The following is a 57,671-nucleotide window of genomic DNA, read 5'->3' on the forward strand; positions in this document are numbered from 1 at the left end:
AGGGGATAAGAGATTGGGTCCAGGAATACCTTCTATCTGCGTTAAAAACTTAACATTTACTTATCCTGGGAGGGAAGAACCTACTCTTAGAGATGCGTGTTTTTCTATTGATGCGGGGGAAAAGGTTGCACTGGTGGGTCCTGATGGTTCGGGGGAAACAACCTTGCTTCGGTTGTTATGTGGCTTGTATAAGATTACTCTGGGGGATATATATTATGATGGTGTTTCTATAAAGTCGTTAGCTCGTGGTGAATTAAAAAACAAGATAAGTGCTCTTTTTGAAGACTTTGTCCGTTATAATATGAGTCTTAGAAAGAGCATTGTAATTTCAGATTCAAAGCGCGATTTTGATCGGAAACTTTATAACAAAGTTCTTCGCGTTGCTCTTTTGGATAGATGGATAGCTAGAGAGGGAATAACTGATTCCCAGATTTTGGGTAGAGTTCAAAAAGGCGGTATGGAAATTTCGGCAGCGCACTGGCAAAGAATAGCTTTAGCCCGTTGCTTGTATCGGAATCGTTCAGTATTTTTTATGGATGAGCCCCTTTCTTTGGTGGATAATGTGAAAAGGAAGCGTATACTTAGGAATATATTAGATTTTGTGGGGGAACGGACATTGGTTGTTACTTTGCACGGGTTAGAAGAGGTAAACATGTTTGACCGCCTGTTTAGAGTTAGTAGTGGTAGGATATCTGAAATATCGCTGTCCAAAGACTAATTATGTATAAACCAGAATTTGACATTACAAATAATATTTTAATTAATGTAAGTCGAATTGAAGCGGCAAAGGAATTTATTGACAACGCCCCAATGGTACCTTTATGGGAGCGGCGGTTTAAAAAAGAAGCTGTTGAACGTTCTGTTCATTATGCAACTTCTTTGGAGGGTAATCCTTTGAACTTTACGGAGGTAAAGGAGATTCTTGATAAGGGCGAAGGGCACAGTGTTGTTGCTAGGGAACGTGATATTCAAGAGGTTTTGAACTATCGAGATGCAATTTCTTTTATGGAGGAAATTGAACCTGAGGCAGTGATTGACGAAGATATAATAAAGGAACTTAACGCCGTTATAACTAAAAATATTATTGAGGATAAATACAGGGGTAAATACCGAAGGACAGGTGCTTTTAGTCGTAATACAAAAACAATGGAAAAAGTTCTAGAATGGCCTGACCCTGAAGAAGTCCCTGGTTACATGCAGGAACTTTCTCAGTGGGTTGCAACGGAATCCACAGAAGTCCACCCCATTCTTAAAGCGGGATTACTTCATACCTGGTTGGTACTTATTCATCCTTTCTATGAAGGGAATGGGCGTACCTCTCGAATTCTTTCCACTTTGAGTTTGTCCTTAGATGGTTATGATGTAAAAAGCCTTTTTAGCATGGAGGAGTATTATGATCGAGATGCACGTGGTTACTACCAAGCAATAAAGACTGTTTTGGATTCAAAGGGTGACTATACTAAGTGGTTGGAGTATTTTACATTGGGTTTGGCAATTGAATTTAACAGAGTGCAAGAGCGAGTTTTAAGTTTGAGTCGAGATGCAAATTTAAAAGAAGTAGCTGGTCAGGTGAGGTTGAACCCACGCCAAGAGAAAATAATCTTATTTGTAAATGATTATGGACAGATAAAGAATAAGGATTGGCAAGATTTATTTCCAGACTATTCAGATGATACTATTCTTCGGGATATTCGGGACCTTGTGAACAAAGGTGTTTTGGTTAAGAGAGGGAAAACAAAATCCGCACGGTATGAATTAGCAGCATAAAGACCTTCTTTTTAGTTTTTACTTGGACTTAAGTTAGATGAATTTTTCTAATCTATGTAAATATTTCCAGGACTTGGAAGAAACAAGTTCTGTGACTCAGATGGTTCAGCAATTGGCTGCGTTGTTTGCTGAGGCAGATTTAGCTGAAACCCCACTAATTGCATACCTTTCGCTGGGTCGTCTGAAGCCTATGTATGAATCTCTGGAATTTGGGTTAGCGGAAAAGATGCTTTATAAGGTACTAATAGCCACATACGGGGTAGGGGAAGGGAAGGTAGAAGCTCTTTTTGAGGAAAGGGGAGATTTAGGCTTGGTCGCAATGGAACTTGCTACCGACTTAGGCGTTGGGGATAAAGGGAAGAGTGTAACTCAGGTTTACGAGAAGTTAGTGGAAATAGCTTTGGAGGCGGGTAGAGGCTCACAGGAAAGAAAAATTGCTAAGCTAAAACAACTTTTGGAGAGTGTAAGACCTGAGTCAGCTAAATATATTGTCCGGATTGTTTTGGGTAATATGAGGTTAGGTTTTGCTGAAAAGACGCTAATAGAAGCCCTTTCTTGGCTTGGTGCGGGGGATAAATCTTTAAAGCAAGAAATTGAAGAAAAATATTTTATCTATCCTGATATAGGGAGGATTGCTCAAAAGTTTAAGGAAGATGGGATAGCAGGCATTAAGGATATTAGTATTCGGGCGGGTGTTCCTGTTCAGCCTGCTCTGTGCCAAAGGGGGAAGACAGCAGAAGAAATTATAGAGCGGATGGGTGGGAAAGCAGTTGCTGAATATAAGCTTGATGGGACCAGAGTTCAATTGCATCTGGACCGCAGTCAGGAGGTTGAGGAGAGAGGGCAGGTGATGTTTGAACTAGCAGATATTGAAAAGCCAAAATTCCTTGTAAAAACCTTTACGCGTAATTTAGAGGAAACTACTTATATGTTTCCCGAAATAATAAAAACGGTAGGGGATTTGGAGCTCGAGTCCGTTATTTTAGACGGTGAGGCAATTGCTTACGATCCGAATACGGGAGAGTTCTTGCCTTTTCAACAAACTATGAAGAGGAAACGCAAGTATAAGGTATCTGAGAAAGCAGCGGAGCTTCCACTTAGGTTTTTTGCTTTTGATATCTTGTTTTTAAACGGAAAAAATTACATGGAGCAGCCCCTGATTTCGCGAAGGAAGTTGTTGGAGAGTGTACTGGAAGAAAATGATACGTTGGTGATCACGCCCCAAGAAATTGTGACTAGCGCCCGCGATTTAGCTCAACTAAGAGAGCAAGCTGTAGAGCGGGGTCTAGAGGGGCTGGTAGTTAAACATCTTGACTCTAAGTATGAAGCAGGTAGCCGAGGATACACTTGGCTTAAGTATAAGCGGGAGCAACGAGGAAAGTTAGAAGATACTATAGATGTGGTTGTTTTGGGCTATTACAGAGGTAGGGGCAGAAGGTCGGAGTTAGGTATTGGTGCCTTTTTGGTGGGTGTGTATAACGCTGGGAAAGATAGGATCGAAAGTATTGCAAAAATTGGGACCGGACTTAGTGATAAGGAATGGCGGGAAATGAAAGATATTTGCGATGAAAATTCGCTTCGAGAAAAGCCAAGAAATGCTGTTTTGAGTAAGAAAGTTATTCCTGATATTTGGACTGCTCCAGAAGTTTTTGTTGAGGTGCAGGCTGACGAGATTACGCGGAGCCCAGTCCATACTGCAGGTTCTCAAGGAGAGGATGCTGGGTATGCATTGCGGTTCCCTCGCTTTGTTCGTTGGCGGGAGGATAAAAGTCTTAGTAACATAACTACAGTACAGGAAATAAGAGAATTGTATAAATTGCAGTACAGCTAACTGTTGCTATTTACAGTAAAGATCTCTTTATTTTATGGATAAGTACTACTGTGTAAAAGTTCAAGATGTTTTAGAAAGTTTGGACACTGGGAGGGAGGGGTTATCGAGAGCGGAGGCAGAAAGCCGGTTGGAGAAATACGGTCCTAATAAACTTCCCCGAAGTCGGCGCCTCTCCTTTGTTCGGCTATTTTTGGCTCAGTTTAAGAGTCCTTTTGCAATTATTCTTGGAGTTTCGGGTATTGTTTCTCTTGTTGTTGGGCACCAAAGTGATTTTATTATTATTTTTGCTGCTCTTGCTGTTACCGCGGTAGTAGGGTTCTTGCAGGAGTATAAGGCAAGTAAAGCTTTGGAAAATCTTCGGAAGCTTGTTCGACCCCAGGCAAGTGTTCGGCGTAGTGGAGTTGTTTCTGAAATTAATGCTACTAATATTGTTCCGGGAGATATAGTTTTGCTTAGGGTTGGTGACAAGATTCCTGCTGATGGGAGAATTATTACAGCCCAAAATTTAGAGGTTAATGAGGCTCCATTAACAGGTGAGTCAATACCTTCTTTTAAACAATTGGAAGTCTTGAAAAGAGATGTTGTACTTGCTGATCGTTCCAACATGGTATATGCGGGAACAACTGTCAGCAGGGGAGAAGGTGTTTTTGTGGTTACTCACACTGGAGAAAGTACTGAATTGGGCAAACTTGCCGAGATGATGCGTGGTATTGAAGAGGAAAAGACGCCTCTTCAGCAAAAATTGGCACGCTTAGGTAAGACAGTTGCCATTATTCTAACTGCTGCTTCCGGAGCTGTTTTCTTTTTGGGAATGGCGAGGGGAATTCCCATTCCTGATATATTGATGACCTCAGTTGCTCTAGCAGTTGCATCTGTGCCTGAGGGACTACCAGCTACTCTTACAGTAGTTTTAGCTTTAGGGATGCAGCGCCTTTCCCGGCGGGGCGGCTTAGTTAGAAGTTTACAGGCGGCTGAGACATTAGGTTCAGCAAGTGTTATTTGCGTTGATAAAACTGGTACCTTCACTGAGGGGCAGTTAGCGGTAGAACGCTGGGACTTTTCTCAGGAGGATCTAGGGAAATTAGCTTCTGTCCTTTGTAATAATAAGCAGAATTACATCGATCAAGCCTTGTTAGGAGAGTTTGGAAATGATGATGAATTTGATTCTTTCCAGAAGATTTTGGAAGTACCCTTCACTTCAAGTCGTAAATATATGGCAGTAGCTGTAGAGCAGAAGGGCAGGAGGAATGAGGGATTTAGAGAAAATTACATCTTTATAAAGGGTGCGCCGGAGATTATTCTTTCTAAATGTAACTTTTCTCCAAAGCAACGCGATCAATTTGAACAACAGGTTGAGCAGTGGGCAAATGCGGGGTTGCGGGTTTTAGGTCTTGCTTTTAAGCAGGGTGAACAAGATTTTGATTTTCAGGAGGAGCTAATGCAAAGCGCAGAGCAAGGTTTTACCTTTTTGGGATTGGTAGCATTTTCCGACCCTCTGCGTCCTGAAGTTCAGGGGGCAATGGAGAAGTGTATTACTGCTGGTATTCGGGTGGTTATTGTAACAGGGGACCACAAGCTAACCGCACTTAGTATTGCAAAACAGGCTGGTTTAGTAGTAGAAGAATCCCAGGTTGTAGAGGGGCAAGAATTAGGAAAGATGGCTGATAGGGAATTGCAAAGGGAGGCGGATAATGCGGTTATTTTTGCCCGAGTCGAGCCGCGCCATAAAGTTCGTATTTTAAATGCATTACGAGCCAACGGTGAGGTAGTGGCAATGACTGGGGATGGTGTAAATGATGCGCCTGCACTTAAGATCGCAGATATTGGTGTGGCTTTAGGTTCTGGGACAGATGTTGCCAAGGAAGCAGCAGATTTGGTTCTGACCGACGATAATTTTGGGACAATTGTTGCTGCTATAGAACAAGGACGGATAGTTTTTGAAAATATTCGAGAGGTTGCTCTTTATTTACTTTCAGACTCTTTTCAAGAAATCCTTTTGGTGGGAGGTAGCATTATATTTGGGTGGCCTTTGCCTATGCTTCCGGCTCAAATCCTCTGGGTGAATTTTGTGGAAGATGGATTTCCAGGTGTTGCGCTTGCTTTCGATTCTGGTGAAGGGGAGGTTATGCGGAAGTCCCCCCGCGAAAAGACGGAACCAATTCTTGATAGGGGAATGAAGATCTTAATTTTGCTTGTAGGGTTGATTGATGATATCGGATTTTTAGTCTTGTTTTGGTTGTTGCTTCAAGGAGGCTACCCTCTTCTTGTTGTCCGTAGTTTCATTTTTGCTGCTTTTAGCATGAACTCCCTCTTTTATGTTTTTTCTTGTGCATCTCTTTATCAATCAGTTTTTAACTATAATATTTTCTCTAATAAGCTACTTTTAGGATCTGTCTTGGGAGGGACTGCTTCCGTGATTGCCGCTATGTACTTACCGCCGCTTCAAAAATTGTTGCAGGTAGGTCCTTTACCTGGTTCGTTGTGGCTATTGGTAATTTTGGTAATTGTTCTAGATTTTATTCTTATTGAAACAGCGAAATTTTATTTTATTGTGAAGAATCAATGGGAGTGATACCATGAGTGTGAGAGCGATTAATGCTTTGGTAGCGAATATTTTGGATTCTAGTTGCTGATAAAGGGTTCTGTGATATTCGGGAGTTGAGTTTTTGATTTATAATTTATAACTTTATGCAAAGGGGGGTGATAACTTTGGAAGAAACAGTTCAACCCAGCAAACAAATGAGAACTTCACAAGGTACGGGGTTGGATCCTAATATTGCGGCAGCCCTGTCGTATTTGTTTGGTTTTGTTACTGGTATAATTTTTCTCCTTATTGAGAAGGAAGATAGGTTTGTTAGGTTCCACGCAATGCAATCAATTATTGTTTTTGGAGCATTGTTTATTGCAACTACTGTGATAAACATTATTCCTCTTTTAGGACAACTTATTAGTTTGCTGTTGTCGGTGCTTGGAATTGTTTTGTGGATTATGCTGATGTTTAAGGCTTATCAAGGTGAGGAGTGGGAAGTTCCTGTTTTGGGAAAGATTGCGCGTGAGCAGATGTCAAAGGTGTAGTAACCTTGTTTTATGAACAAGCGTGAGTTCATAGACCTTAGAGAAAAGATGGTCGAATCCCAGCTTGAGGCCAGAGGGATTTCTGATGTACGCGTTTTAGAGGCTTTTAGGAATGTGCCACGAGAGAAGTTTGTCCCCGAGCATTTGCAGGATCTTGTTTACCTTGATTCTCCGCTTTCAATTGGAGAAGGGCAAACTATTTCTCAACCCTACACAGTAGCTTTTATGACAGAGCTCTTGGAATTGGAGCCAGAGAGTAAATTGTTGGAGATTGGGACTGGATCTGGTTATCAGGCAGCTATTTTGGCTGAGATTGTTTCTGAAGTTTATACTATTGAACGCTTGGAAAGCTTGGCAAGGGAAGCAGAAGAAACTCTAAAAGAATTGGGTTACACTAACGTGTATGTAAAGGTTGGGGACGGTAGTGAGGGCTGGCTAGAAGAAGCACCTTTTGATAGGATACTGGTAACTGCAGCTGCTACAGAAATTCCAGAGGCACTGTTTGATCAATTAAGTGATGAGGGAATACTGGTAGCCCCGGTTGGGTCCAGCTTTTCACAGGACATGGTTCGTTTTACAAAAGTTGGTAATAGGCTAGAAAAAGAAAGTTTTGGGAAGTTTAGGTTTGTACCACTAATAGAAGAATGAATTTGAGTACTATTGTTGATAATAATATTGTGAGAATCTTTGTAAATCTGGTTAGTATACTAAGTGGAGGTCTTTTAGGCTTTTTTGCTTTTCAGCTGTCACAAGTTTGGCCAGAGTTAAGGACAATTTTGAAAAGTGTGGTTATTCAAGGCGCGGTTGCTCTTTTAGCTTTGTATACCACTTCCAGCGGCCAGAACTATTTTATTTCTGCATTTCTTCTCGCTGCCCTTTTTCGTTTCTTTTTTGAACAGTACCAGGATTATAAGAGCCATAACTTAGATATTTGGTTCAAAACTCTAGCTAAAAAACCGTCACAAAGTTTTTTAACTATCTATTTTGCTGTTATAGTTTTTTTGTTTATGTATTCTTTGCTTAATTTTATTGGATAAGGGAGCTTTTTTTATGGATTTGAATAGTGTTTTACAGAAAGCAAGACAGGGTAGTTTTGCTCTGGGCGCTTTTAATATTTCTACCTTGGAGCATTTTAAGGCGGTTGTTGGGGCATGTGAGAAGGGAAACCCTGTGATAGCGGAGATGAGTTCGGGTGAAGCAGAATTTTTTGGGATTGAAAATTTCGCTTCCTTAGCTTTGCATTACCGACGGGACTTGGACTACCCGCTTTTCCTCAATTTAGACCATGCTCAGGAGCTTTCCAAGATTGAAAAAGCTTTACAATGTGGATTTGATATGGTCCATTTCGATGGCTCTCATCTTCCGCTAGAGGAGAATATCTTGCAGACAAAAGAGGTTGTTGAGTTAGCACGGGATTATGGTGCTTTGGTTGAGGGTGAGTTGGATCAGGCAGGTGGACACTCTACTATAAAGGATAAGCAGGGGACACCCGTTTTTACAGCTGTTGATGACGCAACTAGGTTTGTTTCCGAAACTGGTGTGGATTTATTGGCATGCTTTTTTGGAAATTTGCATGGGGTTTATGGAGAGGAACTAAGCTTGGATTTGGATCATTTGCAAAACCTTTCTACCAAGTTGAATTGCTTTATTTCTATGCACGGTGGTTCTGGAGTTAGAACAGATGATGTCCAAAAGGCTGCACAGGGCGCAGTGGTAAAAGTAAATGTAAATACAGAGCTTAGGATGGCGTGGTCTACTGCACTTCGCGAGGCATTAGAAAATAGTCCTGAGGAGATTGTTCCGTATAAGGTTTTACCTCCAGTGGTTGAAAGCATTAAAGGTGTTGTTGAAAGAAAGCTTGCTTTATTGCACGGAAGTTAATTTCAACACTTATTTACTATTGTTTACTACACTTGACAATACTTAGCAGGTGTTTGTAAAAAATATAGTAAAGTATAGAATAATAAAGTATAGAAAAGAGTCGTAAAATATTGTTCTTAACTTCGTTATGTTTGATATTGTTACCATAGGTCATTCAACAGTTGATTATTTTTTAGGGCTTGGAAGTGCGGATATTGCTTTTGGTGAAGACGACGACTCTCTACTTTGTATTGATTTTGCAGATAAGATACCTGTAGAAAATTTTAAGAAGGGTGTGGGCGGTAACGCTGCTAATACAGGGGTGGGGTGTGCTCGGCTTGGTTTGAATACTGCCATTGTTTCCTGGATTGGCAAAGACTTGGAAGGTGAGTTAGTGTTAAAGACTCTTAAAGAGGAAAATATTGAGTTATTATGGGTACGTATTTCTGAGGAGGAAATTACAGATCAATCAGTTATTTTGAATTTTGAAGCTGAGCGTACTATCCTTTCTTATCACTGTCCCCGGACACTTCTAATTCCTGCTGATGCACCTGAGTCAAGACTTATTTATTTGACCTCAGCAGGTCGCGCTTTTGAAGAGGTTCATCCGCAAGTTTTACAGTATGCTGAGGGTGCTGGGGCAAAGCTAGCTTATAATCCAGGTTCCTACGAGTTGGCGGGGGGTTTGAGTGTCAACAAGGGGGTTTTAGAGCACTGTGCAATTCTTATTTTAAATAGCGAGGAAGCGGGTGAATTGGCGCGTGGGAAATTTGTTAGTTTTAGTAAAGATGAGAGAGCTGCAGAGATAGGCGAACTTATGCATGAACTAAGAGAAGCGGGGCCAGAAACGATAGTGGTTACTGATGGTTCGTTTGGTTCCTATGCTTTTGACGGTGAGAATATTGTTTTTTGTCCTTCGATAGAGACACAAGTGGTAGAGATGACGGGTGCTGGGGATGCATTTTCTGCAGGGTTTCTTTCTGCTTGGGTTGAAGACAAGAGTCTTAAAGAATCTCTTCAGTGGGGTAACACTAATGCTGCTTCTGTTATTTCGGAAGTTGGTTGTCAGGAAGGCCTTTTGTCACGGGAAAAGCTTCTTGAGCAGCTACCTTAGATTTTTTAGTATCCTATGGCTATAGACTTTGAAAAACTTTTGTGGCTTAAGTTGGATTTTGATTTTGCTGCTTTCCAGCAAGAGCTGAGGGAAATAGCACAAACTTTATGGCAGGGGTGGAGTGAAATCGGAAAACTGGACTGTGCCACAGTGTATACAGATCCTACATATTCTCCAGAAATACGGTTTTTGGTTTGTAATAGGGACCGCCTCCGGATTATTGGTTTGGTGTTTTTAGCCTTTTTTGCTTTACCTCTCCTTTTCAGGATTTTGGTGAGTGTGGTTAATTTTGTTGCTTTTCTTCTAAGTTTAATTTACGGGGCTCTTGCTAAAATTTTTCAATTTGAGGCGGGAGAAATAGATACGGTAGTAGTGAAGAGGGAAGAGAAAGAGCGTCGGGAGGAGCTTACAGCTGAGGAAGAAGAATTGACATCTTTTGGAAAAAGGGAATGGAAGTTTGTCACAAAAATTAGGGAGTGGGGCAATCGTTTGTTTGCTTTTCAAAAAAGGTTAAGAGGTCTTGGCTTGAACAGGATCAGGTGGAGGTTTCTCAGAGAAATGCTCTTTTTTGAACAGAGTAATGAAAACTTGGCCGGACCTGTCTGGAGTGCTTTCTTCCTTTTTACTACTGTTATTAGTCCTTTAGTAGGACTTTCCCTTCTTGTCCCTATTCAATTGTTTTTTTCTTCTCTTTTGGGTTTTTATGCCGTTTACAGAATAGTTCGCTATAAAGTGCTTTTGGATCCAAAAATGTCTTACTATTGGGAGGGGAAGCGAGGGCCTGGTCTTTACATTCTTGCGGGGTTGTTGCTTTTTCTTTATGTAATAATTCTTCTAACTGCATTCTTCCTCCTACAGTTGCTTTGGCTTTAGGTTACTGGTACTGGCAAATCTAGAGTTATATTCTTGTTCTGTGTTTTGATTTTATGTGAGCTTGCGTAGATAATGTTTTAAAAGTTTCGCAAGTGTTAAAATTAAGTTATGAAAGTACTTGGAATAGATGAGGCAGGGCGGGGGTGTGTGATTGGACCCATGGCTATTGGAGCGGTAGTTTTTGAAGAAAGTACTCTTGGTTGTTTAGAAAAATTAGGGGTTAAGGATTCTAAGGATCTTTCTCCCAAAAAGCGCGAGGAACTTTTTCCCCGGATCAAAGAAAAGGCTAACTCCTTTGAAGTTAAATTAATTTCTCCCGCTGATATTGATGAATTCAGTTTAAACCAAATAGATCTCCAGCAAATTATTTTTTTCATTACTAGTTTTAAACCAGACAAGGTTATTATTGATGTTCCTGCTAACCCTGACGGAGTAGCTAATTTTGTTAAGGCCGTCAGGTTGGGTTTAGGGGAATTTGTTAACAAAAAGCTGCCGCATTCCCAAGCCCCGGGGGCTTATGCAGACCTGCCTGCTGGCAAGGCAGGTCTAGCCCCCGGGGCTTTTTCTGTAGCGGGTTCATTGCCCGAATTGATTGGAGAGAACAAAGCAGATGAGAAATATCCTATTGTTTCTGCTGCTTCTATTTTAGCTAAAGTTGAACGGGACCGAGCCATTGGTGCTCTACATAAAGAGTATGGGGATTTCGGTTCTGGTTATATGAGTGACGAGCAGACTCAAAAATTTTTACGGGAGTGGTTTAAGAATAACCGTGATTTTCCCCCTATTGTCCGTAGTAAATGGTCTTCGGTAAAAAGTTTTTTTGAAAAACAGCAGGGGCTGATTTAATTTGTATATGTGATTTGAAAGGAGGTGTAAAAATGCCAGATAGAAAGCTGAAAATTGATAAGGAGCTCTGCATTGGCTGCGGATTGTGCACCGTTATTGCAGGGAAGACTTTTGAATTAGGTGAGGACGGAAAAGCAGTTATTGCTGATCCCCAAGGTAATTCTGAAGATGAAATTCAAGAGGCAATTAATTCGTGTCCTGTTAGTGCTATTAGTTGGTAGTTACTGTCTCTTTTTTAATTTGTTGAGCTCCTCTTTGGTATTTCTAATTAGAGCGCTGAGGACACCCACATCTTGGCAAACCCCTTCCCAGGAAGCGTTGTCATGCCAACCATCTCCCCCGTGTTCAAAAGCATATTGACTGCGACCCGCCTTTACTTCCAGTTGTTTTTTTAACTTTTCTAATCGTTTTTCTAAATATCTGATTTTTTCTTTCTTTGTTGGCGGGTTCATAGTACCTTTTATTATAACAAGATTCTTTTATTTGAAGGGACCTCATGTGGTACTGCCCCCGTAGGATTCTCAGGTTTCAGATTCTTGTTACCAGTCTCTAGTCTCTTCAATCTTTTCTTCCTCCACTGAGACCTCCAAGGACTAGACAAGCTAGACCTTGCAGGTCTCCTAGGTCCGAGTCTCTAGTTACGAGTTACCAGTCTCCAGTTTCTTCTTTCCCATTCGCATCAATTCGTATCAATCCGCACTATTAAATTAGCCATCCCAATTTGCTGTACTAACCTGGCTATTCTCTAGATGGTAAAATATCTTTGTTATGAGGAATATTCCTGAGGATTCAAAAATTGTAGTAGCAATGAGTGGGGGAGTAGACAGTGGAACAGCAGCGTATCTTTTGGTAGAAGCTGGTTACGAAGTGGTGGGTGTTTTTATGCAGCATTTGGATAATATGGATGAACAAAGAGAATCAGCCCAAGCCACAGCAAAAAAATTGGATATTCCTCTGGAGGTTGTAGATTACCGGGTTGAGTTCCGGAAGGTGGTTGTAAACTACTTTATTTCTGAGTATAAGCTAGGCAGGACTCCAAATCCTTGTGTGGTGTGTAATAAATGGATTAAGTTTGGAAAGCTTTTGGAGCATTCGAAGAAAAGAGGTTGCCAATATTTAGCTACTGGTCATTACGCAAGAATAAAAAGTTCCCTTGAAGGAAAGCAGGGTTCAAACAGGTTTAATTTGTTAATGGCTAGGGATAAGAGTAAAGACCAGTCTTACTTTTTGTGGCAATTAGACCAAAACCAATTTGAACAAGTTCTGTTTCCTATTGGTGATAGAAAGAAGGAAGGTATAGTGAAAATAGCTAGAGAGAAACACTTACCTGTTGCCAAAAGACCAGAGTCTTTTGAAGTCTGTTTTGTGGGGGGTAGCCTCAGGTCCTTTTTGGAGAGGTACATTCCTTCAAAAATTGAGCCTGGTCCAGTAAAGGATACGCACGGTGAAATTATTGGTAAGCATTATGGTCTCCCTTTTTACACATATGGTCAGCGAAGAGGATATGATCTTACTAAGTACCAAGGAATTCCTTTGTATGTAATAGAAAAAGATTACGAAAGCAACGCGTTAATTGTTGGGCGTGGTGCTGAAAGCGAGGTTAATGAATTTAAATTAGAAGATGTTAATTGGATTATACCTCCAGAAGGTAACAAACTTAATTGTATGATTAGGATTAGACATCAGGGTCAACTTATCCCAGGCACTATTGTTATTCAAAGCAGGTTCAAGCCCAAAGTTGTTTTGGATTACGGGGAAAGAGGGGTTGCTCCTGGGCAAAGTGCAGTTTTTTACAACGGCGAAGCAGTTCTTGGTGGTGGAGTTATCTCTCTTAGGAGTTAGGTTTAATCACTTTATGAGAAGTTTTAGGTATGTATGAGACTCTTTACCAACCTTTATTTTTATAGTTAGAACCCCGTTTTGAGTGTTGACAGTTTGGGTTAATCTTGATACCATCATTTGTAGAATGAACGGAGGTTCTAAAGCAATTGGAAATCTTTTCCAAGAACTGTGGTAGCTATATGCACAGGGTTTTATGTGGCTGCTGAGCCCCCGTTCGCGGGGGTTTTTTGATGGTTACTTACGAGTTCCCGAACGAGTTTAGGAACCAACAATTTCGAGGCTCTGGCCGAGAAATCAAAAGAGCGGAAATATTCTATTTTGGTTTCTCCCCGAACCTCGAAACGGGTCGGAACTTGGTTTGCTTAGTGCGAGTTTGAATAGTGCGTGTTTGTGCGAATAGGAGATAAGAAAAATATTTTTGATTTGCAGTATAAATTCGCAGAATTTAGATTCGCATGTAATTTGCATCTTAACCACGTAAAGTTCCGACAAGTCGGAACCACGTGGTCGGCGGTACTTGCTTATCCCGCATCAAATGGTGCTGGGGCTACCGCTCGCACCTTGACAATCAAAAAGTGGAAAGAGCGAAGTTCAATTTTTAGAGTTTGATCCTAGCTCAGGGCGAACGCTGGCGGCGTGCCTAAGGTATGCAAGTCGAACGCTCGACCTTCGGGTCGAGCGTGGCGGACGGGTGAGTAACACGTGGGAACGTGCCTCCGACACGGGAGTAACCCGGAGAAATCCGGGATAATACCCGATGGTGTCCCGATCCTCGGATCGAGACTAAAGGCTCCGGTGGTCGGAGATCGGCCCGCGTCCCATCAGCTAGTTGGTAGGGTAATAGCCTACCAAGGCAATAACGGGTAGGGGGTGTGGGAGCATGACCCCCCACAATGGCACTGAGAAAAGGGCCATACTCCTACGGGAGGCAGCAATCAGGAATCTTGCACAATGCCCGAAAGGGTGATGCAGCGACGCCGCGTGGAGGAAGAAGGCCTTCGGGTTGTAAACTCCTGTTAAGAAGCCACGGCAAACTACGTGCCAGCAGCAGCGGTCATACGTAGGTGGCAAGCGTTGCCCGGTATTATTGGGCGTAAAGAGTGCGTAGGCGCCTTGTTAAGTTCCTTGTGAAATCCCTCCGCTCAACGGAGGAAAGACTAGGAATACTGGCAGGGTAGAGGTAAGCAGAGGAAAGTGGAATCTCGGGAGGAGGGGTGAAATCCAATGATCTCCGAGAGAACACCGAAGGCGAAGGCAGCTTTCTGGGCTTATCCTGACGCTGAGGCACGAAAGCGTGGGTAGCGAAAGGGATTAGATACCCCTGCAGTCCACGCCCTAAACGATGCTCGCTAAATATTGGTCCCGAGTTTTTCGGTATCAGTATTGTAGCTAACGCGTTAAGCGAGCCGCCTGGGAATTACGGTCGCAAGACTGAAACTCAAAGGAATTGGCGGGGACCCGCACAAGCGGTGGAGCGTGTGGTTTAATTCGATGATAACCGAAGAACCTTACCAGGGCTTGACATTCCGACGACCGCTCTAGAAATAGAGCTTTCCTTCGGGACGGCGGAACAGGTGTTGCATGGCTGTCGTCAGCTCGAGTCGTGAACCTAAACTCGCGACCTCCTCGAGTAATCGAGGTGTAAAATCCGGCTCATATCGGTGAAATCTTATTGATTTCAATTGCTTTTAAAGTTAATTTGGAATTGATGGATAATACCGAGGGAAGTCGGGCACAAATTATTTTCGCTGTTCGTAAGAATCAAGAACTTAGGCTTACTTCCAGACAAGCACAGATATTAGCAGGTACTATTGTGGGAGACGCTTATATTTACCCAAAGGGGAAGATCCAAATTGAGCACTCTGTTAAAGAACGAGCTTATGTATCTTGGAAGTATGCTGAGTTGCGAAGTCTTGCTTACGGTAAACCATCCTTAGTTCACAGATACGACGAGAGAACGGGAAAAACTTATAAATCCTTAAGGTTTTGGCTACGACAATATTTCAAACCTTTGAGGAAGAAGTTTTACCCAAACGGGAAAAAGATTTTCCCAAAGAACTTTAGTCCTTTGGGCTTTAATTCTTTATCTTTAGCGGTCTTATTTATGGATGATGGGAGTTACTCTAGAGATATGTGTGTCATATCACTTGATGCATTATCTGCGGGGTGTAGAAATAGGTTTACTTGTCTTCTAAGCAATCGTTTTGGTCTTAGAGCAAGAATTTCTTCGAACGGTAAAATTTGCTTTTATTCCAAAAGTAGGGAAAGGCTAATAGATATTATTTCGCCTTATGTAATTCCTTCTTTGGAGTATAAGTTAGTGCCTTGACCCCGTAGAGACTGAAGCTTTATGCTGAAATGTTTTGTTACTGCGAGGTAACTTAGCATTATACGCCGGCCCCCAATTATTGGGGTGAAGGTATAGTCCAAATTCAAGTCTAAATTGAGTTGAAAAAGGAGATGTATGGTTAAGTCCCATATCGAGCGCAACCCCTATTCTGTGTTAGACTCCCGATTTATCGGGATGATGTCACAGGAAACTGCCTCGGAAACGGGGAGGAAGGTGGGGATGACGTCAAGTCAGTATTGCCCTTATGTCCTGGGCGACACACGCGCTACAATGGCCGGTACAATGGGCTGCGACAGGGTAACCTCGAGCTAATCCTCAAAACCGGTCTCAGTTCGGATTGGGGTCTGCAACTCGACCCCATGAAGTCGGAATCGCTAGTAATCGCCGGTCAGCCATACGGCGGTGAATACGTTCTCGGGTCTTGCACACACCGCCCGTCAATTGGGAAAAGTTGGGAATGCCCGAATCCCGAGTTTAGCTTGGGAGAAGGCAGGCTCAGCAATTAACAATAAGTCGTAACAAGGTAGCCGTAGGGGAATCTGCGGCTGGATCACCTCCTTTCTAGGGAGTTTGATAAAACTCTTACCGAATTTACGCGGATTTATAACGGATAACCGCCGATAAATCTGCGGTAGGAGTTAAAAACTTTGCTTCTCACGAGCAAAGTGGTTAAGTTTGCTAGATAAGCTTTGAAATCTAGCACTGACCTTCCATTAATCTGATCCCGCTGGTTGGTGGGACTGGATTGGAAGGATAATAAAGCTCTTTCCACTTTTTGGCTGTTAAGGCAGAGATAATCACGGATAAAAGAGTGGATTATCACGGAATTTTTCAGTGATTATCCTTCTTCTTTCAGTGATGATCTCTTTTAGGGGCTGTTAGCTCAGGCGGCTTAGAGCGCCTCTCTGATAAGGAGGAGGTCCCAGGTTCGAGTCCTGGACAGCCCACCACCCCGACATCCAAAACCGACTTCGTCGGTTTCCGTCGGGGCAGGCCTTGACGAGAACTATTTTTTTTTAGTTCAATATGTCAGGGTGCCCCGTAGGAAGCGTTCTTACGCTTTGTGTTAGGGAGCAATTTCCGGAGAAAAACTAACCTATGAAATCTAGATTACAACTAATTTTAAATCCTACCCGTTTGTTAGGTACTTCTAGGTTTGCTTTCTTTTAGGTAGTTTTTTCTGGAACTGAAAACTAAATATGGATGAGACCCTTCGAATCGGCACGCCGAGCGCGGAGTTTCATTGAGGTTTCTCGGAAACCTCGAAACTAATTCGCCAGCTCAAATTCTCGGAAGAGTTTGATGGCTTATTGTAGTTTCTCGGCAACCCTCGAAACTAACTCAGCTTACTAAATTCGGAGACGAATTTAGAGCTTTATTGAGGGGCTGTGGCGCAGTGGCTTAGCGCATCACATTTGCAATGTGAGGGTCGTGGGTTCGAATCCCACCAGCTCCACCACCCCGACATCCAAAACCGACTTCGTCGGTTTCCGTCGGGGCAGGCCTTGACGAGAACTATTTTTTTTTAGTTCAATATGTCAGGGTGCCCTGAACCCAGCGTGGTTCGGGGCAGCTTGAGAACGAGTGGGCTGTTCAACATCGCCTTCGGCGATGGCACCTTGCCCCAGAACTATACCGGCAGACCGGTAAGTTCGGGGCTGCAGAGCTCATTTCGTTCGCTCTTTGAAAACTAAATAGCAGGAAACAAATTGTAAAATCCGTATAGGATACTCAATCTAACTACGGGTGTGTGGCGAATGCCTAGGCACTTGGAGCCGAGGAAGGACGTGGTATGCTGCGATAAGCTTCGGGGAGCTGCAAACAAGCGTTATTACCCGGGGATTTCCGAATGGGGCAACCTGCTCGCGTGTAAGCGCGAGCGCCTCTGATCCGTCTTTTGGCGGAGATGGGGTGGCAACCCGGCGAAGGGAAGCATCTTAGTAGCCGGAGGAAAAGAAACCAACCTTGTCCCTTGGACAAGGAAATTCCAATAACCAAATTACAAATAACAAATAAATTACAAATGACAAATTCCAAATGACAAACGGTGGAAATCCGATTTTGGGATTTTAGATTTGTTTGGAACTTGTGATTTTGGATTTTGGATTTCCTCGCCCAGGGGGCGAGGCCATTCCCTAACTAGCGGCGAGCGAACGGGGAACAGCCCAAACCTTGTCCTTCGGACAAGGAAATCACAATAATCAAATTACAAATAACAAATAAATTACAAATGACAAATTTCAAATGACAGACGGTGAGAACCCGATTTTGGGATTTTAAATTTTGTATTTGTTTGGAACTTGTGATTTTGGATTTTGGATTTCCTCGCCCGGAGGGCGAGGTGTTGTAGGGCCAGCAGTAACGGAAGTAAGTATTTTGGTTTTTAGGAGAAAGCTACTGGAAAGGGCTACCAAAGAAAGTAATAGTCTTGTATTCAAAAAAAACCAAACTTCCAAGCTGGTTCCTGAGTACCACGAGTCACGTGAAACCTTGTGGGAATCTAGGAGGATCACCTCCTAAGGCTAAACACTCCGAGTGACCGATAGTGAACTAGTACCGTGAGGGAAAGGTGAAAAGCACCCCGGAAGGGGAGTGAAATAGAACCTGAAACCACACACTCACAAGCTTACAGAGCCTTGTCCGTAGGACAGGCTTACTGATTTTCGCTGATCGTGGCTGATTTTCGCTGATATAATGTCGGCGTGAATCCGTTTCCAATCGGCGTTAATCTGTACGCCCGTTCTGCGGGCGAGGTGATGTAGTGCCTATTGAAGAATGAACCGGCGAGTTCCTAACTGATGCAAGCTTAAGCACTTAAGGTGCGTAGGCGTAGGGAAACCAAGTTCCCCGTTTACGGGGGCAGGTCTTAAACGGGCCTTAGTATCAGTGAGGAGACCCGAAGCCAGGTGATCTAGCCATGAGCAGGGTGAGTTTCGATGAAAGTCGAAAGGAGGCCCGAACCAGTCAGTATTGCAAAACTGTTGGATGACTTGTGGCTAGCGGTAAAATGCCAATCGAACCTGGTTATAGCTGGCTCTCCCCGAAATATGTTTAAGCATAGCGCTTGCTTAGTGAGTGAGGGTAGAGCTACTGGATGGGGCTTGGGACCGAAAGGGACCAACCCCAACCAAACTCCGAATATCACTCACTTTGGCAGGTAGTCAGGCTATGGAAGATAAGTTCCATGGTCAAGAGGGAAACAGCCCAGACCGACGGTTAAGGTCCCTAAATTCGGGCTAAGTGGTAAAGGTAGTGAAGTTACTTAGACAGCTAGGAGGTTGGCCTAGAAGCAGCCATCCTTTAAAGAGTGCGTAAAAGCTCACTAGTCTATCCTTCTCGATTTATCGGGAGGGCTATGTAGCTTTGCGCCAAAAATTTATCGGGGCTCAAGCCCGATACCGAAACCGCGGCCTTGTCCCTTGGACAAGGAAATTCCAAGCAACAAATTCCAAGCTCCAAACGTTTGGGATTTTCTCGCCCAGGGGGCGAGGGGTAGGGGAGCGTTCCATTCTGCTGTGAAGGTCAAATGTAAATTTGGCTGGAGCGTATGGAAGTGAGACTGCCGGTATGAGTAGCGATAATCCCGGTTAGATTCCGGGACGCCGAAAGCCCAAGGTTTCCTCCGCAATGCATATCAGCGGAGGGTTAGTCGGTCCTAAGCTGAGGTCGAAAGGCGTAGGTGATGGACAACAGGTTAATATTCCTGTACCACCTTTAGTGCGTTCTACCACGCTTAGCGTGGTTATTACCAATGGGGGGACGGAGCTTGAAAAGCTAAGCCGTTTCCGATTTATCGGAGGAGGTTTAAACAGCAAGGTAGGATTGGTAGGTAAATCCGCCAATCCGTTTTCATGCATTTAGCGTGAAGTAACCGAGCTGTGATGACGAGCTGTCAAAAGCGAGTTGGCTGGTTTAAGCTCCCAGGAAAAGCCTCTAGGAAGTGCTAAAGGTGTCCGTACCGAAAACTGACACTAGTGGGCGAGGTGAGTATCCACAGGCGACGGGAGAACGATGGTTAAGGAACTCGGCAAATTATGGGCGTAACTTAGGGAAAAGCCCAGTCCCGATTTATCGGGATCGCAGTGAAAAGGCCCTGCCGACTGTTTATCAAAAACACAGGTCTCTGCTTAACCCGTAAGGGGATGTATAGGGGCTGACGCCTGCCCAGTGCCGGAAGGTTAAAAGGACTTGTTCGCAGGACAAGTCTACTGATTTCCGCTGATGGATAGCTATTTCCGCTGATTTTTATCGGCGTTAATAGGCTATGATCGGTGTTAATCGGTGGGCTCGCCCTGCGGGCGAGAAATTGAAGCCCCGGTGAACGGCGGCGGTAACTATAACCGTCCTATGGTAGCGCAATCCCTTGCCGCTTAATTGGCGGCCCGTCCGAAAGGCGTAACGAGTGGGGCACTGTCTCGACCATCGACCCGGCGAAATTGAAATATCTGTGAAGATGCGGATTTCCTGCACCAGGACAGAGAGACCCCGTGGAGCTTTACTACCTCTTAGTGTTGGGTTAGTGTCTGGTTAGCGAAGCGTAGGCGGTAGGCTATGAATCCCGACTTCTGGGTCGGGAGGAGCCGCCCATGAGACACCGCCCTTTCCAGAGGCTAAGTCTAACTCTTGACCATTATCTGGCGGGAGGACACCGCTTGGTGGGTAGTTTGACTGGGGCGGTCGCCTTTTAAAGAGTACCAAAGGTGCCCAAAGGTTCCCTAAGCCCGGATGGAAATCGGGTGGTTAGTGTAAAGGCACAAGGGAGCCTAACTGTGAGACTGACAGGTCGAACAGTAGCGAAAGCTGGGCTTAGCGACCCTCCGAAGCCATGTGAGTGGCCCGGAGACAACGGATAAAAGTTACCCCGGGGATAACAGGTTAGTCGCGCCCGAGAGTCCGTATTGCCGGCGCGGTTCGACACCTCGATGTCGGCTCATCCTATCCTGGGGCTGAAGAAGGTCCCAAGGGTTTGGCTGTTCGCCAATTAAAAGGGTACGTGAGCTGGGTTCAGACCGTTCAGTGGCTGAAGGTATTTGGCCTTTGAACCGTCTGAACCCTTTACGAATCGAGAAACGGCGGCCTAGGGAAGTAATTCCCTATGGAGAAATTGGCTCATATCGATGGAGTCCTAATTGCACAATAACCTGTCGTGCGCTAGGATAATATCGAGGGAAGCTAAGTGTACCTTATTCTGTGATGACTACAGCGGAAAAAGCTTATATCGCAGGTTTTTTGGATGCTGATGGAAGCATTTATGTAAGGCTTAAACCGAATGAAGATTATCGATATAATTTTCAGGTTGCGCCATACATTGTCTTTTATCAGAAAAAGAACCAAGTAAGGGTTCTTGAGTATATCCAAAATCTGTTAAATATTGGTTACTTACGATACCGAAAAGACGGTATTGTGGAGTATACGATTGGTGATGTAGCTGGTTTGCGTAGTCTTATTGCCATTGTCCGTGATTATCTGGTTCTTAAGCGAAGGCGATTATGTCTTTTGGAAGAAATATTGTCTCGAAAGGAAGATATTAATTCGCCAGAGGACTTTTTGGCTTTAGCCAAATTGATTGATAAATTTGAGGATTTGAATTATTCACAAAAACGAACGGTGACCAGTAAGAAAGTAGCTTTGTCATTGAAAGAAAAAGGTTTGCTTTAGCCCCGTAGAGACTTCTCTAAGTTTTAGAGAGATGGCAACTTAGGTTGCCATAATACGCCAATCTCCCGTTCGCCAGTTGGCGAATTCGGGATGAAGGTATAGTCCATACTTTTAGTGATAGGAGGTTTATATGCGTGAGACAGGTCGGTCCCTATCCGGTGCAGGCGTTCGGTTTTTGAGGGAATCTCTTGTCAGTACGAGAGGACCACAAGGGGCAAGCCTCTAGTGCACCAGCTGTTTTTTAAAGCATCGCTGGGTAGCTACGCTTGTTGAGGATAACCGCTGAAAGCATCTAAGCGGGAAGCCCTTCCCAAGATTAAAAACCGTAGCCTGTCCGTAGGACAGGCTTACTGATACTCGCTGATTTGTAGCTGATTTTCGCTGATATTGTATTGGCGTTAATCCGTTTCCAATCGGCGTAAATCGGTAAGCCCGCCCTGCGGGCGGGTGAGAGGTCCCTGGAAGACTACCAGGTTGATAGGCGGTAGGTGTAAGCTCCGCAAGGAGTGTGCGGATAGCGAATATACGCGAATTTAATTCTGCGAATTTTTGCGAATAAGAAAGGAAATTTTCCTTCCATTTGCATTTATTTGCTATTTTTAAATTTGCGACCGATTCGCATCCTAGCCGAGCCGTACTAATGACCGAAGGATTGAGTATCCTTTACGGGTTTTACAATTTAGAAAACTGCTATTTAGATCTAATGCAAGAGAAATTTGGAAGTAATAGTGTCCCGGTGTCTTTAGCAGAGAAGAAACACCCGATCCCACTCCGAACTCGGAAGTTAAGCTCTCTAGCGCTGAAGATACTGTGCCCTTGTGGCAGGGGAAAATAGGTCGACGCCGGGACATTTTTGCTTTTGAATATTAGTGAGGGTAGTGAAGTAAGCTATTGCGTAGTTTATCCGTGCTAGCGCCCGAGTGGGCGCTTTTTTTGTTGCTGAACATTGAAGTCAAAGGGTTTTTGCGGTAAAATATTTTTGTTATGGTAGCTGCTAATTTAGAAAAATTGTTAGAAAAGGAAGAGTTTCTACCCAAACGGTATAACCGTGGTGATGTGGTAGAGGGTAAGGTTATAAAGAAGAATGAGGGAGCTCTTTTTTTAGACATTGGAGCAAAATCGGAGGGCTTGGTTAGTGCTGACGATTTTGAAGGTGATTTTGAAAAAGTTTCAGAAGGCGACCGCGTTCTAGCTAAGGTTATACAAAGGCGGGGTTCATCAGGCTTGGTTGTTTTATCAGTACGTGATGCATCTGATGAGCGTACATGGCGCGATCTTAGAGAGAAATATGAGAATGGGGAGCGGTTTGATGTTCGGGTTACCAGTTATAATGAGGGGGGGTTAATTGTGGAGCTTACTAGTGATTTGGATGGGTTCTTGCCCATCTCCCACTTGGATTGGTCGCATTTTCCTGTGGATGAAACAAACAGAGCGCATGGAGAACTTAGTGGGAAGGAAGCAGTACTTTCTAGTTTAGTTGGTGAGAACTTGGTGGTTAAAATAATTGAAATGAATCCTGAGCAGGAACGGGTGGTTCTTTCTGAGAAAAAAGCAATGGCAAAAGAGGGTAAGGAGCAGGCGAAGAGCTTTTGGTCAGAATTGGAGGAGGGCGAGACTCGGGTGGGTATTGTTACAGGTATAGTGCCCTTTGGTCTTTTTGTTCGACTTGAGGGTTCTAATGTGGAGGGTCTAGTACATGTCTCAGAAATTTCTTGGAGCAAGGTTTCTGATCCTGGCGAGACATACGATGTGGGAGACCGGGTAAATGTTCAAGTACTTTCTTTTGACACAGATGAGGAGAGAATTTCGCTAAGTATTAAGGCGTTGAAGCCAAATCCGTGGGAAAAGGTCAGAGATAATTATCAGGCTGGTGACCTAGTTACTGGTAAAATTAGTAAAGTTACACCTTATGGAGCTTTTTTGGAACTTGAGGAGGGTGTTGAAGGATTGATTCATGTTTCTGAGACTCTTGGACCCCTTTCTACTGGAGAAAAAGTAACGGCAAAAATAATTGAATTTAAACCGGAAGAACAGCGATTGGGTTTAAGTTTACGGCAAGTTGAAGAGGCTGGGGAATAAGGTTTTCAGATTTTTACAAATGCCACTTAGAAAAATTACGCAGAGAGCAACAAGTGTCCTTCTAAAGAGCCGCGATTTAAGCAGTACTTCCTCAAGCGCGGTTTCGCCTCAGGATTTCTTAAATATTTTAAGAGAAGTGGATAGGGGACCAGTACCTAAAATGTTTGATACTTATATTGATAAATGGGAGTGGACAAACGACCCTGTTGAGTTAAAGGATTTGGTAGGTATTGCGTACGATGAGGCAAGGAGACTGGAAAGTTCATATGTAGGGACAGAACATCTTCTGTTGGGTCTTATAAGGCTTCGTTCTCCCAAACACTTGGGTTTTGCAAGAGAGGAGATACGTAACCTTTCTGGAATTCCAACACCGGAACTTCAAAAGGACATGTCTAGTAACACTCCTCTTTTGGATTCATTTGGGACAGATCTTGTTCAGCTTGCCCGAGAGGGGTCTGTTGGTCCGTTGTTTGAGCGTTCGGGAATTTTGTCTCAACTGGAGAGAATTCTCTTGCGAAAGGAAAAGAACAGTCCAGTGTTGGTTGGTGAAAGTGGTGTGGGGAAAACCTGCCTTGTGGAAAGCTTGGCAGCTAAGATTGCTCGAGAAGAAGTCCCAACTCAATTAATGGATAAAAAAATTGTTCGGTTTGAGCTCCCCCGGTTCTTGGGCGCGCTGTCACCTCGAAAGGGTTTGGAAACCGGATTTTCCTCACTTTTAGCTGAGGTTGAGGAAGTTGGTGATGTTATTTTGTTTATTGATGATTTGCACTATCTGATGGGTAAAAGCTCCATTGTTGAAATATCATCTTCCTTGGTGAATGTTCTCAAAGATGCCTTAACACTAGGAAAAGTTCAAATTATTGGTGCTACCACAACCGAGTCTTATAATAAGCACTTGGAGTTTGATGAAGCTTTAATTCGGAGGTTGGAGTACGTTCTTGTTAAAGAACCCTCCCCAGAAGAAACTTTACAAATACTAAATACAGTCTATTCCCAATTGGAAAATTATCATGGTGTTGCCTACAATGAGGGTGTTATAGAAGAAACCATAAATCTCACCAACCGGTACATGCCTAATCAATATTTTCCAGATAAAGCTGTAGAGGTCTTGGATGATTTAGGAGCGGAGGTTCGAGTTCGAGAATCTATGCAAGGAGAATATAGGAAGGCCCGTTCTGGGTTGCGGGAAGTTACTTCCGATTTAGAAGAAGCCATGGAGAAACAGAAGTGGGACCATGCTTTGGATCTAAGGGAACGAAAGAATATTTTGAGAGAGAAGCTTGACGATTTCAATTCTTTACAGGAACGCGTTTCGGTTGAAAAGGGAATGGTTGCGTCTGTAATTTCTAAGAAAACTGGGATCCCATTAATGGATTTAAGGTTAAATGAGGAGAAGCGACTTGAAAATATGGAAGATATTTTGAAGTCTCAAGTGATAGGGCAAGATCACGCTGTCCATTCTTTGGCTAAAGCATTGCGGCGTAGTAGGGTTGGTCTTACTGATCCCCGTCGACCAATTGGGTCTTTCTTATTTTTAGGACCCACAGGGGTTGGTAAGACAGAATTGGCTAGGGCTTTAGCAGAATTTCTTTTTGGCAGTTCCCATAGGTTAGTCCGTTTTGATATGAGTGAATTTAGGGAACGCCACACTACCTCTAGACTAATAGGAGCACCTCCTGGCTATGTTGGTTTTGGTCAAGGTGGGGAGCTTACAGAACGGGTAAGGCAAGAACCCTACAATATAGTATTGTTTGATGAAATGGAAAAAGCTCATCCTGAAGTTTTAAATTTGCTTTTACAAATAATGGAAGAAGGCGAACTGCGCGATGGCCAGGGACGCGTGACTGACTTTAGTAATACTATTGTTATTTTAACTTCAAATGTTGGTGCCGAGCTGATAAATAAGGGAGAGTTGGGTTTTGTTGCTGACCAAAGGGAAGTAACTGAGTACGAGAACACGAAGGAACGCTTATTGGAAAACTTAAAGAAGCAAGTTCGACCCGAGTTCCTGAACCGGTTTAGTGATATCTTGGTATTTCGGTCTCTTAGTGAGGGTGACCTGATAAAAATTGTTGATTTACGTATAGACGAGCTTAGGGAAAGAATGAATTCTCGAGGTTTAGAATTAAAGATAACTGGAGCTGCTAAGAAGCTGTTGACTAAATTGGGTTACAGTAAGGAATACGGAGCACGCCCGCTGCAACGTGTAATTGAGAACCAAATTGAAGCTCCAGTTTCGGAGAAGATTGTTAGCGGCGAAATTACCCAGGGTGACTTAGTTAAGGTTCGAGCTAGAAAGGGGGCGATAGATATATGTCTCGAATAATTTCCAATCTGGAAAGTAACCTGGAGAGTATTTTTGATAAGGTAAGAGAGGATGTCGCAAAGTTAAGAACAGGTTTAGTAAATGCTGAGTTGGTGGAAGATATTCCGGTAGAAGTTTATGATTCAGAGATGTCTATTAAGGAGATTGGTACTATTCGGAAAGTAGGTCCTTCAGAATTGTATATTGAGCCTTGGGACAAAAACAACTTGAAAGAATTAGAGAAAGCGCTCTACCAGGCTGACATTGGTGCGTCTCCTGTAGCTGATCAATCTGGAGTTAGGTTAAAATTTCCCTCTTTGACAGCTGAAAGGCGAGATTCCTTGTTGCGAGATCTCAACGAGAGAATTGAACAGGCAAAGCAGCAAATACGTGCAGCACGTCAAAAAGCAAGGAAAGAGGCTGAGAAGTTGGAACCTACCCAAGGTAAAGATTTTGTTTATCGAATGAAAGAGGATATTGAGGATACAATTAGCAAGTTTAAAGACAAATTACAAGAGTTGAAGGACGCAAAAGAGAAGGAGATAAAAAAATAACTCTTGTGTGAACGTCTGATGTTCTAGATTACTATTATGTCAAAGACTAAGACAGTTTTTGTTTGCCAATCTTGCGGTGCCAAGTTTCCCAAGTGGCAGGGACAATGTAGTCAATGCGGAAATTGGGATACTTTAGCTGAAGAGGTTATTTCCCCAGGGAAAAATAATTCTGACAATATTTCTTCAGTACCTGCTAGTAAGATTTGCAGTATAGATGATATTCAAAGTGATTTTTCGCGCAGCAAAACAGGTATTTTTGAGTTTGACCGTGTGTACGGTGGTGGAATAGTTCCCGGATCAATTACTTTACTGGCAGGGGAGCCGGGGATTGGGAAGAGCACATTACTTTTGCAGTTGGCGCATTCCGTAGCTGCTAGGGAAGAAGAAGTTCTTTTTATTTGTGGTGAGGAGTCACCTGTGCAGATCAATTCCCGGGCAAAACGGCTTGGAATTGTTGGTTCTCCTCTAAAGTTGCTTCCGGAAACCAATGTTGATGCAATTGTGAGCCACCTTTCAAAGCATAACTTTAGCCTGGTTATTGTAGACTCTGTGCAGACCCTTACTACTGAGGATCTTTCTGGTGGTGCCGGTAGTTTAGGGCAGGTTAGGGAAAGTTCCGAAAGATTAAGACGGCTAGCAAAAAGAAGTAATACACCTATTATTTTGGTTGGTCATGTTACTAAAGCTGGTGGTGTAGCAGGACCAAAGGTTTTAGAACATTTAGTAGATGGTGTTTTTACCTTGGAGGGTGACAAGTTTCATACCTTCCGTATTCTTCGAGCTTCTAAGAATAGATTTGGTTCCAGTTTTGAGGTAGGTGTTTTTGAGATGGGGGAAAGTGGTTTGGAGGAAGTGGAGAATCCCTCTGTTCTTTTCCTTTCCCAGCGAAATAAAGACTCACCTGGTTCTGTTGTTACTGCTACATTAGAAGGGACTCGGCCAGTTTTGGTTGAGATACAAGCATTGGCAGCACCCACCAAATTTAAATACCCTCGCCGTTCTGCTTCTGGTTTCAGCAATAAGAGGTTGGAGCTTTTGTGTGCTGTGTTGGAAAGGCGAGTTGGGCTTAGCTTACAGAATCAGGATGTGTATGTTAATGTTGCAGCGGGGATGCGGGTTTCTGAACCTGCCGCGGATTTAGGAGTAGTTTTGGCTCTTTCTTCAGCAGTTTCCGAATCTGTTATTTCACCAGAAATTTGTGCTTTTGGGGAAGTGGGGCTTTCTGGTGAGCTACGCAATGTTGCCCAAAAGGGGCGACGTGAAAAAGAAGGTAAGCGTTTGGGTTTTAGTGAAATTATAGCACCGCCAGAGGTATCAAGTGTAAAGGAAGCACTTTCAAAAAGTGGTATATCTTTGTAAACTACATTTAGTTTGATTCAGGGATTAATTTTTAGGACTTATTTTTATGAAATTATCATCTATAATACTTCGTACTCTCTTAGGAGTGGCAACTGCGACTTTGGGATATGTTGTAACGCATAAATACCCTTCTCAAATTGTTTTATTTGGAATTCCGCAACTTTTTCCCACTATTATTGCTTTTGCTCTAGGTGCCTTTAGTGTTCTTATTTTGCCAATTATTGCCTTACAAATTTCAAGATGGTTCCATGGACTAATTGGTAAAATAGTTATGGAAAACTTAACTAGGTTTTGGGAAGAGCAGTTAACTAGGTTTAGAGAGAGGGAACTCTTTACTCTTTCCGAAGAAGCGGAGGAATCTGATTCGGAATGTGAAGAAGAGTTAGGCGGTATAGTTTTAGATACTTCTGTCATTATTGATGGGCGTGTTTTGGATATTGTTGAAGCAGGCTTTTTGCCCCAACGATTTATTATTCCTCGATTTATTGTTGAAGAGCTGCAAGATGTTGCTGATTCAGAGGACGATATTCGGAGGAAAAAGGGTAGGCGAGGCTTAAAAGTTTTGGAAAAGTTGAGAAAGAAAAAAGGAGAGCTTTTTGAAGTATGGTCGGGTGATATTAAGGGAAAAGATATTGACCGCAAATTAATTTCTCTTGCAAAAAGGCGAGAAGCTCTTCTTTTAACTATTGATTTTAATTTAAACAAAGCAGCTAGAGTTACTGGTGTTGAGGTTTTAAATATTAACGAGCTAGCTAATGCGTTAAGAATTCCTTTTGTTCCGGGGGAAACTTTAACTATTAAACTTATTCAACCGGGAAAGGAAGAAGGACAAGGCGTTGGATACTTGGAAGACGGTACTATGATTGTGGTTGAGGGAGGCGAAGAAAAGATAGGGGATCAGGTGAAAGCGGAAGTTACTAGGAGTTTGCAGACAGAAGCGGGGCAAATGATATTTGCAACTCTCAGCGAGTAGGTTGGTAACTAGTAGCTAGTAGCTAGTAGCCAGTAACAAATAGCTCATCCCCCGCGTTGTTGGATTAGTAATTAGAGACTAGACCTGCCTGTCGGCAAGTTTGTTACTCTCCATTTCTCCTTTTTAATATCACTGAATCCGAAATCGTGAAATAAAAAAAACTAAAAAACTCACATAGTAAAACTACAAGACAGTTAAATTTTGTGGATATCTTCAGATATAGGGCTTGACAACTCTTAGCCCCTGTGGTAAAAAGGATTTAGAGCTTCTAAATTCGTTATTTACTGTTCGTGTGTAAATAAGTGCAAGGAGGGAGGAAATGAGAAAAGCACTTTTAATAATAGCGATGGTATTTTTTGTGGCAGCTATCTCCGTTTCTGGTTGTTACAGAAGGATTGCTCCGGACGTAACACCCACAGTACCCACCCAAACACCATGGGTGATTACTGAGGAAACGGAGGTTACGCGTGAGGTTACGCGGATGGTAGAAGCCGCAACGCACACACCCACAGCCATGTCCCCCACACCTACCCCGGCAAGTGTTCCTCTGGCGGAAGGGTTGTTTCAAAGTGGAGATCGCTTTAATGCAATCAAAACTTTGTGGCAACTCGAGTCCCGTTTGGGTTTTGAAAATCTCTCCGAAGAGGCGATTCGCCTGATGGAGAGGATCAAAGTCTCTTTCGAACGGGATTTTCCCCAGATGAATGCGGGGAGACAGATGGAGGGAGGCGGTTGGTGGCAAAGTGAGCTTATCAGGCTCGTAGAGCGGGAAAGCGGTTGCCAGGTAAAACTGTTGGATTTGGTGGTAGTTACAGAGGAGTCTTCTCTGATTAATTACTACGATCTGGCCGGGCGCTCGGAAGTGGGGAGTTTTGCTGGGGTGAGCAGCGCTGCGTTGCGCGGCGCACCTGCAGTGCGGGTGACCTTGGTTTGTGATGGGGAGGAGCAGGAAGCTTATTGGCTTCTCCTTTGTGCTAACAGGTTTCCGCGGGTACCGGAAGTAAGAACCCCGGCTCCTGTGAAGACGGTAACGCCGACGGTTAGGCCTACAGTAACGCCGACAAAAGAAAGGCTGACGCCTACGCCTAAGGATACGACCACACCTGGTCCTACCCCGTCGCCACAGCCGGCGACGAGTGTACCAACAGCAACGGCGCAGCCGGAGAAGACACCGACTCCGCGTCCGACTGACGCACCGCCCACGCCCACGCCAGTGCTGGCAACTTCAACACCTGTCCCACCTGTGGTGGATACACCGGCCCCGAACCCCACGGCAACCCCGCCGCAGCCATGACAGTTATGAGGAGAGAGATGGGTAGTTAGCCTGCAAAAGCGGTCTAACCGCCCTTCTTTCATTGGAAGTTAAAAAATTTAGCTTTTAGCGAAAGAAGACTTTTTATTGGTTAAAAATAATTATGAAAATAAAGAAATTTGTTAAAACTACCGTTGCTTTTGCAGTTCTTTTTGGTTTTGGTTTGTTTGTTGCCCGTGAGGTCGCTACTTTGGGGGTGGAGGCTGATGCTTCAGGAGGTGTGATTGAGGACAGTTCCAATGTTTTTCGTGCTGCAAATATTACCCAAGGCGAGACTGAATATAGTAGCGAGATTAATGCTAAGCCGGGCGAAGCAATTCAGTTTATGGCAATGGTGCACCTTGGTGCTGAGAATACCAGCGCAGAGGATGTGCGCGTTCGTGTTGATCTAGATGATTCCAAGATTGTTGCTAACGGTAAGTATGAGTTGGTTGCCAAGACTTACATTAATTCTTCAGAAAATGATGTTCGGGATAGTGCAAAAGTGGTAGTTCCTTCTAATCAGGATTTAGTGTTTATTCCTGAGCACGGTGTAATTGTTACTTCTAACGGTAATTTGCCCTCCAATGTTTCCAAAACTCCTTATGAGTGGTCCAATCCGGATGAGCTTTTTAAAGATGGGGTGGACCTAGGCTCTGTAGAAAGTATTTCCACAGTTTATATAAGTTTTAAGGCATATGTTTCAAATAAAACTGCGGATATGACTATTAGTAAAGAGGTTGCGAATGTTACGCAAGCGGATGGCAAATGGCACAAATCTGTGTGGGCAGATGCTGGAGACCGTGTCAGGTTCCAAATTGTAGTGAAGAATACGGGAGGCAGTGAACTTAATGATGTTTTGATTACAGATAGCCTCCCCGCAGGTCTGACTTATATTAAGGGGAGTTCGGAATACTCCACTCCTTACAGCAATGGGTTTAAGAAGCTTGCGGATAGTTGGATTACGGGGGAGGGGGGGGTTTCTCAGGCTAATCTTGGGAAACTTTCTTCAGGGGAGGGTTACAACGCAATTATTGTATTTGATACGCGTATCGATGAAAAAGAGTTGGAGGACTGTGTAACATATACAAATGTTGCCCAGGCTAAGGCTAATGAGTACCCAAATTGGATTTATGGTGAAGCAGCAGTTGATGTTTGTTTTGAAAAAGAAGAAAAAGTAACAGATCTTGAAATTGAAAAATTTGTAAAATGGGAGGATACAGATGATTGGTACGAAAGTATTGATAAAGATACGCATCTTTTTGATCCCGAAGAGTTAGTAGAGTACAAGATTGTTGTTAGGAATAAGGGTAATGCCGACGCACACAATGTAACAGTTAAGGATGAAGCACCAACATATATTTCTTGGGAAAAGGGAGATGGGGATTGGGATTCTGATAATCGTAAAATAAAATTCGACCTTGGGACTGTAAAAGCAGGGGAAGAGATCAGCTTGGATTATATTTCAAAAGTTTTTGACGAGGAAGACCTTCCCTTTACTGATAGGATGCAGAAGAATGTTGCTACTTTGTACGAGGATAGTGATCGTATAGATGATGATCACACCCAAGTTTGGATAAACGGACCAGAGATCAAAGCTGCGAAGGTGGAAAGGGAGGTAAAAGAACTTCCCGAGGCGGGTGCCGACAGTTTAGGTTTATTGCTAATTGCTGTGGGAATGGTTATTACTGGTTGGGGGCTTCGAAAGTGCTCCTGGGCGTGGAGTAGAAAAATTAGGTAGCTTGAGGTATAATTAATAACAGGCAGCAGTAATTATCTTCTTTTGCAGGACGGATTCGGAATGGGGAGGGTAGGTATTGGGCAGGGCCTATCCTCTCCCTTCCGGAATCGTGCTTGGTTAGAGAAACTTGCGCCTGGAAAAGGGAGGGCAAGTTAGTTACTGCTATTTTGCTAACTTTTCAAGGTAAGTGGGGGCAGTGCTTATCTTGTTAAAGTTGGCTTATTTTTTGCAGGTAACCTTGCCTTCCCCTTTTTGGGTTTGACAGGTATCAGGGCGTGTGCTAGTTTAGGTGTAGATCATAACCTCTTGATTGATCGTTCTTCCCTTTCTTAATACGTTTTAGCGTATTTTGATTATTAGTGGTGGAATATTTTGGTTTTTATCTTATGGATTGTTGTTTCCTACTACTTACCATTTATGGCTAAGAATTCTAACAATAATAACAACAGAAATAATTATCGGGATTTTGGCGGGGAAAACACCTTCCCAGTTAAAGGTGTTCTGGAAATTCGCGGGGATTTTGGTGTTTTGCACCAGACAAAACCGCCCGAGGATAAAGATTTGCCTCGAGATGTTTATGTTTCTGATTCGCAAATAAGGCGGTTTGGGTTAAGGACTGGGGACGAAGTTGCGGGCGTAGGGAGACCTCCAAAAGAAGGGGAACGGTATTTATCTCTCTTGCGGGTGGATAAGGTTGAGTCGGAAGATCCAGAGAAAGCTTCGGAACGACCAAAATTTGAAGATCTAACCCCAGTTTTTCCCGATGAGTGGCTTAAGTTAGAGACAGATCCTGATATTTTAACTACTCGTATTGTGGATTTGTTTTCTCCGGTGGGACGTGGGCAGCGTGGTTTAATTGTTTCCCCGCCTTATGCAGGGAAGACTTGGCTTTTGAAAGACATTGCAAATGGAATAGAAGAGAATTATGCGGATGATGTAGGTTTGATGGTGGTATTAATTGGAGAACGTCCGGAGGAGGTAACTGATATGAGAAGGAGTGTTGATGGGGAAGTGCACGCATCCAATTTTGATGAACACCCGAAGGATCATACTAAGACTGCAGAATTTGCCTTAGAAATAGCGAAAAGGCGAGCTGAGGCAGGCGAAGATGTAATTATTTTACTTGATAGTATAACCAGGTTAGCCCGTGCTTATAATCTTGTTTTACCCCCCTCAGGTAGAACCCTTTCTGGCGGTTTTGATCCGCAAGCTTTGTACCCACCTAAGCATTTTTTTGGGGCAGCAAGAAATTTTGAGGATGCTGGTTCTTTAACTATCTTGGCTACAGCTCTAGTTCAAACTGGTTCTAGAATGGATGAACTGATTTACGAGGAATTTAAGGGTACGGGAAACATGGAGCTTCACTTAGACCGCGAGCTAGCTGAGCGAAGAATATTTCCTGCTATTGATATAAAGAAGTCTCAGACGCGGCACGAGGAGCTTTTATTGCCTGAGGATGCGTTGGAAAACGTGTATAGGCTGCGACGGATGGTGGATACTCTTTCTGAAGGTGAGGCTACCCAAATTGTTCTAAATCGCCTTAAGAAAACTGAGAACAATGAAGAGTTTTTGGAGACTCTCCACGAGAGAATGTAATTTTTCCCCTTTACCTCGTTTCTTTTTTTTTGAAAAATAACTGGTTTTATGGTATAAAATACGCGCCTCTGTTTATTGTTTTGAAGCTTTTATATGAGTACCAACAAGTCCTTTTTTAGGAAGAAGAAAGGTACTTTTCTACAACTTGAGAAATTGCTGTCAAAGCTCCCTCAGATATTGTTAATTGGAGAACGAGAGGTAGAGGAACTAGGGCGGCAGCAGTTGATTCTTTTTGGTCTTGAAAATTCCAGATCCTCTTCCTTTTCTTCTGACTTCTTTGTTTTTTGTTATTTTTTAGTCCAGTTTTTGGGAAGGAAACTGCGGATACTAGCTTTAGCACCTTTTTCTGGGGTTAAATTTTTGTATTGTTTTGGTAAAGATTGCAAGCAATATTTGGTGCAGAATCTAGTGTGGGGTGGTGGTCGTTTGTTTGCACCTGTAACCAGGTTTGGAATTCTTGTTTTTGCTCTGGGAGTTTTTGTGCTTGGTGGAACAGGTTTAGTTCGAAGTAAGAGTATTTACACAGCTTTTGACAAAGATGGTGATATACTTGCTCATTCGGTAAGTTCTTCTCCCGTATCTTTTACAAATACTCCTTCAGGTGACCCGATTGAATATGTTGTCAAGGAGGGAGATACCCTATCTTCTATTGGTGATCAGTTTAAGGTTAGCATTGCTAGTATTCGATATGTAAATGACTTGGGAAATGTTAATTATATTAAGCCGGGTCAGAAATTAACTATTCCTCCTGTAAGTGGGATTCTTCATACTGTTGAGAAGGGAGATACAGTTCGGAGTCTAGCAAATAAGTATGATGTTGCTCCTCAGAGTATTGTTGACTTTAATTATCTTTTTCATCCCTTTAATTTAGAGGTTGGGCAAGTAATTGTAGTACCTGGCGGAAGTGTGCCTGAACAGGAGCCTGCTACCTCCCACCTTGCATCTGGTCGGACATCTACACGGCAGCAGGAAGTAACACCTTCTGTAGGTACAGGTCAATTTTCCTGGCCCACTAATAGTAGAGGTATTAGCCAATACTTTCACCGATGGCATCCTGCTATTGATATTTCGAGATTTAGTCCTATTTATGCAATTGACAGTGGTACAGTGGTTGAAGCTCGGTATAGTGGTTGGAATTATGGCTATGGTAAGTTGGTACGGATAGATCACGGCAATGGTTATACGTCTTTGTATGCTCATCTTTCTTCAGTTAAAGTACAACCGGGACAAAATGTAAGCCGCGGGCAAATTATTGGAAATATGGGTAATACTGGTCGATCTTTTGGAACACACCTTCACTTAGAGATAACTTATCAAGGACGGCATATTAATCCTCTCTCTGTACTTTAGTAGTTGGTAATTAGAGACTAGTAACTAGTAACTAGTAACTAGTAACTAGTAATTAGTAATTAGTAACTAGTAATTAGATATCCGCCATTCCGCTATCAGCAATTAACAATCAACAATAAGCAATCAGCAATCAACAATAAGCAATTATTTTCCACTTCCCTTTATTCCTTATTCGTAGTGTATTTGCCATACGAATAGGATTTATACCTTAATTATTCGTAACGTATTAGCTATCCCAGTTTTTGTTATAATTAGGCTATGATTGATCATGCAGAAATAGTAGTAGAGGGCGGAAACGGTGGTCCTGGTATTGTTTCTTTTCGCCGCGAGAAATTTAGGCCACGCGGCGGTCCAGACGGTGGTAGGGGGGGCAAAGGAGGAGACGTGTATTTCGTTGCAGATGAAAATCTTACTACCTTAGCAGATCTTACTCGCGAGAGATATTTTCAAGCACCATCGGGAGAGCGTGGGAAGTCTGGTGGAAAGCGCGGCAAATCAGGAAAAGATTTAACTCTTAAAGTCCCAGTTGGAACTGAAGTTTGGCAGAAGACAGAAGATGATGATCTGCGGTTATTGGCGGATCTCTGCGACCACGGTGAACAAGTTCTGGTTGCTAAAGGAGGGCGTGGGGGGCGGGGTAATCGTGCGCTTAGAACTACGGATAACCCCTTGCCACGTGAAGCAGAGGAAGGCCAACCGGGCGAGAGAAAAAGAATAGTTTTGGAATTAAAGCTAATAGCAGATGTGGGTATTGTAGGTTTTCCAAATGCAGGTAAGTCTACACTTCTAAGAGCTCTGACTCATGCAGATCCCAAGATAGCTTCTTACCCCTTTACTACCCTTGAACCTAATCTTGGAGTTTTTAGAAAGAACTCTAAGGCTATTGTTCTTGCTGACATACCCGGGTTAATAGAGGGTGCGTCCGAGGGTAGGGGATTAGGTGATGAGTTTCTTAGGCATATTGAGCGAACAAGAATAATTTTGCATGTCATAGATCCCACTTCTGCGGCGTTGGAGTTAAACAAGCCATGTTCGGTAGAGACTACTATGAAGGCTTACAATCTTCTCAGAGAGGAGCTTGGGGACTATTCTAAGAATCTTTTAGAAAGCCCGGAGCTAATAGTTATAAATAAGGTAGACTTGCCAGATGTGGCAGGTCTAAAGGAAGGTTTAGAGGAGAAATTCGCAAGTCGCGATATCCCCATAACTTTTGTTTCAGCACTTACTGGTGAGGGGCTGGGGACTTTGGGAGATATATTACTGGAAAAGGTAAAAACTGCTCCTAGACCAGAAAAAAGGGAAGAACCCTTACCTGTGTTTGGTATTTCAGATCTTAAAAATAAGCAAATTGTTTTTAGGGAAGGCTTGCCTGTGGTAAAATGGTCGGGAAAGAGCCCGTAACGCGGGGTCGTAGCTCAATGGGAGAGCACCTCATTCGCATTGAGGAGGTTAGGGGTTCGAATCCCCTCGACTCCACCACCCCGACATATAGAATTAGCAGACCGACTCCCGTCGGGGCCTGCCCCGCACAGTTTTACATGTAGGGGGTGCGCTGCAGGAAGCGTTCTTATGCTTTGTATTGCGGTGCAATTTACAACAAATTATGGAAAATTACAAACCACACAAAATTGAAGAAAAGTGGCAAGAAAGATGGGAAAAAGACTTATCTTTTCAGGTGGATGAAGATAGGGCTGAGCAAAAGTTTTACGCATTAGTTGAGTTTCCCTATCCCTCGGGAAAGGGGCTCCACTTGGGGCATGCATTTACTTGTACAATTATGGATGTCTTTGCGCGAAAAAAGCGTATGGAAGGTTTTAATGTTTTACACCCCATGGGTTGGGACGCTTTTGGATTACCTACTGAGAATTATGCTATCCGGACAGGTATTCACCCAAGAGTAGCCACGGAACGGAACACAGACCGCTTTCGGGAGCAAATGAAGGCTTTAGCCCTTTCTTATAATTGGGAGCGGGAAATTAATACAACAGACCCTGATTATTATAAGTGGACTCAATGGATATTTATCCAGTTTTTTAAGCATGGGTTAGCTTACAAGAGGGAAATGCCTATTAATTGGTGTCCATCTTGCAAGATTGGTTTGGCGAATGAAGAGGTGGTTAATGGGAAGTGTGAGCGTTGTGGCGAGGATGTGACAAGGAAGAACTTATCCCAATGGCTTTTGCGGATAACTGCTTATGCTGATCGTCTTGCTGATGAGTTAGATTTAGTGGATTTTCCAGAATCAATAAAAGCAGCGCAAAGAAATTGGATTGGGAGAACAGAGGGAATAGTAATTGATTATCCAGTAGAGGGATCGGAAGAAACAATATCCTGTTACACAACGCGCCCTGATACTAACTTTGGAGCTACCTTTGTTGTTTTGGCTCCCGAGCACCCTATGCTAAAAAATCTCAAATCCCAAATACCAAGTTCCAAATGGAAGGAAGTAAAGACGTATGTTGAGCAGGCAAAGAAGAAATTCGAGTTGGAGAGGCAGGAATTGCAGAAAGAAAAAACGGGGGTCTTTACTGGTTTATATTGTGTGAATAGGCTTACAGACGAAAAAATTCCTATCTGGGTTGCGGACTTTGTCGTTCCCACTTCTGGTACTGGTGCTGTAGTTGGTGTTCCTGCTCATGATGAACGTGACTATGCGTTTGCGAATAAGTATGACTTGAATATAAAGCCAGTTATAAAACCGCAAGATAAAGATTGGGATTTTTCGGAAGCTCCGTATGTTGAGGAGGAAAAGAGCGTAGTTATAAATTCCGATTTCTTAAATGGGATGTGCGTTCCCGAAGCTATAGAGAAGGTTACTGATTACATAATAAAGAATGGCTGGGGAGAGCGATCTAAAAATTATCACCTCCGGGATTGGATTTTTTCCCGCCAGCATTATTGGGGGGAGCCCATTCCCATGGTTTATTGTAAAAAATGTGCCCAGAAAGGGGTCACTTGGTGGGACACAGAGGATGGGCAAGAGTTCCAAAGTGACTTATTGGACGGTGACCAAGGTGTGGTGAAGAGTGGTCTGGAAGGATGGTTTCCGGTAAAGGATGAGGAACTTCCGATTGAACTTCCTGCTGTAGAGAACTACGAACCGACCAAGACTGGTCACTCTCCGTTAGCGGGTGTCGAGCCTTGGGTTGAAACCAAGTGTCCTGTATGTGGTGCCAAGGCGCAGAGGGAAACCGATACTATGCCAAATTGGGCAGGCTCTTCTTGGTATTACTTGCGTTATTGCGACCCAAGTAATAGTTCCAAATTAGCCAGCTACCACAGCCTAAAATACTGGCTGCCTGTAGATATTTATCTTGGCGGTGCCGAGCATACAACACTCCACTTGCTTTATTCCCGGTTTTGGCACAAGTTTCTTAATGATATTGGAGTGGTACCGTATAAGGAACCTTACCAAAAGAGGCGTAATCATGGAGTTATCTTAGGTGAAGATGGTTCTCGAATGAGTAAATCACGGGAAAATGTTGTTAATCCAGAAGATGTTATTGATAAGTTAGGTGTAGATACTCTTCGACTCTATCTTATGTTTATGGGACCGTACGATGAAACTATGCCTTGGAGCACTTCCGGAGTTCGGGGTTGTTACCGGTTTTTGGATCGAGTATGGCGTTACATTGCAGGGGAAGATTATTTGGTCAATGAAGAAACTAGGTTGGAGTTAAAAAAGAGGCTTCACCGAGTTATAAAAAAGGTAGGCGATGATATTAACGCTATGAAGTATAACACAGCTATAGCAGCTCTAATGGGTTTTCTTAACCATGTAGAGGATTTAGGTGGATTGTCTTCAGCAGATTGGGGAGTGTTTTTAAGGTTGCTTGCTCCTTTTGCTCCACATGTAGTGGAAGAACTTTGGTGCGAGTCGTTGGGTAATGAGTTTTCAATTCATGCGCAGCCTTGGCCCAAATATGACCAAGACTTGGCAAAAAAAGAAGAAGTGACTATTGCAGTACAAATTGATGGCAAATTGCGCGACACTTTTAGAGCACCCCCAGGGATTGAAAAGGAAAATGCTGTTAATTGTGCTAAGGGCTCTGAGAAAGTTAAAAAATACCTACTTGGCAAAGATGTTGAGAGAGTGGTATGGGTTCAAGACCGACTGCTAAATTTTGTTATTAAGTAGTAACTATTTGTTGATTAGCCTGTTCATATGGGTAAGAAAGAGTCTTTTGAAACTATTTGGGACTTTTTAGAAAGTCACTTCAGGTTTTGCCTCCTTTTCCTTTCTGTTTTGTTACTTTTTGTTAGCGGTATGCTTTTGGCAAGGATTTGGCAATTTAAAAACAAACCTCGGCTGGAGTACAGTGTGCAGGAAGAGGAAACATCCAATAATGGCTCAGATAATAAGAACAATGTTGGTTATTGTTTTGTTGATGTTTCCGGCGCTGTGGTTAATCCCGGTGTTTATGAGCTAGAGAAGGGCTCACGCGTTAAGGATGCCATTGCTTCTGCTGGGGGGTTTTCTTCTCATGTTGATGAAGATTGGGTTGCAAAGAATTTGAACTTAGCTGCTGCAGTTACTGATGGTCAAAAAATCTATATTCTAGAGGAAGGTGAAGTTACAAAAATTGCTGGTACTAGTGCAGATAATTTGCCAGATAACTATGGAGGGGGTGGGGGGGCGGGTGTCTCCGAGAACAAAATAAATTTAAACCAAGCTTCAAAAGATGTTTTGGAAACATTGCCGGGAATAGGTCCTGCATTGGCAGAAAGAATTATTGAATATCGCAACCAGACTCCGTTTGAAACTGTAGAGGAGATTACAGCAGTAAAAGGTATAGGTGAAAAGACTTTACAAGATCTAAGGGATAGGGTTTTTGTTCCCTAATGCAATGCTTAACGCTAGAAAAATATTCTTTTTAAGCATAGTTATTTTTCTCTTCACTCATTGGTTTTATCGATATTGCAAAACTATAGACAACCTCCCAAAGGAGCGCACGAGAGTTCAGCTAAGAGGTATGGTAGCAACCGTTCCTAAGCGTTTGGGCACTAGATATGTTTTTGACCTACAACCTGTTAGGTTCGCTCCTGAGTCACCTTTCAAAGTCAAGAAGATTACTGTATATGCGTCATTGGAGTCAAAACCAACTTTTGGTGAGTGGTTGTTAGTTGAGGGGCTACTTAATCCAAAAGGTTACATAAGTTTTCCCAGAATAGAAAATCTGAAAAAGTCCAGATCCCCCTTTGTCATTTTGCGGGGGAATCTTTTTAAACTTCGTAGAAGTGTTGGAGATTTAATTGCAGCTGCTGTACCTGAACCAGAAGCAGGACTTCTTAAGGGGATTTTATTGGGTATAAAAGATGAAATTTCAGCTGATTGGGAAGATATTTATAGAAAAGTTGGTGTTACCCATGTAGTTGTTGCTTCTGGCTATAATGTGACTGTTTTGATAGGTGTTGTTTCTGCTGTAATTAGGCCCTTGGGAACAGGCTTTACTTTTATATTTTCTACATTGGCTATTGCTCTCTTTACACTAATGCTTGGTGCTGAGCCCCCGATCCTCAGAGCAGCTTTAATGGGTTTTGTTGCAAGTATGGGTAATCTCATTGGTAGGCGGAGGGATGTCTTGCGAACATTATTTTTTACTGGTTTTTTGTTGCTTTTTATAAACCCGCGATTTATTAATTCCATAAGTTTTCAATTAAGTTTTGCATCTTCATTGGGTCTTGTTGTTTTAGTTCCATGGTTAGAAAAAATTTTTGATAATGCGGTTCTTTCATTTTTAATGTTGAAAGAGGATTTGGTAACCACCATAGCTGCATTTTTGTTTGTTTTTCCTGTTGTTTCTTTTCACTTTGGTAAAATTTCCCCAGCATCATTCTTAGTTAATACAATAACTTTGTGGACCATTCCGCCTGCCATGCTATTTGGCTTTATTACAGTATTAACAGCTATGGTTAGCAGGCAGTTGGGGAGAATGTTAGGTGCTTTTTCTTGGATTTTTCTGAAATTTTTTAATTGTGTAGCGTTTCGTGCTTCCCAAATTTTCGAGTTTTGGCAAATACGGATGTCACTCTGGGCTGTTGCTTTGTATTATATTTTATTATTTGTTCTATGGTTTCTATTCCAGAACCTTGGCAGGGTAAAGCAAAAAGATTAATCTTGTTTTTTCTAATAGCTTTTGTAGCTATTGAGACAGTTGTTTTAGTAACCTTTCCTACCAGAAACCTGATGATAGCAGTGCTTGATGTGGGTCAGGGGGATGCGATTGCACTGCAAACTGCGGAAGGTCATAGAATATTGATAGATGGTGGTCCGGATGATTCAGTGTTACCCGAGCTGGGGCAGCTTTTTCCTTTTTGGGTGCAGGAGTTAGATCTTTTAGTTATTACGCATTGGGACTCTGACCACATAACTGGATTACTAGATATTTTGGAAAGGTATAGGGTAAGACACGTTCTGGTAGGGACTTTAGAATGCGAGACAGCAGTTTGTGAGGCTGTACTTTCAGCTATAGAAGAAGAAGATGCTGAGATTTTGCTTGCGAGGCAGGAGGCTTCTATTAATCTAGGGAAAACAAGCTTCAGTGTCTTGTGGCCGCCGCATAATTGTTCTTTGGGTCGCAATGATTGTTCTGTGGTGTTATTGCTAAATTATGGTGATTTTGAAGCTGTATTTACGGGAGATATTGAAGAAGCTGGTCAAAAAAATTTCTTAGGGCTTGTTAGGGAGTCAGAAGTGTTTAAAGTGCCGCATCATGGGGCGGATTGCTTGTGGGAACCGTTCTTGCAGAGAATCAAACCAATGTTGTCAGTTGTATCAGTGGGGGAAAATTCGGTTGGGCATCCAAAACCGGAAACTTTGAACAAGTTACACAGTGTGGGAACAAAAATATTGAGGACAGACCAAGTGGGAACTGTGAAAGTAATTTCGGATGGAGGGCGTTGGGGGATAAGGAATTGAGATAGCGAATCTATGCGAATGGGAAAAGAAGAGACTGGGAACTCGTGGCTCGTAACAGGGTAACAATCCGTAGCCTTGGCGAAGGGTTGTAAAGCTTTGGAGGGTTCCGCCCTACGAAGCGTAGTGGTGCCACGAGCTTGCTCGTGGGGTTCCACTAGGCCTTCCATCTCTGAGCGAGTGACAAAGCCTAACCTATACATTCTTAGCTAAGAAGGTAGATAAAGTCCTTATATTTAGCTAGAATATACACAACTTAGTACTCCTAGCAATTAAAATCTAGCAGTGCTGAGACCTATTATGAAGCCTGTTATTAAAGAGATAAAAGACTTTGTTGGCAAAAAAGTAAGCCAGAAATTTGATGTTTCTTTGGATGTTGAAATTGAGCATCCTCAGGATCTAGACCACGGTGACTTTGCAACTAATATTGCGTTTAAACTTGCTAATTCCCTTGGTAAGGCTCCGCGGGAGATAGCTGAGGATTTGGTTAATGATCTGTTTGTAAAAGAAAAGTTGCCTTCCTTTATTAGTTCTGTTGAGGTGGCTGGCCCTGGTTTTATTAATTTCTGGCTTTCAAAAGAATTTTTTTTACAGGAGGTACACAAGATTTTAGAAGATGGGGACAAATATGGTAGTAGTAAGATAGGACAAGGAAAGAATATTCTTCTTGAACATACATCACCAGACCCAATAAAAACAATTCATGTTGGACATTTGCGAAATAATTTTTTGGGAATGGCAGCAGCGCGTCTTCTGGAAAAGTGCGGTTATTCTGTAATTAAGGACTGCATAGACAATGATCGTGGTACGCATGTTTCCCGGGCAATGTGGGGATTTTTAGTGTTTGGTCGTAAATCCTTAGCACTTTCGAAAAAGCAAATAAGTGAATTTGCGGTAGAGGATTCCCAGATAGAAGAAATGGGTAGTGGTGTTAATTGGCGAGAGCTTCTTTCAGAGTGGATAGAATTTCCCCAAAGGTGGTACAAGCCAGAGGACTTGGATCTTAAGCCAGATCACTTTGACTTACGTTTCTACTCCTTAGGTGACCGGGCAGAGATATTGGTTTCTGAAGTTGAAGGTCAGGTTAGGGAAATGTTACAAAGCTGGGAAAAGAAAGACAAAGCAGTTCGAGAGTTATGGAAGCAGATTATTAACTGGTCTCACAAAGGTTATGAGCAAACTTACAATCGAATTGGTAGTGAGTTCGATCATGTCTGGCGAGAAAGTGAAATATATGAAGATGGGCGGAAAGTTGTCGAGAAAGGCGTGGAAAAGGGAATTTTTAAGTGTCTAAATGATGGGGCTGTGTTGTCTGATCTTTCTGATTATGGGCTTTCGGACGCTATTCTTTTAAGGTCGGATGGGACCACTCTTTATCATACTCTAGACCTTGCTTTAACTAAGAAAAAGAAGGAAAAGTTCCCTTCAGATTTGTATATTTGGTGTATTGGAAATGATCAGATATTGTACTTAAAGCAGTTGTTTGCTATGTGCGAACAATTGGGGATTGGTAGCAGAGAGCAGTTTTGCCATCTTAATTTTGGTTATGTGAATTTGAAGGGTGGAGAAAGGATGAGTAGCCGAACCGGAACTATTGTTTCCGCAGATAGGCTTTTGGATTTGTTGCATAAAGACGCGCTGCTACTTATTGAAAGTTCTGACTCTGTGCAGAAAGATAGTTTTTCTCTTGCTGAGAGAGAGGAGGTAGCAGAGGCTATTGCTTTGGGGGCTTTGAAATATGGTCTTTTAAAATACAGTCGAGAAAAGGATACTGAGTTTGACCCAGAAGAATCAGTAACATTGGAGGGTGATTCTGGACCCTATCTGCAATACTCGTATGCGCGCTGCTATTCTGTTCTTAAAAAGGCGGAGCAGAAAGAATTTGATTTTGGAAATGTCCAAGAATTAAAAAGTGAAGAAGAATCTTTATTGCGCACTCTATATTTATATCCCGAAGTGATAGAAGATGTTCAGCGCAACTTTGGTTTAAATCGACTTTGTAGTTTTCTTTACGATTTGGCGCAAAAATATAATTCTTTCTACAACAGCTGTCCCATTCTAAATGCGGAAAGTAGGGAAGCGCGGAATTTGCGATTAGCTCTAACATTTGCTACTGCGCAAATTATAAAAGACGGTTTGAGTCTTTTAGGTATAAAAGTCTTAAAAAAGTTGTAAACATTTTGGCTTAAAGTGCAGAGTTGCCTGTGAGTTTAGCTGTCACAATGAGGCGATTTAAAGTTGTCCCTGGTGGGTGGCATGTTTGCAGGGTGAGGGTGGGTTCGGATGTTTCTCTAAGTAGTGGTGTAGTGTTAAATCCAGATACAATTTCTTTGTTACTTACCTCGTAGACAAACCGCTGATTATCCAAAACTACGCTTACTCGGTCCCCTTTTTCTAGTTTCCTCAGAAGATTAAAAACTGTAGCATATTTGCCAAGTTCCCAAAAATTTAGAGAAGAGTGGGCAAACAGATAGGTGTTACCTGCTTCTCCGGGCAGTGCTGTACCTTTTGCATGGGCTACCCCCCTGCGCATAGCTGCCATGTATTGGTCTTTACTGCCGGCGGGTACATTTTTGATGACAGGTGCATTTACTCCAATTTTTTCAATTACAACTGCAAATTCCGAAGAGATAGGGGTGACTTTTAGGGGGGTAGGGGAATTTGCAAGAGGGGCGAAAAGGCTGTCCGGAGTCTTGGCGCAGTCTAGGTTGTAGATTTTACACTTAACACCTCTTTCGACTCTTTTAGCCCAGTACCACGCTTCAGATGATACTGTGGGCCAAATAGTTATTCCCAGAAGGAGAATTCCTCCAATAATTAAAGCATTTGCAATTGTTTCTAAAAAAAAGTGAAATCCAAATTTCATTTAAGTTACACAGGGGCAGAAGTTAGCTTTTTAAGGTTGGCAGTAATTTGATTTTACCATAATTACAGGGTAAAATGTAGGTGTGGGATGTGTCCCTGTAGCTCAGTTGGAAAGAGCGAGCGCCTCCTAAGCGCTAGGTCGCTGGTTCGATTCCAGCCAGGGACACCATGCGCAGGCTTTAGGGTTCGCCCGTGCACCAGAGGCTGGAAGCCACGGTGCAGGGCGCCGTGAACCGTATTTCGACGGAGTCGAAATCCTGGTTCTGCGGCGACTCCTGCCTGGGGCACCACCCCGACATACAGAGTTGGCAGACCAACTCCCGTCGGGGCGCGCCCTGGCGAGAATTACAATGGTTTTGTATGTTGGGGTGCCCCGCAGGAAGCGCGCTAGTGCTTTGTATTGCGGGGCAGATTAGAATTTGATTGAGTGTATTTAATATATTGTATATCCTCGGGGACTGGCCCAATGGTAGGGCGCGCCGTTCGGGTCGGCGAGGTTTCCGGTTCGAGTCCGGAGTCCCCGACCACCGCGCTCAGCGCGGTGATGGCACGCTTAGCGTGCCCACGGTTCTATACATTAAATGCAACGACCGCTGAGCGGGCCGACAGGCTCACCATAAGATATGGAGGGTGCAGAGTTTTACGGAGCGGACGAGAAGCTTGTCCGGTGCATGGCAAGCCACCTTGTGTGGACTGACATGCTTTGGACAACCTCGTACGTTTACCCACTTTATCTAGGCTTAAACTATCGTTCAATGTTAATTAGCGAGGATTTTCAGTCTTGTACTCACCTTATTCCTAATGCGTAGAGATTAGGTGGTGAGTTTTCTTTGAAAGATGTCAAAATAATTAAGTTAGAGCCATCGGGAGTTGCAGTTACAGGGAAGCCTTCTTCTAGATTTCCGCTATAAACTTCTTTTTGGTTTTTGCCATCAATGTCAATTACACTAATCTTTTTTTCCTCTTGTATTATCAGGTGCTTACTGGTTGCGTACCAACTGACTCTAGTATTACTATCTTTTCCTTTCCTAAGTGCTAGATAATGCCTTTTCTTTCCTACTCCTAAAGGTTTTTCTCCGTTATAGACATGCCATTCTGTATGCTTTTCGCTGTCTTTGGTAAAGAGAAATCGCTTTTCATCGTGGGACCACTTAGTGTTTGGATCCAGTGCTATATCTTCGAATTCTTCCTCTATTTCAATTTTGTTTAACCACTCCTTTCTTTTTTCCTTAATAGCTGTTTCCCATTCTGCAAGAGTTGGCTCAGCAGAAGTTGTTGCTTCTTCCTGCGTTCCTCTCCGGGTATCTAAGACAACGTAACCTCTAGGATTTAGTGTTACTAAAAGGGTATTTTCCTTTGGTCCCCATTCTAGATTTTCAGCAAGTGAGAAAGTCCTTGTTAATGTATCTGCGGCAATCAAGCGTGGGTTTTCTTGGATAATGTTGAGTAATGAGGGAGAGGTAAGTTCTAGTACCCAGATTCCCGGAGGATCGCTTCTTCTGGATGTGTAAGCTATTCTTTCTCCTGTTGGAGATATTTTGGCTATTTCAATTCCGGAAGCAGTCATGGGGTTGAGCCGTGGTGATCTCAGAACTAGTAAAGCATCTATTTCTGTGATTAAACCTTCAAAAACCTCTACCTCTTTTTCCCAGGTGGTGAATCCTTCCTTTTTTATTTCCAAGTTATGCATTCCCGGAGTTACGGAGTCCAAAACAGAATTGGTAGTTTCAACTAACTTTCCATCCAGGTATACTTTAGCTTCGCTTGGTGTTGATTGGGCAAGTATCATTCCCGTCTTTTTGATTTCTTTTTCAGCAAAATTATAAGTGTAGCCTCTGGCAACTAGGATAGCTATTACAGTTATGGAAAGAAGGGTTGTGAAAGTAGTGAGGAAGATTGTAACTCTTCTATTCATTGCGCTGCCTATTATAGCACAAACTTCTACCCTCTCGTTAGGTAGCTTATTTTTATGATAAACTACTTGCGGAACAATGAGTGTTTTAAGTAAGAAAATTGCTATTGATTTAGGTACAGCAAACTCTGTTGTTTATAAAGCAGGGGAGGGAATTATTTTGAATGAACCCACGGTGGTAGCGGTTACTGTGGATGACAGAAAGGTTGTGGCTGTAGGGGGAGCTGCAAAAGAGATGTTGGGCAGAACTCCTACCAATATAAGTGCCAATCGCCCAATGAGAGATGGGGTGATTGCTGATTATGCTGCGACTGAAGCGCTTTTAAAATATTTTATTGATAAAGCTACTGGTCCTTCAAGGTTTGCCCGACCTGTGGTTATGGTTTCTGTACCTGCTGGTGTTACTTCGGTGGAGTCGCGAGCAGTGTTGGATGCTACTCTCTCAGCTGGTGCTAGAAAAGCATATTTGATTCCTGAACCTTTAGCAGCTGCTATTGGTGCGGGAATTCCGATTTCAGAAGCGCGGGGGAATATGATTATTAACTCTGGTGGAGGGACAACAGAGGTTGCTATGGTTTCGCTAGGAGGTATTGTTGCTCAGAACAGTTTACGGGTGGGTGGAAATAGTTTAGACGCAAGTATTGTCCAACATTTGCGGCGAGAATATAATCTTAGTGTGGGGGAACAAACTGCGGAGCAGATAAAGATAGAGATAGGATCTGCAACTCCTTTGGAGGAAGGTTTGCGTAAGGATGTACGTGGCAGGGATAGTATTTCTGGCCTTCCGCGCACAGTGAATATTAGTTCGCACGAGATTACCAAAGCTTTGAGAAGACCTCTTTCTGAGATGACCCAATCTGTTCGCCGGGTGTTAGAGAAAATACCTCCGGAGCTGGCAAGTGATGTGGTGGATAGGGGTATGACAATGTCAGGAGGTACGGGAACACTAAGAAATTTGGACAAATTTCTTACCAAGGAGACTGGTGTTCCAGCGCATGTTGCTGACGATCCCATCTTTTGTGTAGTTCGAGGTTGCGCAAAGGCAATAGAAAATATTGAAGTTTTTAGGAAAAATCTTACAGTGCGGTAAACAGTAAAGAGGAGACTGGAGACTCGTAATAGGAGATAAGAAATAGAAAATAAAGGCTAAATTTTAAATTACATATCCGCTAGCCGTGCTGAAGCAGTGGGTCGAGGGTGGGCGAAGCCCCCCCAAATAAATACTAAATACTAAATACTAAATACTAAATACTAAATACTAATTGTTAGCTACTAATTACTAATCTATGAAAATTGGATTTGATGCTAGCCAGATCACAGCACCCCAAAAAGCTGGCACTGGTAACTACTCTTATTGCTTGGCTCAAGCCCTTGCTGCGTGTGATTCAGACAACAGTTACATTTTTTTCTTTCGTAAGAATCCTTCGGACCAGGTCAAAGAAACAATTTTTGCTAGGAATTCCGATTTTTCTTATAAAGTTTTGGAGACTTCTTTTTTGTGGACGCATGGTGCTTTAGCTAAAGAAACTTTTTTAGGTGAATTAGACTTGCTGTTTATGTCTTATCCCACTTTGCCTCTAATAAGGGATCCTTCCCTTAAAACAGTAGTTACTTTTCACGATCTGGGTTTTGATTTTCTTCCTGAATACCAAAAATTTCTAAAAAAATATTTTTTGAGGCTGTTTCCGCGCATTGCAGCTAAGCAAGCTACTCGTATAATTGCTGTTTCTAGTTCTACTAAAGAAGCTTTGGTAGAAAAGTACAATGTTTCTCCCGCGAAGGTGAGTGTGATTTATGAAGGCGTTGATGTTCCCCGGTTCCAAAAAACATACTCCAGTGTCGAGAAAAAAGCTACTTTTTCTAAATATAATGTTAAAAAACCTTTTATCCTTTTTGTGGGTACCATCCAACCCCGCAAAAATTTGGAAAGGCTAATTGCAGCTTTTTCAAGGTTAAAGCAGCGTTCTGATGAGAAGTTGGCAAATTTAAGCCTAGTGTTGGCAGGGAAGCGGGGGTGGCTCGCAGACGAGGTATATTTAGCTCCTCAGAAATACAAGGTTGGTAGTTGGGTTAACTTTTTGGGGCGCGTACCAGATGAAGATTTACCTCTCCTGTATCAGGAGGCAGAGTGTGTAGCGTTTCCTAGCCTTTTGGAAGGGTTTGGGTTACCTGTTTTGGAAGCTATGGCTGCGGGAACCTCTGTAGTCACATCTCGCGTTTCCAGCCTGCCGGAGGTAGGGGGAGATGCTGCTTTTTATGTTGATCCACAGGATGTTGAAAGTATTGCTTCTGGTTTGTATAAGGTGTTAACTGATGTGGATTTGAGAGAAAAATTAATTGAAAAAGGGCTGCAGCGAGTAGGTGACTTTAGTTGGGAGAGTTCTGCGAAGAAATTGCTTAATGTTTTTGAGAAAGTAGATAAGAAATAAATTACAAATGACAAATAGCAAATCACGGAAAGAAATTACTTCCTTCGGAAGTGAAATTAATCAGAATTGAAATTACGCTCGGAAGCGTGAAATTAAATTTGATTGCTTATTGTTGATTGTTAATTGCTGATAGATAAAGAAGAGATAAGGGATAAGAGATAATAAATACGAAATTCGAAATACGAAGCTCCAAATAAAAAAGAAATACTAAATACTAAATACTTACTACTTGATGCTTACTACTAGCTACTAATTCATGAAAATACTAGGTGTTCGTGTTGACAATGTAACCATATCTGAGGCGGTGGAAAAGATAGGGGAATTGGTGGTGGATAGCGGGAAACATTATGTGGTTACACCCAATTCCGAGTTTATTGTTGATGCTCAAAAAGATATAAAATTTAAAGATATTTTAAACAATGCGGATCTCTCTATTCCTGATGGTATGGGTGTTGTTATTGCTTCCCGCTTTTATGGTACTGGTTTAAAACAGCGCGTGGCAGGAACAGATCTGGTAGACAAGCTTTGTCGGGAAGCAGCACGAAAAGGCTGGACAGTATTTTTTCTAGGAGGTCTTCAAGGAGTAGGGGAAAGGTCTGGTAAGGTTTTGCAGAAAAAATACCCCCAGTTAAAAATTGCGGGTACGTACGAGGGAAAAAGGGAAAAAAAGTATGATCAGGAGACAGTTCAGGGAATAAAGAATATTTTAGAAGGCAGAAGAGTGGATATATTGTTTGTTGCCTATGGTCATGGTTATCAGGAGAAATGGATAGAAAGAAATTTGGAGCGCCTGCCTGTTTCTGTTGCAGTTGGGGTGGGTGGGGCGTTTGATTTCATTTCTAAGTATATACCTCGCGCTCCGGTATGGATGCAAAGAATAGGTTTGGAGTGGCTTTTTCGGTTGGTTCAGCAACCATGGAGGTGGAGAAGGATTTTTAAGGCAGTTGTGGTATTTCCTTGGTTGGTGTTTAAAGATAAGTTAATTTAGCACTGGTGAACCCCAGTACCAGAATCCCGACAAGTCGGGATACGGTACGGGGTTAGTTCGGCTTACTGAGAAACCTGCGCTTACAGCTTGGTTTCTCAGAACCTCACTAAAAAAATAACCCCGGGGTGACTCCGGGACAATGATCTGTCTAGAGCCACACCGGGGTGTGGTTTTGTCTTTTTGCAGCTGCCTACTTTTTGTAACTGGGAGGAGTTTGGGTCCAATCGCATTGAATGGGTTGCCAAACTATAATTTCAGGAAGTTATCCAGTTTTTAAAGTGCATTTCGCGTCTGCCTCTTAGTTTCTGCCTATATTTTTACCATATCTGTAAACTTCTTATTTGTCAAGTGTTAATGTGTGGGGTATAATGCGTGTAACCTGCTTGTTATGACCTCAAGCGTTTTGGATCAGCTACAAAGCATAGTTTCTCCGCAGGGAGGTGAAGACCTTCGTATTTTAATGGTTGCGCCGGAATGTACACCTTATGCAAATGTGGGTGGTTTTTCGCGTGTTCTGGGTTATCTCTCTAGGGAGTTGCGCGGTCTAGGTGTGGATGCGCGTGTTTTTATGCCAAAATTTGGGCAAATTGATGAGGATAAGTACAAGATGGAAATGGTTTTGGAAGGTTTGGAGGTTCCAACTGGGGTAGAGGGGGGTGAGAGAGATGTTTTGGTGTGTAATGTTAAGAAACACCAAGCGCCAGGAGGTGCCCCGGTGTACTTTTTGGAAAATATGGAGTATTACGAGAAGAGAGCTAATGTTTATGGTTATTCTGACGATCCTGTTCGTTGGGCGTTACTTTCTCGGGGTGCTTTAGAGTTTTTGCGCCACAATGACGGAGCCAGATTTCCAGCAGACCGGGATTGGCTGCCTCATGTAATCCATTGTAATGACTGGGAAACAGGGCATATACCGAATTATCTTAGAACTGTCTACGGAAACGATCCCCGGTTACAGGGAATTGCTACTATTTTTACTATTCATAATCTTCAATACCAGGGCATGTTTGATCACCGTAATGTAAGCGAGTTGGATTATGACGACGGGCGAAGTGCTATTGCCCCCTTCTTTTCTGATCGGCTTCCCAAACAAAACTTTATGCGCCGGGGCATAATTTATTCAGATGTGGTAAATACTGTTTCCAAGACGTACGCCAAGGAGATTCTTACTCCGGAATATGGTGAAGGTCTAGATAGGCTTCTTTTAGAAGTGCGGTCAAAACTGTTTGGTGTGTTAAACGGAATTGATTACGACGAATTTAATCCTAAAACTGATAAATTAATTGAGGAGAATTATGATATCCGTTCTTTAAGTAAGAGAGTAGAGAATAAATTAGCTTTGCAAGAGGAGTTTGACCTTCCCCAAGATGAAGATATTTTTGTAACAGGGTTTGTTGGTCGCTTGGCAGATCAAAAAGGGTTAGATCTTATTTTCAAGACTTTTTGGCCTTTTCTTAAGAATTTTGATGCCCAGTTTGTTCAGGTAGGTGGGGGTGATGGGCACTGTATTGAAACGCTCAAGAAGATGAAGAAAGATTTTCCCGATAAAATTGGTATCCACCCCATGGCTAACTTTACACTTCCTCGCCTTATTTTTTCAGGGTCAGATGTTATGCTTTTTCCCTCTAAGTTTGAGCCGTGTGGAATAACTCAGCTGGAAGCAATGCGTTACGGGTCAATTCCCATTGCGCGCGAAGTCGGGGGTTTGGCAGATACGGTAAGAGACTTTGATTCCAAGACAGGGAAAGGGACTGGCTTTACTTTTAAGGGTTATGACAAGTGGGAGTTTTTTGCTCAGGTAGTTCGTGCTTATGAAACATTTCACTATTCTGAAGTATGGCGTGGATTAATGAGACAAGCAATGCAAGCAGACTTTTCTTGGACTGCTAGTGCCAAGGGATATATAGATCTCTATCAGAAAGCTATTCATTTTCGCCGCCAGGATCTAGTTTCGGAAGGTGTTATTTCTCCGGATGAAGTTTAGTATGGCCAATAGACTACAAATAATTAAGGTATAAATCCTATTTATGCTACGAATTGGGATGGCTAAATAACAAATTACAAGTAACAAGTTCCAAATGAAGAAATACGAAATTCTAAACTCTAAGCTCTAAATAAACAAGGAATAAACGAATTAAAGAATAAGAGATAGGGAATAGAGAATAAATTTTAAATTTTGAATTACCAATTTTAAATTACATACCCTCCAGCCGAGGTAGAGAAAGAGGAGACGAAGGAGAGACTTGGAACTTCACTAAAATAAAATTCCTATGAAGCTAGCTCTTATACTGCACATTTATCAACCTCCTACTCAATATGACAACATTTTAGATAGCATTACCAGTCAGTGTTACCGACCGCTACTGTCTCTACTTATTGCCAACCCTGCAGTACAAGTTTCCTTTAACATTCCAGCTTCGTTAGTGGAGCTTTGGCATAAAAACTACAGCCAGTATTCAGACATATTTTCCTTGTTTCGAAAGCTTTCCGAACGAGAACAGATTGAGCTCTTGGGTTCTGCTGCTTATCATCCACTCCTTTTTAAGTTACCCAAATCAGAAATTTATCGGCAAATTAAGCTGAATGAGCGAATTAATATGCAGCTTCTTCCCGGATTTAATCCTGGTGGGGGGTTTTTTCCACCAGAGTTGGCGCTGGATTCCAATGTGTTGGATGTTGTAAACCTTTGCGGCTACGAGTGGGTACTTTCTGAAAGTCCTCTTGCTAATAGGAGAGTGCTGGATCAGGAACCTTTTTATGTTTTGCGTGCACAAGGGCTTGGTTTGGAAATAGTTTTTAGAAACAAATCCTTAAGTTTGGATCTTGCATTTAGCAGGGTTTCCTCAGTTGAAGAGATTCTAAATAAAGATGTAGGCAATCCAGTAATAGCATTGGACGGTGAAACATTTGGTTGGCACCGAAGGGATGGCTTAGAGCTTTTGCAAAAGATGTTCGAGGATAATGCGTTATCATTTTGTTTAGCGTCGGATTTGGTAAAAAAACAGTTGCCAACAGCTCCCGGGTTTAAGCTGGAAAAAATATCTTGGGGCAAGCGCGGATCTGATCCCCAAAGTATTTACTATCCCCGCTGGGAAAACCCACAAAATAAGGTTCACAAATTGCAGTGGCAGCTTACAGAGTTAGCAATTAACGCCGTGAACAACTCAGAATTTAAGATTGAAAGTTTTAACAATACCACTGAATCCGCTGAAGCCATTGAATCTATTGATTCATTATCTCCAAACAAAAAACAATGGTTTATATCTCGACAATTGTTGGATAAAGCAGTTCACAGCGATCAATATTTTTGGGCAGATGGGGATAATGTGTGGCATTTGGGAATGGTAGAAAAGGGTGCTGATATGTTGAGAAATGTTGTTTGTGCTTTACCCGGAGCGGAACCCAACGTTATTGCTCAGGCTAATACCTTATATGATAAAATTATCGCCACCGGGGAAGAGTTGTACGGAAAGGACGTGAAGGCATGAAAACAATAACTGTTTATTGTTGATTGCTAATTGCTGAGTGCTAAAAAGTATTGGGGGTGGTCTTTCTTGAAGGACCGACCAATCCTTTTGGATATAGAAAGCGGAGAGCGGTTCGCGGAACGCGGATAGCGGACGGATATCGGGTAACGGATAACGTATACCGTATAACATCTTACGAATTATCAGTTACTAATTACTAATTGCTAGTTGCTAATTAATAAAAATTAACAAATTTGATATTTGGAATTTATGATTTGTAATTTCTAAATTATGTATTGGGCAAATTTTTTTCATTTTTATCAACCACCAACCCAGACAAAAAAGTGGATTGATAGAATAACTGAAGAGTGCTACCGACGGTTGATTCAAGGTTTTTTGGAGAGACCAGGTATTAAAGCTACTTTTAATATTAACGCCCTTCTTTTTGAATTCTGGGACAAATATGGGCATGAAGATGTTATTTCTGGCGTACGTGAGCTTTTATCCCGTGAACAAATTAAACTTACTGCTACTGCTAAGTATCATCCACTTCTCCCAAAGCTGCCTGAGCATGAGATTATTAGACAGGTGCGTTTGAATAATGTAACTACCCACCGTTATTTGGGCGATTTTTACAATCCAGAGGGTTTTTTTCCGCCTGAGATGGCGTATAATCGCAAGATTGCGGAAGTAGCGGGTAAATTGGGGTATGAGTGGGTTATTGCGGAGGAACTTTCTCTCAGTCATGAGTTTAATACTGTTGACTACTCTACAATTTACGAAGTAGCAGGAACTAACATTAAGGGTAGGGAAAACTGTAATGTAAAAATATTTTTCCGAACCAGGGAAATTAGCTACAAAATTCTTTCTGGACAGTTAGCTACTCCTGGACCGCTGCGGGAAACTTTAGATAAGAATTTTGGGGAAGGTGAGTATTTGCTTACAGCTATGGATGGAGAAACATTTGGTCACCACAGACCAGGGATGGATCAGCTCCTTTTTGATCTTTTAGAAATGAGCGACCTGGAGCCTGTATTTGTTTCAGATCTTCTCGATTTGTATTCTGCTCGATGTGAGGTTGATACCTACCCTTCTACTTGGGCGTTGATGAGTCATGATTTAGAAAAGAACCAGCCTTTTGCTCGCTGGGACGACCCGGATAACGTGATTCACCAATTGCAGTGGAAGTTAACTAACCTGGCAATTAGTGCAGTAAACAACTCAGACTATAAGTCGGGAAGTACCAAATTACAAATACCAAGTTCCAAAAGGAAAGGGAGTAATATGGTCGATTCCGAAGAGTTTGGAGCTTGTAATTTTGAATTTGGGATTTCTGGTCACGATAAAGGTGAATTAACAGAGAATCAAAAACGGTGGTTTAAAGCAAGGAAACTTTTAGATAAAGCTTTACATAGTGACCAGTACTGGTGGGCCTCTGCTAAACCTTGGTGGAGTTTGGAGATGATAGAGCGGGGGGCAAAGGAGTTGTTGAGTGTGGTAGAAACTCTTCCAGATGCATCGTCTCAGCAGGTAAAGGAAGCGCAGGAACTGTATTATAAAATTATTACCAAAGGTTTTGAGTGGCAACGTGCAGGAAAAGTTGAGGAAATGGCGGAAAAAGAGGATGAGGCTGTTCGAATGCGCACAGATCATGGTTTGCCGGATCTTGCTCCCGAAGAGATTGATACGATGATTGTTCCTATCCGTAAAGAGATGTTAGAAGCGGCAGGGAAGCAAGAGTACGAGAGGGCTGCTCAACTCCGAGATAGAATAGAAGAACTTGAAGGTTACAAGAATCAAGCACAGGATTAAGGCTTGTTTATAGTTCTTCTAAAACCACTAAGGGTTGTGACTTTTTTTTTGGTTCACAAGCTAGTGGTTTTAGTTTTCTTTTTTTTTGGTTTTGTATACAAATGAACAAGTTACCTGACGAGGTACAAAAATTACTGGAAAAGGAGAATTTAGAGGTTGTTAATGTGTTACAGAGAGCAGACTCTCCCCGCCGCCGTTTCTATAGTTTAGAAACACGTCGCAAAACAGGGGGGGAGACTCTTCTTTTGAAAATTTTTGCCCGCGGCGATCCTGGAGTGGTAACAGCTTTTTACAAAGAAGTTGGTTTTTTAAAGCTGGTAACTGAGCGCGACAGTCCTCAAATTGGAATGTACACACCGCGCTTTTTAAAAAGAGGAGACGGAGAAACTCCCTGGTACTTGCGCACATGTGCCCAGGGCAGTTTCTTGGGTGATATTTGTTATGATTTTGGGATTAGAGATAAATATCTGGGGGAGGAGATTGGTGAGGAATTTGGGAATTTTTTCTTCGCATTATCCAAGTTCACGAGTGAAATCTCAGAAACATCTTTTTTCTCTACCCTTTCTCCTCACGGATTTAGTTGGTATTTAGATGACTGGAAACACTATAGAGAAAGCTCTGAGACTGTTGGAAGCGCTGTTTTTGAAAAGCTACGCCAACTTTTGAAATTGCATCGTTCTTTGTTGGATAACAGTACAAAAGTTTTAGTTCATGGAGATTTGTATCTTAAAAATGTTTTCTGGAGCAATAATATTGGGCTTGGTAATGAGAAAGAAAGTCCACTTAGTGTGATTGATTGGGAGATATTACATTTGGGGAATAGGTGTTTTGACCCTGTTTTCATTTGGATGTTGGGGTGGAAAAATTCCCAGTGGCAGGAAGAGCTAAAAAGTAGGGTTTGGGAAAGCTTTGAACAAGAAGGGAGTGAGAGTGAAAAGGAATTAAGCATTCTTTGGAATATTGTTAGGTGTTCGCTAGCCTTGCGTTTTATTCGGCACGCGGAAATAATGCTGGAAATACTTTCTTCTCGGGAAAAAGAGGCTAGACATAATGCAGAACAAGCGCTTTCCGTATACAGAAAAGAACTGGAAATAGCTTTAGAGACCCTCTCCTAATTAGTAGCTGGCAATTAGTAACTAGTAGCAAGTAGTAAGTAGCTAGTATTTAGTATTCTTTATTTTCTATTTCTTATCTCTAGTTACGAGTCTCGAGTCTCTTTTTATTCGTAGCCAATTTGCAATACAGATAGAATTCATACCTTAATTATTAGCATTAATTTGCAGTATTAAATTAGCATAAATTAGCTACCCCAATTCGCAACACATTCGCTATAACAATTCGTAGTATTTGTAGTCAATTCGCTGTATGGATAGGATTCATACCTTAATTATTTGCAATGTATTCGCTATACTAATTCGCATAGATTCGCTATACCAATTGACAATTTACTCGATCCATGCTAATTTAAAACTACCCTGCAGTGCACGCTTAAAAGGGAGCTTTTTCTTGGATCCTCAACCCATATTAAAGGGAGCCTTATATAGTCCCGACTTGTCGGGACTGCGGGCACCCACTTGAACTTACCAAGGGTCAAGATTTGCTCCTATGCGGCACTTGCTTCCAGTTTAGGAGGCTAAAGCTTTTCTAAGCTTGGCGGGGGAGGAATAATATAAATTAGGGATTGATTAACAGTGACCCTATACCGTAAGGTATAGGGTTTTTTTAGTGAGCACTTGGCGAGTCGCGGCTTTTGGCGGGACGAGCCTAGTGCGAACTAACCCCGTAAGCTTCTTAGCTTTACGGGGTAGGTTTGACTTTTTAGAAAAATATATACGCAGAAACCTTTGTTTTGTGGTATAATAATGCTGTTACGAGATTTGAGTTATTCCTTTTAGGTACAGCAATAGTGTTGGTATAGTTGTTTTTTGCCTGGGTAGCTCAATGGAAGAGCAGGGGTTTTGCCCCAGAAGTATGTTTCCCGAATAATATTCGGGATTACAACTTCGGGGTCCCGCAGTTCTAGCAAGCCGGAGTAGCTCAATGGAAGAGCAAGTGTTTTGTAAATACTAGGTTGGAGGTTCGATCCCTCTCTCCGGCTCCAATCGGCTTGCAGATACTGCTGGGATAAACCGTAGGTCGTCCCGATAAATCGGGACTAACCTACCTGCCGGTAGGCAGGTTCGACTGATCAAATTCTCGGAAGAATTTGAAGTCTCATTGAGCCCCGACAAGGTCGGGACTAATTCCACCAACGGAAAATAAGGCACAAAGTTTGTATTTTCCGGGTGTCATTGAGCACGGGTGGCAGAGTGTTCAAACACAAGTGTGCCGAGGTCGCATAGTGGCTATTGCACGAGACTGTAAATCTCGCGTCCGTAAGGACTTCGGGGGTTCGATTCCCTCCCTCGGCACCAGTTTTATTATGTGTATATTGTGTATGTACTTGAAAGTAAGAGGGATAGCAATTTGTATACAGGTTACACAAGTGATTTGACCCACAGCGTTTGGAAGATCATAAAGCTGGACGAGTTAAATCTACACGGGATAGGCGTCCTCTGAAGCTCATTTATTATGAAGCTTGCTTGTTGGAGGAAGATGCTAAGCGTAGGGAGAAGTTTTTGAAAACATCATTAGGCAAGAGTAGGCTTAGAAAAAGGTTGGGGGTTTATTTTTCTAGGCCTTATTAAGCCGCCTTAGCTCAGTTGGCTAGAGCGTCTCCTTGGTAAGGAGGAGGTCGACGGTTCAAACCCGTCAGGCGGCTCCACCATAAGATCTTAACGAGTTCGCGAGTTTAGATCTTATGAGTGCCATGCACCTG

37 protein-coding genes, 8 tRNA genes and 3 rRNA genes are annotated in these 57,671 nt (G+C 42.6%); 45 read left to right on the forward strand and 3 right to left on the reverse strand.

What is annotated here, in order from left to right; translation table 11 throughout:
• From U9M98_01110 to U9M98_01165, 12 genes are all read left to right on the forward strand, one after another.
• Window positions 1-718: ABC transporter ATP-binding protein (locus tag U9M98_01110; GenBank protein MEA2020307.1), on the forward strand; the 718-nt coding region annotated here is incomplete at its 5' end.
• Window positions 719-720: 2 nt separating this feature from the next.
• Window positions 721-1,767 (forward strand): Fic family protein, encoded by a 1,047-nt coding sequence (locus U9M98_01115; GenBank protein MEA2020308.1) that lies wholly within the window; start codon window positions 721-723, stop codon window positions 1,765-1,767.
• 37 nt (window positions 1,768-1,804) lie between these two features.
• Window positions 1,805-3,598, forward strand: a complete 1,794-nt coding sequence (locus U9M98_01120; protein ID MEA2020309.1) for an ATP-dependent DNA ligase — start codon at window positions 1,805-1,807, stop codon at window positions 3,596-3,598.
• Window positions 3,599-3,632: 34 nt separating this feature from the next.
• Window positions 3,633-6,170: an HAD-IC family P-type ATPase gene (locus U9M98_01125; GenBank protein MEA2020310.1), complete on the forward strand. Its 2,538-nt coding sequence runs from the start codon at window positions 3,633-3,635 to the stop codon at window positions 6,168-6,170.
• A 116-nt stretch (window positions 6,171-6,286) separates the two neighbouring features.
• Window positions 6,287-6,673 carry a DUF4870 domain-containing protein gene (locus U9M98_01130; GenBank protein ID MEA2020311.1) on the forward strand — a complete coding sequence of 129 codons (387 nt, stop codon included), beginning with the start codon at window positions 6,287-6,289 and terminating at the stop codon, window positions 6,671-6,673.
• Window positions 6,674-6,685: 12 nt separating this feature from the next.
• Entirely contained in the window at window positions 6,686-7,321 is a 636-nt protein-coding gene (locus tag U9M98_01135) for a protein-L-isoaspartate(D-aspartate) O-methyltransferase (protein ID MEA2020312.1), read from the forward strand.
• Window positions 7,318-7,710, forward strand: a complete 393-nt coding sequence (locus U9M98_01140; GenBank protein MEA2020313.1) for a hypothetical protein — start codon at window positions 7,318-7,320, stop codon at window positions 7,708-7,710. Before U9M98_01135 ends, U9M98_01140 begins: the two co-directional genes overlap by 4 nt.
• Before the next feature lie 13 nt (window positions 7,711-7,723).
• Window positions 7,724-8,554, forward strand: a complete 831-nt coding sequence (locus tag U9M98_01145) for a class II fructose-bisphosphate aldolase (GenBank protein MEA2020314.1) — start codon at window positions 7,724-7,726, stop codon at window positions 8,552-8,554.
• Window positions 8,555-8,681: 127 nt separating this feature from the next.
• On the forward strand, window positions 8,682-9,647 hold the full coding sequence (locus tag U9M98_01150) for a carbohydrate kinase family protein (protein MEA2020315.1): 966 nt from the start codon (window positions 8,682-8,684) through the stop codon (window positions 9,645-9,647).
• A 15-nt stretch (window positions 9,648-9,662) separates the two neighbouring features.
• Complete coding sequence (locus tag U9M98_01155) at window positions 9,663-10,520, forward strand: hypothetical protein (GenBank protein MEA2020316.1); 858 nt, start codon at window positions 9,663-9,665, stop codon at window positions 10,518-10,520.
• A gap of 108 nt (window positions 10,521-10,628) precedes the next feature.
• A complete protein-coding gene (locus U9M98_01160; GenBank protein MEA2020317.1) occupies window positions 10,629-11,366 on the forward strand; it encodes a ribonuclease HII in 738 nt (245 codons plus the stop codon).
• Window positions 11,367-11,398: 32 nt separating this feature from the next.
• Window positions 11,399-11,587, forward strand: coding sequence for a ferredoxin (locus U9M98_01165; GenBank protein MEA2020318.1), 189 nt, complete (start codon window positions 11,399-11,401; stop codon window positions 11,585-11,587).
• Here U9M98_01165 and U9M98_01170 read toward each other — a convergent pair whose 3' ends face one another.
• Window positions 11,588-11,818 carry a hypothetical protein gene (locus U9M98_01170; protein ID MEA2020319.1) on the reverse strand — a complete coding sequence of 77 codons (231 nt, stop codon included), beginning with the start codon at window positions 11,816-11,818 and terminating at the stop codon, window positions 11,588-11,590.
• Between the two features lie 316 nt (window positions 11,819-12,134).
• Between U9M98_01170 and mnmA the strand changes: the two genes are divergently transcribed.
• The 21 genes from mnmA (at window position 12,135) to argS (ending at window position 43,555) form a co-directional block, all read left to right on the forward strand.
• The gene (mnmA, locus tag U9M98_01175; GenBank protein ID MEA2020320.1) at window positions 12,135-13,208 is read left to right on the forward strand and encodes a tRNA 2-thiouridine(34) synthase MnmA; all 1,074 of its coding nucleotides are present in this window, start codon (window positions 12,135-12,137) and stop codon (window positions 13,206-13,208) included.
• 593 nt (window positions 13,209-13,801) lie between these two features.
• Window positions 13,802-16,119, forward strand: a 16S ribosomal RNA gene (locus tag U9M98_01180).
• A 311-nt stretch (window positions 16,120-16,430) separates the two neighbouring features.
• A tRNA-Ile gene (locus U9M98_01185) sits at window positions 16,431-16,508 on the forward strand.
• A gap of 432 nt (window positions 16,509-16,940) precedes the next feature.
• Window positions 16,941-17,017, forward strand: a tRNA-Ala gene (locus tag U9M98_01190).
• A 274-nt stretch (window positions 17,018-17,291) separates the two neighbouring features.
• Window positions 17,292-21,757, forward strand: a 23S ribosomal RNA gene (locus U9M98_01195).
• Window positions 21,758-21,948: 191 nt separating this feature from the next.
• Window positions 21,949-22,064 (forward strand): 5S ribosomal RNA (gene rrf, locus U9M98_01200).
• Together the 16S, 23S and 5S rRNA genes with 2 tRNA genes alongside form the textbook arrangement of a ribosomal RNA operon.
• 136 nt (window positions 22,065-22,200) lie before the next feature.
• Window positions 22,201-23,295 carry a S1 RNA-binding domain-containing protein gene (locus U9M98_01205; protein MEA2020321.1) on the forward strand — a complete coding sequence of 365 codons (1,095 nt, stop codon included), beginning with the start codon at window positions 22,201-22,203 and terminating at the stop codon, window positions 23,293-23,295.
• Between the two features lie 160 nt (window positions 23,296-23,455).
• Window positions 23,456-25,621: an ATP-dependent Clp protease ATP-binding subunit gene (locus U9M98_01210; protein MEA2020322.1), complete on the forward strand. Its 2,166-nt coding sequence runs from the start codon at window positions 23,456-23,458 to the stop codon at window positions 25,619-25,621.
• Window positions 25,609-26,154 (forward strand): ribosome-recycling factor, encoded by a 546-nt coding sequence (locus U9M98_01215; protein MEA2020323.1) that lies wholly within the window; start codon window positions 25,609-25,611, stop codon window positions 26,152-26,154. The genes U9M98_01210 and U9M98_01215 overlap by 13 nt, the downstream gene beginning before the upstream one ends.
• A 36-nt stretch (window positions 26,155-26,190) precedes the next feature.
• Window positions 26,191-27,513, forward strand: coding sequence for a DNA repair protein RadA (radA, locus tag U9M98_01220; protein ID MEA2020324.1), 1,323 nt, complete (start codon window positions 26,191-26,193; stop codon window positions 27,511-27,513).
• A 46-nt stretch (window positions 27,514-27,559) separates the two neighbouring features.
• Window positions 27,560-28,486, forward strand: coding sequence for a TRAM domain-containing protein (locus U9M98_01225; protein ID MEA2020325.1), 927 nt, complete (start codon window positions 27,560-27,562; stop codon window positions 28,484-28,486).
• 1,415 nt (window positions 28,487-29,901) lie between these two features.
• The gene (locus U9M98_01230) at window positions 29,902-31,518 is read left to right on the forward strand and encodes a DUF11 domain-containing protein (protein ID MEA2020326.1); all 1,617 of its coding nucleotides are present in this window, start codon (window positions 29,902-29,904) and stop codon (window positions 31,516-31,518) included.
• A gap of 417 nt (window positions 31,519-31,935) precedes the next feature.
• Entirely contained in the window at window positions 31,936-33,114 is a 1,179-nt protein-coding gene (rho, locus tag U9M98_01235) for a transcription termination factor Rho (GenBank protein ID MEA2020327.1), read from the forward strand.
• A gap of 93 nt (window positions 33,115-33,207) precedes the next feature.
• Window positions 33,208-34,464, forward strand: coding sequence for a M23 family metallopeptidase (locus tag U9M98_01240; protein MEA2020328.1), 1,257 nt, complete (start codon window positions 33,208-33,210; stop codon window positions 34,462-34,464).
• A 258-nt stretch (window positions 34,465-34,722) separates the two neighbouring features.
• On the forward strand, window positions 34,723-35,865 hold the full coding sequence (gene obgE / locus U9M98_01245; GenBank protein ID MEA2020329.1) for a GTPase ObgE: 1,143 nt from the start codon (window positions 34,723-34,725) through the stop codon (window positions 35,863-35,865).
• Window positions 35,866-35,868: 3 nt separating this feature from the next.
• A tRNA-Ala gene (locus U9M98_01250) sits at window positions 35,869-35,943 on the forward strand.
• Window positions 35,944-36,067: 124 nt separating this feature from the next.
• Window positions 36,068-38,602 (forward strand): leucine--tRNA ligase, encoded by a 2,535-nt coding sequence (gene leuS / locus U9M98_01255; GenBank protein ID MEA2020330.1) that lies wholly within the window; start codon window positions 36,068-36,070, stop codon window positions 38,600-38,602.
• A gap of 27 nt (window positions 38,603-38,629) precedes the next feature.
• The gene (locus U9M98_01260) at window positions 38,630-39,307 is read left to right on the forward strand and encodes a ComEA family DNA-binding protein (protein MEA2020331.1); all 678 of its coding nucleotides are present in this window, start codon (window positions 38,630-38,632) and stop codon (window positions 39,305-39,307) included.
• A 4-nt stretch (window positions 39,308-39,311) separates the two neighbouring features.
• Window positions 39,312-40,580 (forward strand): ComEC/Rec2 family competence protein, encoded by a 1,269-nt coding sequence (locus tag U9M98_01265; protein MEA2020332.1) that lies wholly within the window; start codon window positions 39,312-39,314, stop codon window positions 40,578-40,580.
• Window positions 40,535-41,383 (forward strand): MBL fold metallo-hydrolase, encoded by an 849-nt coding sequence (locus U9M98_01270; protein ID MEA2020333.1) that lies wholly within the window; start codon window positions 40,535-40,537, stop codon window positions 41,381-41,383. Before U9M98_01265 ends, U9M98_01270 begins: the two co-directional genes overlap by 46 nt.
• A gap of 297 nt (window positions 41,384-41,680) precedes the next feature.
• Window positions 41,681-43,555: an arginine--tRNA ligase gene (argS, locus tag U9M98_01275; protein MEA2020334.1), complete on the forward strand. Its 1,875-nt coding sequence runs from the start codon at window positions 41,681-41,683 to the stop codon at window positions 43,553-43,555.
• Window positions 43,556-43,565: 10 nt separating this feature from the next.
• Here argS and U9M98_01280 read toward each other — a convergent pair whose 3' ends face one another.
• Window positions 43,566-44,246 (reverse strand): sortase, encoded by a 681-nt coding sequence (locus U9M98_01280; GenBank protein ID MEA2020335.1) that lies wholly within the window; start codon window positions 44,244-44,246, stop codon window positions 43,566-43,568.
• 91 nt (window positions 44,247-44,337) lie between these two features.
• Here U9M98_01280 and U9M98_01285 point away from each other — a divergent pair.
• Both U9M98_01285 and U9M98_01290 read left to right on the forward strand, forming a co-directional pair.
• Window positions 44,338-44,414: transfer RNA gene (locus U9M98_01285), tRNA-Arg, on the forward strand.
• Window positions 44,415-44,697: 283 nt separating this feature from the next.
• A tRNA-Pro gene (locus U9M98_01290) sits at window positions 44,698-44,772 on the forward strand.
• Window positions 44,773-45,032: 260 nt separating this feature from the next.
• On the opposite strand, the gene U9M98_01295 is transcribed toward U9M98_01290, so the two are convergent.
• Window positions 45,033-46,160, reverse strand: a complete 1,128-nt coding sequence (locus U9M98_01295; protein MEA2020336.1) for a PEGA domain-containing protein — start codon at window positions 46,158-46,160, stop codon at window positions 45,033-45,035.
• Between the two features lie 76 nt (window positions 46,161-46,236).
• Between U9M98_01295 and U9M98_01300 the strand changes: the two genes are divergently transcribed.
• The 10 genes from U9M98_01300 to U9M98_01345 all read left to right on the forward strand — a co-directional run bounded on the left by U9M98_01300 (window position 46,237) and on the right by U9M98_01345 (window position 57,617).
• Window positions 46,237-47,247 carry a rod shape-determining protein gene (locus U9M98_01300; protein ID MEA2020337.1) on the forward strand — a complete coding sequence of 337 codons (1,011 nt, stop codon included), beginning with the start codon at window positions 46,237-46,239 and terminating at the stop codon, window positions 47,245-47,247.
• Window positions 47,248-47,443: 196 nt separating this feature from the next.
• A complete protein-coding gene (locus tag U9M98_01305; protein ID MEA2020338.1) occupies window positions 47,444-48,586 on the forward strand; it encodes a glycosyltransferase family 1 protein in 1,143 nt (380 codons plus the stop codon).
• 256 nt (window positions 48,587-48,842) lie between these two features.
• Complete coding sequence (locus U9M98_01310) at window positions 48,843-49,574, forward strand: WecB/TagA/CpsF family glycosyltransferase (protein ID MEA2020339.1); 732 nt, start codon at window positions 48,843-48,845, stop codon at window positions 49,572-49,574.
• Between the two features lie 388 nt (window positions 49,575-49,962).
• Window positions 49,963-51,558 carry a glycogen/starch synthase gene (locus tag U9M98_01315; GenBank protein ID MEA2020340.1) on the forward strand — a complete coding sequence of 532 codons (1,596 nt, stop codon included), beginning with the start codon at window positions 49,963-49,965 and terminating at the stop codon, window positions 51,556-51,558.
• Between the two features lie 286 nt (window positions 51,559-51,844).
• Window positions 51,845-53,062: a hypothetical protein gene (locus U9M98_01320; GenBank protein ID MEA2020341.1), complete on the forward strand. Its 1,218-nt coding sequence runs from the start codon at window positions 51,845-51,847 to the stop codon at window positions 53,060-53,062.
• A gap of 270 nt (window positions 53,063-53,332) precedes the next feature.
• Window positions 53,333-54,853 carry a UvrB/UvrC motif-containing protein gene (locus U9M98_01325; protein ID MEA2020342.1) on the forward strand — a complete coding sequence of 507 codons (1,521 nt, stop codon included), beginning with the start codon at window positions 53,333-53,335 and terminating at the stop codon, window positions 54,851-54,853.
• A 101-nt stretch (window positions 54,854-54,954) separates the two neighbouring features.
• Complete coding sequence (locus U9M98_01330; protein MEA2020343.1) at window positions 54,955-55,968, forward strand: aminoglycoside phosphotransferase family protein; 1,014 nt, start codon at window positions 54,955-54,957, stop codon at window positions 55,966-55,968.
• 911 nt (window positions 55,969-56,879) lie between these two features.
• Window positions 56,880-56,954: transfer RNA gene (locus tag U9M98_01335), tRNA-Thr, on the forward strand.
• A 226-nt stretch (window positions 56,955-57,180) separates the two neighbouring features.
• Window positions 57,181-57,267, forward strand: a tRNA-Tyr gene (locus U9M98_01340).
• 273 nt (window positions 57,268-57,540) lie between these two features.
• A tRNA-Thr gene (locus U9M98_01345) sits at window positions 57,541-57,617 on the forward strand.
• Window positions 57,618-57,671: the final 54 nt, after the last annotated feature.

The sequence above is a fragment of the Patescibacteria group bacterium genome (genome assembly GCA_034659915.1).
In the GTDB taxonomy this organism is placed as follows: Bacteria; Patescibacteriota; WWE3; order JAUXAW01; family JAYEID01; genus JAYEID01.

Bases quoted from the DNA above. Each gene is read 5' to 3' on its own strand.
- U9M98_01115 (MEA2020308.1), top strand. From the start codon at position 721: ATGTATAAACCAGAATTTGACATTACAAATAATATTTTAATTAATGTA.
- U9M98_01120 (MEA2020309.1), top strand. From the start codon at position 1,805: ATGAATTTTTCTAATCTATGTAAATATTTCCAGGACTTGGAAGAAACA.
- U9M98_01125 (MEA2020310.1), top strand. From the start codon at position 3,633: ATGGATAAGTACTACTGTGTAAAAGTTCAAGATGTTTTAGAAAGTTTG.
- U9M98_01130 (MEA2020311.1), top strand. From the start codon at position 6,287: ATGCAAAGGGGGGTGATAACTTTGGAAGAAACAGTTCAACCCAGCAAA.
- U9M98_01135 (MEA2020312.1), top strand. From the start codon at position 6,686: ATGAACAAGCGTGAGTTCATAGACCTTAGAGAAAAGATGGTCGAATCC.
- U9M98_01140 (MEA2020313.1), top strand. From the start codon at position 7,318: ATGAATTTGAGTACTATTGTTGATAATAATATTGTGAGAATCTTTGTA.
- U9M98_01145 (MEA2020314.1), top strand. From the start codon at position 7,724: ATGGATTTGAATAGTGTTTTACAGAAAGCAAGACAGGGTAGTTTTGCT.
- U9M98_01150 (MEA2020315.1), top strand. From the start codon at position 8,682: ATGTTTGATATTGTTACCATAGGTCATTCAACAGTTGATTATTTTTTA.
- U9M98_01155 (MEA2020316.1), top strand. From the start codon at position 9,663: ATGGCTATAGACTTTGAAAAACTTTTGTGGCTTAAGTTGGATTTTGAT.
- U9M98_01160 (MEA2020317.1), top strand. From the start codon at position 10,629: ATGAAAGTACTTGGAATAGATGAGGCAGGGCGGGGGTGTGTGATTGGA.
- U9M98_01165 (MEA2020318.1), top strand. From the start codon at position 11,399: ATGCCAGATAGAAAGCTGAAAATTGATAAGGAGCTCTGCATTGGCTGC.
- U9M98_01170 (MEA2020319.1), bottom strand. From the start codon at position 11,818: ATGAACCCGCCAACAAAGAAAGAAAAAATCAGATATTTAGAAAAACGA.
- mnmA (MEA2020320.1), top strand. From the start codon at position 12,135: ATGAGGAATATTCCTGAGGATTCAAAAATTGTAGTAGCAATGAGTGGG.
- U9M98_01205 (MEA2020321.1), top strand. From the start codon at position 22,201: ATGGTAGCTGCTAATTTAGAAAAATTGTTAGAAAAGGAAGAGTTTCTA.
- U9M98_01210 (MEA2020322.1), top strand. From the start codon at position 23,456: ATGTTTGATACTTATATTGATAAATGGGAGTGGACAAACGACCCTGTT.
- U9M98_01215 (MEA2020323.1), top strand. From the start codon at position 25,609: ATGTCTCGAATAATTTCCAATCTGGAAAGTAACCTGGAGAGTATTTTT.
- radA (MEA2020324.1), top strand. From the start codon at position 26,191: ATGTCAAAGACTAAGACAGTTTTTGTTTGCCAATCTTGCGGTGCCAAG.
- U9M98_01225 (MEA2020325.1), top strand. From the start codon at position 27,560: ATGAAATTATCATCTATAATACTTCGTACTCTCTTAGGAGTGGCAACT.
- U9M98_01230 (MEA2020326.1), top strand. From the start codon at position 29,902: ATGAAAATAAAGAAATTTGTTAAAACTACCGTTGCTTTTGCAGTTCTT.
- rho (MEA2020327.1), top strand. From the start codon at position 31,936: ATGGCTAAGAATTCTAACAATAATAACAACAGAAATAATTATCGGGAT.
- U9M98_01240 (MEA2020328.1), top strand. From the start codon at position 33,208: ATGAGTACCAACAAGTCCTTTTTTAGGAAGAAGAAAGGTACTTTTCTA.
- obgE (MEA2020329.1), top strand. From the start codon at position 34,723: ATGATTGATCATGCAGAAATAGTAGTAGAGGGCGGAAACGGTGGTCCT.
- leuS (MEA2020330.1), top strand. From the start codon at position 36,068: ATGGAAAATTACAAACCACACAAAATTGAAGAAAAGTGGCAAGAAAGA.
- U9M98_01260 (MEA2020331.1), top strand. From the start codon at position 38,630: ATGGGTAAGAAAGAGTCTTTTGAAACTATTTGGGACTTTTTAGAAAGT.
- U9M98_01265 (MEA2020332.1), top strand. From the start codon at position 39,312: ATGCTTAACGCTAGAAAAATATTCTTTTTAAGCATAGTTATTTTTCTC.
- U9M98_01270 (MEA2020333.1), top strand. From the start codon at position 40,535: ATGGTTTCTATTCCAGAACCTTGGCAGGGTAAAGCAAAAAGATTAATC.
- argS (MEA2020334.1), top strand. From the start codon at position 41,681: ATGAAGCCTGTTATTAAAGAGATAAAAGACTTTGTTGGCAAAAAAGTA.
- U9M98_01280 (MEA2020335.1), bottom strand. From the start codon at position 44,246: ATGAAATTTGGATTTCACTTTTTTTTAGAAACAATTGCAAATGCTTTA.
- U9M98_01295 (MEA2020336.1), bottom strand. From the start codon at position 46,160: ATGAATAGAAGAGTTACAATCTTCCTCACTACTTTCACAACCCTTCTT.
- U9M98_01300 (MEA2020337.1), top strand. From the start codon at position 46,237: ATGAGTGTTTTAAGTAAGAAAATTGCTATTGATTTAGGTACAGCAAAC.
- U9M98_01305 (MEA2020338.1), top strand. From the start codon at position 47,444: ATGAAAATTGGATTTGATGCTAGCCAGATCACAGCACCCCAAAAAGCT.
- U9M98_01310 (MEA2020339.1), top strand. From the start codon at position 48,843: ATGAAAATACTAGGTGTTCGTGTTGACAATGTAACCATATCTGAGGCG.
- U9M98_01315 (MEA2020340.1), top strand. From the start codon at position 49,963: ATGACCTCAAGCGTTTTGGATCAGCTACAAAGCATAGTTTCTCCGCAG.
- U9M98_01320 (MEA2020341.1), top strand. From the start codon at position 51,845: ATGAAGCTAGCTCTTATACTGCACATTTATCAACCTCCTACTCAATAT.
- U9M98_01325 (MEA2020342.1), top strand. From the start codon at position 53,333: ATGTATTGGGCAAATTTTTTTCATTTTTATCAACCACCAACCCAGACA.
- U9M98_01330 (MEA2020343.1), top strand. From the start codon at position 54,955: ATGAACAAGTTACCTGACGAGGTACAAAAATTACTGGAAAAGGAGAAT.